Source organism: Pseudophaeobacter flagellatus (assembly GCF_021228235.1).
Lineage (GTDB): Bacteria > Pseudomonadota > Alphaproteobacteria > Rhodobacterales > Rhodobacteraceae > Pseudophaeobacter > Pseudophaeobacter flagellatus.
The window spans coordinates 112,458-168,839 of the sequence record NZ_JAJQRG010000010.1 but is presented as its reverse complement, the minus strand read 5'-3'; the positions used below and the strand labels follow the sequence as shown (position 1 = coordinate 168,839).

Genomic DNA, 56,382 nt, shown 5'->3' with positions numbered 1-56,382 from the left:
ATGCTGGATCAGGTCGAACTGGTCCGCGGCACCACCGCGCTTGGCCCGGTGCCGGTCTTGGCCCGCGGTCAGGTCTGGTGAAGGTCCGCGCCGCCCGCTTTCTTTCTCAACTTAGCCACATTCAATCAGGAGTTTCCATATGAGCAACCCGGCCCTTCGCCGCTTTGATACCGCCGACGCCCAGGCTGGCGGCCAGAAACGCCCTTTTGCCAAGGCTGTCCGCGCTGGCGATTTTGTCTATATCTCGGGACAGGTGCCCACCGTTGACGGCGAGGTCGTGACCGGCGGGATCGTTGCCCAGACAGAGCAGGTTATCGTCAATGTTAAAGCCGCCCTGGCGCTGGCCGAATGCGACCTGAGCGATGTCGTCAAGGTCAACTGCTGGCTGGATGATGCACGCGATTTTTCCTCGTTCAATGCGGTGTTCGAGAAGCACTTCATTGAACATCCGCCGACCCGGTCGACCGTACAGTCACCGCTGATGGTCGATGCCAAGGTGGAAATCGACGTGATCGCATGGAAACCTGTCGCGACAGACTAAAAGCCAGTCCAAAGCTCTGCTGCGGCTTCGTAAAGGAGGCCGCACTGGCAGCGGGGCTTTGGCGCTATCCGTGCCGGGAAAGTCTGGCGCAGCTTGCGGCAGGGGCCAAGCGTCAGACAGAATAGGCGGCGGATCGCTGCGAAGCCGCGGATGCAGGCAGCACACGGGCAATCGCAACTTGTCGGCTGCCATAAATTTATCGCAAAACGACATTCTTCTCTAGGACCGGGTCTCGCGCTATGCGAACGTTCTTGGGGTTTGCTCCCCCCTTCAGGTAGTGATTGGGGCTTGGTGGGGCTATCCTACGCTTAGGGCCTGGGTCGGGCCTGCCCTATTCTTGTCCCGCCATTTTTCTGCAGCTTGGCTAATTTCGCAAGTTTCCATGCTGTTACCCGTGAATATTAATAGGTTAGCAATACATTTTCATCTTATTGGGGTAACAAATTCCGTCTCGGTGTGAGACCAATAATGGCTTTTGTGAAACTTCAACCCGAATATCATGATCATTTATGACCTGCCTGACCAACCTTGACGTAAACTTGGCCTCTGGCTCTGCAGCCGTCCTGTGGGTGGTCTGTTTCTTTGTCATGGTGGCCGTGGCGCGAAATAATCCCTTTGGGGGGCAGCCTGCCTTTGTCTTGACACTGGCTGCGATGCTGTGGTGGCTGTTCACTGTTGGCCTTGATCTGGCATCGCCCAGCGAAGCCTGCAAGATTGGCTGGTCGCTGGCGGCATGGCCTGGGATCATCTTGCTGCCCATCGCCTGGACCTTCTTTATTTTCGACTACACCCTGAACACCACGCAAGAGCGCCACCCGATCCGACTGTTGGCCTATATCGGGCTGCCAGGATTGGTGAGTGTCATTGCCCTGACGAATAGCCGGACTCAATTGCTCTATGGGCCGGATACCCATCTGGTAGTCGAAGAGGGCAGCCACTTTGTCGTCTTTGACCATGGGCCGCTATTTTACCTGATTGCCTTCTGCCTGTACCTCTTCATCATGGCCACCCTCGGGTTGCTTTGCCTTGCCTTATTGAAATCAAAAAGGGTTATCCGTCCTTTCCTGAGCGCGTTGTTCATCGTCACTGCCGCCCCGGTGGCCGCCAATCTGGCCTATATCGGCTGGGGGGTAACCCTGTTTGGCTTTGATCCGACGCCCTATACTTTTGCGGTTTCTCTGATCGCATTGAGCTGGCTGTTGCTGAACAATTCGATGATGGACACGGCGGCCCAGGGGCAGGCGCTGATTTTTTCTGCCACGCATGATCCGGTCTTGCTGGTGGATGGGCGCGGGCGGCTTGCAGATGTAAACCCTGCGGCGCGGGCTCTTTTTGGCCTGCACTTGCCCGGTCTTGGGGACAGGATTGACCGCTTGCCCGGCATTGGGCCATTGATAGAAGAACTGATCCATACCAAGGTGCCCTACGCGGCTGAGCCAATACGGATTGGTCATCGCATCTTTGATCCGCGTGCCTTGCCTATTGAAAGCCCGATCCAGACGACAACGTCGCTGCTGGGTTGGTCGGTTTCTCTTGTTGATATCACCGAAAGAGAGCGCACTGCCGAAGCCCTGCGTGCCGCCCTGGCCCAGGCCGAAGCCGCCAACCGGGCAAAGACGCATTTCCTGGCAAATGTCAGCCATGAGATCCGAACGCCACTGAACGGGGTGCTTGGCATGGCAACGGTGCTGAGCGAAACAAAGCTCGACGAGGAGCAGAAAGACTATCTGCAGGCGATTGAAGACTCCGGGCGCGTCTTGCTGTCGACAATCGGCGATGTGCTTGACCTGTCTAAGATCGAAGCTGGAAAAATGGAGCTGGAGAACAAGCCTTTCCTGCTACGCGACGCGGTGAACGGCGCCTGCAATCTTTTCGCGGGGGTTGCCAAGGAAAAGAGCTTGCGGCTTAGCGTAATGGTCGATCCGGATTTGCCACAAACAATTGTTGCAGACGAATATCGCCTTCGCCAGGTCCTGCATAATCTGGTGTCAAACGCCGTCAAATTCACGCGGGAGGGCGGCGTCACGATCATAGCAGAACCAACCGAGGGCGGCACGCTGCTGTTACTTCGGGTCTGCGATACCGGGCCGGGTGTTCCGACGGCGGCGCGCGATGCGATCTTTGAACCCTTCCAGCAGGCGGATGGCAGCGATGCCCGCAAATTTGGCGGTACGGGTCTGGGACTTTCGATTTCAAGACAGCTTTGTCAGGCGATGGGCGGCAGTTTGCAACTGGCTGCAGAAACGGAGCAGGGGGAAACCTTTGAAATCAGATTGCCGCTCCAGTCGGGTGCAGATCTGGTGACAGGGGCAAGCCTTGACGCCGTGGCATTGCCTCTTGGCTCTGATCTTCCTGCGCTGGCCGTTCTTGTGGTCGATGACAACAAGACAAACAGGTTGATTCTGCAGAAATTCCTGGCCTCGACCGCCTGCCGCGTTGCAACCGCGGCCAGTGGGGGGGAGGCGTTGGATCTTGTCAGCAGATCTGTATTTGATGTGATCTTGATGGATATCCAGATGCCGGAGATGGATGGTGTCGAGGCCACCCAGAAGATCCGCTCTGTTGAACAGGCCAAGGAACGCGATCCCAGTTTTATTGTCGCGGTGACGGCCAATGCGATGCCCAAACAGATGGCCTATTACCGTGACATGCATATGGATGACGTCCTTGCCAAGCCGGTATCAAAACCACAGCTCCTGGCGCTGATGCAGGGGGTCAGGCGTCGGGCCGTCCAGGCCTGACTGCGCGGCCCCTTGCATTGCCCGAGGCGAACTCGCCTGAAAGCGCTGGCAAGGTGGTCGGCAACACCATCAGAAACACCCCGGAGCAATTTCCCCTAAGGGTTGGCCTTCGCCCGGAAGGCCAACCTTGCTGGGTCTGCTTAATGCTTCTGGCGCGCTGGCCTTAGGATCCTGTGAACATCGACTGATAGCTGTCGCGCAGGATGTTCTTTTGTACTTTGCCCATCGTATTGCGGGGCAGCTCTTGCAGAACAACCAGCTTTTGCGGGTGTTTAAACCGGGCAAGCGACTGTTTCACTGCCGTCATGATGGCCTCAAGATCGGGGCTCTGGTTTGCTTCGGGGATGACAATGCCGACAACGGTTTCGCCAAAATCGGGATGCGGCACGCCGATAACGGCGCTTTCCAGCACGCCGGGCTGGTCATCCAGCACCAGTTCGATCTCTTTGGGGTAGATGTTATAGCCGCCAGAGATGATCAGATCCTTGTTGCGGCCAACAATCTGTACGTAGCCATCGGCATCAATGCTGCCCAGATCGCCAGTGATGAAGAACCCGTCGTCACGCAGTTCTTCTGCGGTTTTTTCCGGCATCTGCCAGTAGCCCTTGAACACATTGGCACCACGCACCTCGATCTGGCCGACCTCGCCATCGGGTAGTGTGTTGCCGGTTGCCGGATCGGTGATCTTCAGCTCGACCCCAGGCAAGGGGAAGCCAACAGTGCCGGCGCGTCGCTCGCCCTCATAGGGGTTAGAGGTGTTCATGTTGGTTTCGGTCATGCCGTAGCGTTCAAGGATCCGATGCCCGGTGCGATCCTCGAAGTGGGCATGGGTTTCGCTCAAGAGCGGCGCTGAGCCTGAGATGAACAATCGCATATGCGCGGTCAGCGCGCCGGTGAAACGGCTGTCGCCCAACAGCCGGGTGTAGAAGGTCGGAACCCCCATCATCGAGGTGGCCTTGGGCAGCATCTCGATGATCTGGTCCAGATTGAAGCGGGGCAGAAAGATCATGCTGCCACCCGCCGCAAGGGTGATATTTGTCGCCACAAACAGCCCGTGCGTGTGGAAAATCGGCAGGGCGTGCAGCAGCACATCCTCGGCTGTGAAACGCCAGTGTTCCACCAGGGTCTGGGCATTGGACAGCAGGTTTTCCTGCGTCAGCATCGCCCCTTTGGAACGCCCGGTTGTGCCAGAGGTATAGAGAAAGGCTGCCAGATCATCCCCGCCGCGCGCCACCGTTGCAAACTGCGCGGGGCTGCTGTCTGCCAGGGCCATCAGGGATCCCGTGCCATCGTCATTCAAGGTTTCCAGTGCCGCGCCCAGAGTGGCGGCAATCGGCGCCAGGGCGGCTGCGCTGGCGCCACCACAGACAATCAGCGCCGCGCCGCTGTTTTCAATGAAATAGGTCAGCTCATCAACCGTGTAGGCGGTATTAAGCGGCAGGAAGACCAGCCCGGACTGCACACAGGCCGCATAGAGCGCCAGCGCCTCGGCGGATTTTTCCACCTGAACAGCAACCCGGTCACCGGGCTTCAGCCCACTTTGCACCATGGCATTAGCGATCTGCGCTGCCCGCGTGAGAAAGTCTTGATAGGTGACAATATCGCCATTTGCCAGGTGTAAAAACGGTGTGGACTTGCCGGCGTGGACCCCAAAAAGACTGTCATACAAAAGGTTTGCCATTGGATTGCCTTTCTTAGGCTTGCGATTGCGCGGCGGATTTTGCCAGCGCCTGAACTGCGGTCGAGGCCACGATCTTTTTACCGGTGGCAAAGGCTTCGTGGTTTTGGGCGATATTTTTCAGATCGTATAGGTAATTTACCATTACGCCGCCAGATTGGGCCTGCCCTTTTTGCGAGGTATCCGCATCGGCGTGCACCGCATGCACGATGGCACCATTGCCGAGGTGAAACCGCGCCACCGGGTCAAAGGGCTCGTTGCCGCGTCCCTTGGCCGTCAGCAGGTAGTGCGCGGCGCGGGCCTGCATGTCCTCTGGCGTGGCGGGCTGCCAATCGGGGTCTTCCTGCGCGAGCCAGCGCATCAATCCCGGAATGGGCGAGAGGGTGACAAAGGTGCCTAACCCCGCCAGTTCTGCCGCCAGATCCGATGCCACCTGTTTGATCAGAGAATTACCAAAGGAGATGCTGGCGAGCCCGGCCTGACAATTTGAGATCGAATAAAACACCGCCGTGTCGGCATCTTCGGCGGGCAGGGGGGTGCGGTCCTCGGCCAGCAACATCTGGATAGAGCCGGGAATGCCACGGGTCAGGGCCACCTCGACAAAGATCAGTGGCTCATCCGGCATTGCCGGGTGAAAAAAGGCAAAACAGCGCCGGTCGGCGGGCTGCAACCTGCGGCGCAGATCGTCCCAGCTGTGGATGGCATGCACCGCCTCGTAGGCGATGATCTTTTCCAGAATATGGGCCGGGCTTTGCCAGTTGATCGGGCGCAGCACAAGAAAGCCACGGTTGAACCAGGACGCAAAGAGATGGCGGAAATCCTGATCCAGCGCCTCCAGCTCTGGCATGCCCTTGCCCAGCCGCAACAGGTCAGCCCGCATCCGTACCAGCGCCTCGGTGGTGCCGGGCATTCGGTTGATCCGGCGGATCAGCTCCTGTCGACGGGGTTCTGCGGCGGCCATAAAGGCGCGGTAACTGGCCTTGGACGGATCCTGTTCATAGGCCGCCAGGGTGGTGCGCACGGCATCTGGGTCGATGTTCAGCGCGGTGGCGATGTGGCGAAAAAACGCCAGCTTCTCGTCATCGCTCATTGCGGCGAAGCGCGACAGCAAATCCCCTGCCAGCGCCAGACCAGAGGTTTCGCCGGCCGAACCAACCAGGGCCTCGGCCAGGTCTTCGGCGGGGCGATCATCGCGCACCCGTTGCGCAGGCTGGCGATAGCGTCGTTCAAAAACGGTGGAAAGGAGATCTGCCAACAGGGTCATAGTGCTGTTCCCATTACATAGTTTGGTAGCCAGGTGGCAATTCCGGGGAAAAGGCATAGCAGCACAATCGCCAGAACCATACAGGCCACAAAGGGCAGTGATCCTGTCAGGATGGTCTTGAGCGAGATATCAGGCGCAATACCGTTGATCACATAGAGGTTCAGCCCGACAGGGGGGGAGATCAGGCCGATTTCCATATTTATGGTCAGCACCACGGCAAACCAGATCGGGTCAAATCCGGCGGTGTCGATGATCGGCAGCAGGATCGGCGCTGCCATCAGGATCACCGCGACGGGCGGCAGGAAGAAGCCGGCGATCAGCAGAAAGACATTCACCACCCCCATCAGGACCCAGCGGTTTACATCCAGGGTGCCGATCCATTCGGCAATCGACTGGGTGATGAACAGTGAACTGAGCATATAGGAAAACACGCCGGCCGCCGCGATGATGAACAGGATCATCACGGATTCCTTGGTGCTGTCGCGCAGCACCACCCACAGATCGGCCGGATGCCACAGCTTGTAGATCACCATGGCGATCACCAGGCAGAGCAAGGCCCCGACCGCTGCTGTTTCTGATGGCGTGGCGATGCCGCCATACATGGCGTAAAGCACCCCAAGGATAATGGCGAGAAAGGGCAGGACGCGGGGCAGGATTTCAAATTTCTGTGCCCAGCTGTAGCTGCCCGCGCCCAGACGCGCGGCATCACCTGATTTCCAGGTAGAGTAAAGTGACCAGGCCATGAACAGCCCCACCAGCATCAGCCCCGGCAGCACACCGGCAAGGAACAATCGCCCGATAGAGGTTTCGGTCGCGATGCCATAGACGATCATGGTGACTGAGGGCGGGATCAGGATGCCCAGGGTGCCGCCCGCCGCGATTGACCCGGCGGCGACGCCATCGGGGTAGCCGCGTTTGCGCATCTCCGGGATACCCATCTTGCCAATCGCCGCACAGGTTGCAGGTGACGACCCGGACATGGCCGCGAACAATGCGCAGGCCCCGAGGTTAGAGACGACCAGCCCACCCGGCACCCGCGTTAGCCAGCGCTCCAGCGCCTCGTAAAGATCGGCGCCCGCGCGGGTTGAGGCAATCGAGGCCCCCATGATGATGAACATCGGAATAGACAGCAGGGCAAAATTGTCCAGCTTGCCAAACAGCAGTTCGGGCATCAGCTCTAGCGAGCGTGCGCCATCAAATACCAATAAGAATCCGGCTGAAACGATCAGCAGCCCGATAGCCACCGATACGCCAGAGAATAGAACGAGGATCGTGACAATCGCCACAAGCCCACCAAGCAAGAGAGGATCCAAGGGGGTTACTCCAGACCAAAGGGTTTTTCGATGCCGAGCAGCACAGCAACGAGGTCGGCGATAAGTTGCAGCAAGAACAGGCCAAAGCCGACGGGCAGGGCCAGATAGGGGATCCAAAGGCGTACCCCCCAAACGGTGTCTGATCGCCAGCCGCGTTCCCAGGCGAAATGCCAATACTCGGCACCGTAAAACAGCATCAGCGCGACAAGGGCGATGGACAGGCAAGAGGTCATGATGGCCATGACCAGGCGCGGGCGTGGTGGCAATGACAGCGGGATCAGATCCACATTCACATGACCGCGCAGCCGCTGCACATAGGGCAGGCCAATCAGGGTGGCAGCGATGATGAGATAGATCACCGCTTCGGTCTGCCAGACGGTAGACCCGTTCAGCACGTAGCGGACAAAGATCATCTGACATGTGATCGCCACGGCCATGACGATCATGCCGGCGGCGCACCAGCCAGCGATGTTGGACAGCATCGCAACAAGGCGCAGAAACAAGTTGTTGCCGGATTGGGCAACGGGTACCGAGCTACCATGACCTGACATGATTGCCTCCCCTTATATATGTGTGTTTTGCATCGTTCGGGGGCAGCATTTGAAGGCCGCCCCCGACGAGATGAAAGTTCTGAGCGCCCCGAAACAGGGCGCTCAGCGCGGCTTATTCTACCGCCAACGCCAGATCGAGCAGGGCCTGCCCATCCGGAACTTCCTCGACGAATTTGGCATAGGAGGTTTCCTGTGCCAGTGCACGCCAGGCGGCAAAATCTTCGGCTGACATTTCAGCGATTTCAACACCCGCATCGCGGAACACCTTGGCTGAGGTTGCGTCTTGCATCTTGGCCTCTTCCAGATAGAAGGCTTCGGCCTTTTCGGCTGCTGCTCGCAGGGCGTTTTGCTGATCTTCGGTCAGGCCGTCAAAGGTGCTCTTGTTCATCAGGACCGGCTGATACATGAACCAAAGCGCCACATCGCCTGCCGGGGTGTAGCATTTGACCTGCTCATAGACCCGATAGGACACAAAGGACGAAGACGAGGTATTCGCCGCGTTCAACACCCCGGTCTGCATGGCATTGTAGATCTCGGAAGAGGCCATGGAGGCAATCGACGCCCCGGCACCTGCCAGCATCTGTTCAAAGGCCTTGCCCGCCGCGCGGGTTTGCAGCCCCTTCACATCATCGGGATGGGTGATGCATTTCTCGGTGCCGGCAAAGCCACCTGCCAGGTAGCCATGCACCAGCACCATGACATCATCCTCGGCCATCTTGGCCTCCAGGGCCTTCATGAAGGGGGACGCGCTGAGACGGGCGGCGTGGTCGTGGTTTTTCACCAGCCCTGGCATCAGCGTCAGGTTATAGGCCGGCTGTTGCCCGCCCGCATAGCTGAGCGGCAGCACGGTCATGTCGAGCTGGCCCCGGCTGAGCGGCTTGTATTGCTCGCGCGGTTTGAACAGCGATTTGGAGCCAAAGATCTTGATGCTCAGATCGACATCGGCAGCGGCCACATCATCTGCGATCATCTGCGCAACTTGATGCCGAATATCCTTGTTCGACCACTGGTGCGACAGGCGCAATTCGGTTGCATTGGCCATGCTGGAAAGCGCCATCATCGCAACTGCGGCGCCGGTCATTAGCAAATTCTTTTTCATGTCATCCTCCCTAGGTGCCCATATTTTGAACTATGGGCTGACCATCGCAAGCATCGGTGAATGGCATTCAAAGTCAATCTTTTTGTATACAAGAAATATTATATTGCGCACAATTGCGCGACTTGCTACCTGTTTCATATGGGGATGAAGCGCGCAGACATTATTGCACAAGAGCTGGAAGAGGCGGTTTTCGCTGGTGAATTCCAGGATGGGGACCGGCTGGATGAGATCAAGCTGGCGGCTCAGTTCAATGTGTCACGCACCCCCATTCGTGAGGCGCTGCAAAAGCTGGTGAATTCAAACCTGGCGGAACAAATCCCACGGCGTGGGGTCTTTGTGCGCCAGCCCGGCCCGGTAGAGCTGATGGAAATGTTTGAAACCATGGCCGAGACAGAGGCGGTCTGCGGGCGCCTTGCCGCGATGCGTATTTCCGACAGCGCCCTGGCAGAGTTGGAGGCCGCCAACCGTCGCTGCCAAGAGGCGATAGAGGCGGGTGATGCCGATGACTATTACCTTCATAATGAACGCTTTCACCACATCATCTACCATCAGGCGGGCAATGCCTATCTTGAATGTGAGGTGCTGAAACTGCATCGCCGTCTCAAACCCTATCGCCGGATGCAGCTGCGGGTGCGGGGCCGGATGGAGCAATCCATGACGGAACACCAGGCGGTGGTTGCCGCTCTGCGTGCCGGAGAGGCAACCGAAACTGCCAATATCCTGCGCGACCACATTGCTATTCAGGGCGAGAAATTTCACCATCTGATGGCTGGTCTCAAGATCGGTGCCTGACGGCATGTCAAACGGCTTGCCTGAAGGACTGCCAAATGGTCTGTGTTGTCGGTTGCTAATGACGCCTGTCTGGGCTGTCGGACGGGGCATCCAGCGGTCTGACTGGCCCTGCGCCTGTACTGTTTGGCGGCAGTCTGGCATTGACCGCCGCCATATGGGGGTGGGGCTCGGGTGTTGGGCACCGTTGCCGGGCCACAGGGAGGGCAGCTAATTAGCGCCGTGTCGTCGGCCCCATGTTTTCAAATCGCTTGAAAGCCAGGCCAATCAGCGCCGCGATCACCATATAGACTAGGGCCAGCAGCAAGAGTGGCTCGTAGACGATAAAGGTATCAGCGCGCACCCGCGAAGAGACGGCATAGATTTCAACCACGGTGATGGTGGCCACCAGCGGTGTCGCCTTCAGCTGCAGGATGGTCTCGCCGCCCAGGGTGGGCAAAACGTTGCGGATGGCCTGCGGCAGCCAGATGCGGCGGAACATGGTGAACCGTGGCATGCCAAAGGATCTCGCCGATTCCAGTTGTCCCTTGGCGACCCCGGAAAAGGCACCGCGCATCACTTCACCCTCATAGCCGGCATAAGACAGGGTCAGCGCCAGCACCGCATAGGGCCAGGCTTGACGCAGATATGGCCAGAGCTCGCTTGAGCGGATCCAGGGAAACTGCGGAAACAGCGATCCCAGCCCATAGTACAGCAGCCAGATCTGCAACAGCAGGGGCGTGCCACGAATGACTGTGCAAAAGATCCGTGCGGGCGCCGAAAGGTACCAGGGCCCAATGGCCTGGGCCAGCCCCAGCGGCACCGCCAGCAAAAAGCCTAGCACGGTGGTGACAACTAGGATCCAGAGTGTCGTCCAGAGTCCTTGGAGTGCAAGTGGTGCATATTTTGGCAACCAGTCCCAACGCATCGACAGGGCGCACCACAGGACAAAAGCGCCAAACAGGGCCATCAGCACAAGGCGATGCGGCTGCATCAGAGACTTCAAACCAGTCATAGGCCCCCCTGTCTCAACGAAGGCTGGCCGCGGCGGGCCCATTTCTCGATACGGGCAAAGACCACGCCAGAGCAGAGTGTCACCATCAGGTATAGGCCGCCGGCGGCAAGGAAGAAGGTAAAGTAGGAGCGGGTGCTGCTCGCGGCCTGCTTGGTTTCAAGCGTCAGTTCATTAAAACCGACAACCGCCAAAAGCGCCGTGTCCTTGGTTGCAATCAGCCACAGATTGGCCAGACCCGGCGTGGCAAAGGCCATCAGCGCCGGGACAGTCACCCGGCGCAGGGTAAGCAGGGCGGGCATGCCATAGGCGCGCGCTGCCTCGATCTGGCCGGGCGGGACTGCCTGAATGGCACCGCGCAGGATTTCGGTGGCATAGGCGCCCTGAACGATGCCCAGAACCCAGATGCCAGCCACCACGCCGCTGATCTCGACCCGGCCATAGCCCATGAACTGGGCCAGCTTGTTGATCAGGTCTGTACCAACATAATAGAGGATCAGGATCAGCACCAATTCCGGCACTGCCCGAATAACGGTGGTATATATGGCGAGCAGATCCCGTAGGATTGGCCCGCCATATAGTTTTCCATAGGCCCCAAAAAGCCCGATCACCAGCCCCATACCAAAGGCGCCAAGGGCGATCTGGAGTGAATTTGCCAGACCGCGCAACAGATTTGCGCCCCAGCCAGGGGGAGAGAGCGACAGCAAGGCCGCAGTCTCCGTGAGACCAAGCGTTTCGAGGATCAGTTCCAAGGGAAGCCTTATTCGCTGTAGATGCTGGCGTTGAAGAAGCGCGCGGTGATGGCCTCGTGGGTGCCATCTGCCAGAATGGCGGCAATCCCGCTGTTCAGCGCAGCCTGCAGGTCGGCATCGCCTTTGCGGATGGCTGCCCCAACGCCAAGACCCAGGATGGCGGTGTCATTGGCAACGGCGCCCTTGATCTCGCAGCAGGCGCCCGCGTCCGAGCCGACAAAGTCGGCCATGGCGATGCTGTCCGCCTGGGTTGCATCGATCCGCCCGGCAAAGAGATCCTGGTTGGCTTCATCCTGGGTCTGATAGACGCGGATTTCAGCATCCTTGAAGTATTCCTGGGCATAGGTCTGGTGGATGGTCGAGGCCTGAATGCCAACGATCTTACCTGCCAGGCCTTCGGGTGTGGGCGCGATATCCATGGATTTATCTGCTACGATCACCGCCGGGGTGTTGTAGTATGGGTTTGAAAAGTCGATGGTTTTCAGGCGCTCTTCGGTGATCGACATGGATGCCATGATGGCGTCGATCTGCTGACCGGTAAGCGACGGAATGATGCCATCCCAGGCCACTGGTGTCAGCACGCAGTCCAGTTCTGCGGCGGCACAGACCGCATCAATCACTTCAATTTCCCAACCAACCCAGGTGCCGGAAGAATCCAGCGAGGCAAAGGGCGGATAGGGTTCGGCGGCGATGCCAATCTTGACCTGATCAGCCTGGGCGGCACCAGCGGTGAGGGCAGCAAGCGACAGGCCTGCGGCCATAAGTGTTTTCATAGACATTGAGTATCTCCCTGTTTTGGATTTGTTTTTTATTGTTTGTCGTTACGAGACAGACTGGAGGAACTGGCGCAGCCGATCGGATTTTGGATTGCCAAAAACCTCGGCCGGGGGGCCCTGTTCTTCGATCTGTCCTTGATACAGATAAACCACGTGATCGGCCACTTCGCGGGCAAAGCGCATTTCGTGGGTGACCAGCAACATGGTGCGCCCCTCGGCGGCGAGGTCGCGGATCACCGTCAAGACTTCGCCAACCAGTTCAGGGTCAAGCGCGCTCGTCGGTTCGTCAAACAGCATTACCGAAGGATCCACCGCGAGGGCGCGGGCAATCGCAGCGCGCTGCTGCTGTCCACCGGACAAGAAGGCCGGAAATGAATCTTCCTTGTTGGCCAGCCCGACGCGCTGCAACAGGGTGCGGGCCTGGGCGATGGCCTCAGCTCGTGGTACTTTCAGCACATGGATTGGAACTTCGATGACGTTTTCCAGCAATGTGCGGTGGGTCCAGAGATTGAAGGACTGAAACACCATTGCAAGGCGGGTTCGGATTCGCTCGATCTGGCGGCGGTTGGCGGGGCTGCCATCTGCGCGCATTTTGATTTCTTCGCCATCAATCACGATCTTGCCGGCCGAGGGCGTTTCGAGGAAATTGATGCAGCGCAACATGGTCGATTTCCCCGAACCGCTGCCGCCGATGATGGCCACCACATCGCCCTGCTTGGCCGTGAGTGAGACCCCCTTGAGGACCTCTAGTGTGCCAAAGGATTTATGCAGCCCCTCGATCCGCACGGCGTCCTGTCCGGACTGACCTTGCGCGGCAGAGACGGTGCGGGTGCTGGGGGTCGCGGTGGCTGCGGGGTCGGGGTCTGCGCTGGCAGCTGTTGGCATTGTCGGGCGTCCTTGGTTATTGGGGGTAGTAAGGCGTAGTTGGCTTAATTATGCAAGTGTATAATTAGTATGACGCCACGGAGGGGGCAGGAATGCAGGAAGAGCGCCGAAAATTTACCCGCGAAAGCGCGGATGAACGCAAGCGGGCCTTGATCAACGCGACCCTGGAGCTGGTGGCGGACAAGGGGGTGCGTGGTGCAACCGTGCGTGGCATTGCCGAACGGGCCGAGGTCACGCAGGGGCTGATAAGACACTATTTTTCCTCAAAAGAGGAACTGATCACTGCCGCTTTTGAACACCATATGACGCAGATGACGGACCAGACCTTTGCACCGGCGGCCTCGGTCACGGCCTCGGCGCGGGCACGGCTACGGGTTTTTGTGAAATCCTCGCTTGAACCGCCGGTGGTGGACCCCCGTTCCATTGCGCTCTGGGCTGGGTTTCTGAACAAGGTGCAGCATGATGCGCAGATGAAGGCGACCCACGCGCGCACCTATGTCTATTTCCGCGACCAGCTAGAGGCCTTGATTCGTGCCGCCCTGGAAGAGGCCGGAATCGCCGCCGCGCCAGAGCGGTTGTACCAGCTGGCCACAGCCTGCAACGCCTTGATCGATGGACTGTGGATGGAAGGCGGCGCACTGCCCGAGGCCTTTGCCCCCGGCGAGCTGTCGCAGATCGGGCTGACCTCGGTGGGGGCGATCATCGGTCTGCCATTGGAACCGTAGCCCGCGCGCCACGGCTCTGCCGGAACGGTTTGATCAGCTTGTTGCGGTATTCCTGCGCCAGATAGGGAGCTGCGGCTAGATGCCGAAAGTACCGGGGCGGCAAAAACCGGGGAAAGCAGTGTTGACTCTGTCTCCGTTGCGCCTATAAGCGCCACTTCATTGGTGTTGGTGGACCCCGCAAGGGGAAACCTGTCATAGGTGCGGATCTTCGGACCCAACCCTAAGAGGACAACGCCCTTCGAATGTTGCGGTGAACCCGGAGCCGGTTAGCATTTTAGGTTGCATGTGCGAAAGCAACTGCAACTGAACAGTGCCAACAGGTTTTGGCAGAGACTGTAACACCATTTATGAAGGAGAACAGCCGTGACTAAACGTACGTCTGCCAAGTATAAAATTGACCGCCGCATGGGCGAAAACATCTGGGGCCGCCCAAAGTCCCCAGTCAATCGTCGTGAATATGGCCCCGGCCAGCACGGCCAGCGCCGCAAGGGCAAACTGTCCGATTTCGGCATTCAGCTGCGCGCCAAGCAGAAGCTGAAAGGCTACTACGGCGATATCACCGAGAAGCAATTCCGTCGCGTTTACGCCGAAGCTGAGCGTGTAAAAGGCGACACTGGTGAAAACCTGATCGGTCTGCTGGAACGCCGCCTGGACGCGGTTGTTTACCGTGCCAAATTCGTGCCAACCATTTTTGCCGCACGTCAGTTCGTTAACCACGGTCACGTCACCGTGAACGGCCAGCGTGTGAACATCGCCTCTTACCGGGTGAAAGAAGGTGATGTGATCGCCGTGCGCGACAAGTCCAAGCAACTGGCTGTTCTGCTGGAAGCTGTGACTCTGGCCGAGCGTGACGTTCCTGATTACATCGAAGCCGACCACTCCAAAATGACCGCCACATTCGTGCGCGCCCCCGGTCTGGCCGATGTGCCTTACCCCGTTGTTATGGAACCAAATCTGGTCGTGGAATTCTACGCCAAAAACTAATCCTGACGCCCCTTTGGGCACTGGATTGGACTGTTTCGCAAAGGGCTGCCTTCGGGTGGCCCTTCTTGCGTTTTGCCTTTTGCTGATGCCCGGGGGGCCGCAAGACTGCGCCAGATCATCGCCTGTGCCTCGCGGGATGTGCTAGGCTTGCGACAAGCCCAAAGCGGAAAAGCAGTTGTCTTTTGCTGGGACACGTCGCTACCGTATGGAAAATCGGCCGGGCCAGTTTGGTGTCGGGTAAAACGGGAGTGTAGAATGAAACGCCTTTTGACCAGTGCAATTGCCGCTATTGTTGTGACCTGTGCGACGGCACTCAGTGCGGCGCCGTTGAAGTTGCAGCCTGCCAATCCACAGCCCTCTGGCCTGAAGCCTGGGCTTTCGGTGCGCTATGCCTATCCACATGATGTGAAAACGCTGGTGGATGCGTCATCTGCCTTGAAGATCAACTCTGAGCGGGGGCGCCCGTTAAGCGGGCTGGACTACCGCGATACCAATGAGGGCGACCCGACCCTGACCTCGAAGCGGGCCGAACATGTGGTGGCCGCAATCACGGGTTATGTGCATTTTGACAAGCCCGGCATTCACAATATCGACTTTCTGACCAACGACGGGCTGCGCGCCAGAATTGGCGGCCAGGTGGTGGGCCATTTTGATGGGCGTCAGACCTGCGATACCACAATCATGAGCGAAGTCGAGGTGCCATCTGCTGGCTGGTATGATCTGGATATCCTGTATTTCCAGCGCTATGGCACCGCTTGCCTGCACATGCGCATGGGGCCTGCGGGCAAGCGGGTATCCTGGATGGCAAACAAGGCCTTTGGCTACTAGGCGTTGACGATCCACTTGTCAGGCCGCGCGCTGCGGCCTGACAAGGCGCTGCTATAGTGGCAGGGGGCGCGCCTCGGCAATGGTTTCCATCGCAAAATAAGAGGTGACGCTGTCCAGCTCGACGCCGCTGATCAGCCGCTGATAAACCCGATCATAGCTGGCCATATCCTGTGTCACCACCTTGAGCTGATAGTCGTAATCGCCGCCGATGCGGTGGAAATCGACCACCTCGGGGATGGTCAGCACATGGCGGCGAAAGGTGTCGAGCCATTCAGCCGAATGGTGCCGGGTGCGCAGCATCACAAAGACCACCAGATCGAGACCCAGTTTGGCCCGATCCACCCGCATGCTGGCCCCCTTCAGCACGTTCTTGTCATTCAGCGCTTTCAAGCGGCGCCAGCAGGCGTTTTGCGACAGGCCGACGACCTCGGCCAGTTCGCGTTGGGACAGGCTGGCATCGCGTTGCAGAGCACGCAGGATGGATAGGTCTATGTGATCTATATTTTGGCTCATATTTCGATCATATGACACATATTTTGCGTGATTCAATCATATATTTGGGGAGTTTTTGCGCGTTTGACGTGGGAGATTGTCTGCATAGATGTTTTGGAGACCTCGCGCATGACCCTGGAAATATTCAAAGAAGAGCTGCAGCAGGCGGTGGAGGACGGCAGTCTGGCGCAGGGGGTGATCGGTGAGGGGGTGATGATCCCCGGTGCCAAGGGCGATGTGCCATTGGTCTATGCCGATTACGTGGCCTCGGGGCGGGCGTTGCGCCAGGTCGAGGAATATATCGCCAAGCAGGTTTTGCCCTATTATGCCAATTCCCATACCGAAGCATCTTTCTGCGGTGCCTATATGACCCAACTGCGCCGTGCGGCCCGGGCTGAAATCGCCCGGCTGACCCAGGCAACAGGGCGGGACGCGGTGATTTTTGCAGGCGCCGGGGCGACAGCGGGTCTCAATCGGCTGGTCAGCCTGTTTGGCGTCAATGAGGCCCGCAACCCGGTGGTGTTTATTGGCCCGTATGAACATCATTCGAATATTCTGCCCTGGCGCGAAAGCCGGGCCAAGGTGGTTGAAATCCCCGAAGCGCCAGAGGGTGGCCTTGATCTGCAGGCGCTGCAGCAGGCCCTGTTGGATCACGCCAGCAGTGATTTGATCATTGGCAGCTTTTCCGCCGCCTCCAACGTCACCGGCATCCTGACCAATCCAGATGCGATAAGCTGCATGATACATGCAGTTGGTGGGCTGGTGGTCTGGGATTATGCCGGGGCCGGCCCCTATGTGCCGATTTCGATGGCGGGCGGTCAGGACGCAGCGGACAACCAGCCGAGCCTGGGCACCCATAAGGATGCGGTGGTGATTTCGCCGCATAAATTCGCCGGTGGGCCGGGGGCGTCCGGGGTGCTGATCGTCAATCGTGATGCGGTGCGGCGGCGCAGCCCATCCTGGCCCGGCGGCGGAACGGTCAGTTTTGTGTCGCCCTGGGGGCATGACTACAGCACGGATCTGGCTGCCCGCGAAGAGGCTGGCACCCCCAATGTGATCGGCGATATTCGCGCTGCCCTGGCCTTTCTGGTGAAAGAGGCGGTCGGCGCGGATGAGATCGCGGCCAAAGAGGCCCGCTTTGCTGCCATGGCGCGCGCCGGTTGGGGGGGAAATCCGCAGCTTACCCTGCTGGGCCACCCTTCGGCGCACCGGCTGCCGATTTTTTCTTTCACGGTGCGCGGGCTATCTGGCGCGCCTGTGCATCAGCAACTGTTCACCCGTATGTTAAGCGATCACTATGGTATCCAGGCCCGTGGCGGCTGTGCCTGTGCAGGCCCCTACGCCCATCGCCTGCTGGATATCGACGAGGCGGAATCCACTGCGCTGTTTGATGCGCTAAAGGCGGGAAAAGAATTGCAGAAACCCGGCTGGATACGGCTTAACTTTTCCTATCTGATGACAGAGAAAACCGCGCAATACATCATCGACAGCGTCAATGATCTGGCCCGGCGTGCCGAAGAACTGGCGGCCAGCTATGAAGCCGATCCCAAGACTGCCCGCTTCCAGCCCTTTGCCGCCTGAGGGGGAATGCGGCAGTCAAATCACCCCTGACAGGGTTCTGAACCTGTGGCAGACTTTACCTCTGTTACCTTTGTTTATTAGTTCGGAGCCTTGTTATGGCATTAAAGTTATCAGCCCCGGTTGGGGATAGCACCCGTATTACCAAACCTGATGCCAAGGCTGGGGAAGGAAAATTCAAACCGGTCAAAAATGCTGCTGCGGACGTAGAACTGGTGCGTTTGATGCTCAAGGCAAATGGCTTTAGCAGCATCAAGATCTCTACGAAATGCGACGCCGGGCTGATTAAGGATATCCGCAGCTTTCAGAAAAAATCGCTTGGTTTCAAGAAGCCGGACGGCATCGTCGATCCTGGCATGCGCACCTGGAAGGCGGGGTCGGCAAAACTGCAGGCCATGATCGCCCAGGATCAGAAGGTCGCGGTCTACGAGGTCAAGGAAGAAGGCAAGATCAAGCAGGTCGAGGTGGCAGAGTTCGAAGCCGCAGAAAAGGCGCTGCGACATCAGATCCTGTCAAAGGCCAATATGATGCGGGGCCAGGCCGACACCTGGGTAGATTTCTGCAATGATGTGGAAAAGACCCGTCAGGCCGAAGAGGGCCTGATGATGGCAATTGCTGAATTCACCATGTCGACGCTGAATGACTGTACCGATCCACCCTGGACACCGATCTTGAATGCGCGCTCCGAAGCCTCATTTCTCAAGACGCTGGCTGGCCAGTCCAAACCGGATTGGAAGAAGATCCAGAAACAGGATGCCAAGGCAACCAAGGCCTATAACACCGGGCAAAAGGCCTTTGATAAATTCATTAAGGCCCGTATCGGTACCGCGAGCAAAGCGGTCTTCACGCTGGAAATCGTGCGCGAGACCTCTTTTACGGTGATCGAGGTCTATGCCACTGCACGTCTTATGGCGACCAAGGGGATGGATCCGGTACGCGCCCATGCCATTGCGGCAGCCGGGACCGAAGCGATGAAATCCAGTGCCGGGCAATATGGCGAATACCTGGCGGGCAACAAGGTTACCTTTGACGGCGCTGCCAAGAAGGTCGTGCTGGACACCCTGTTTGCCGGAGCGGCAGGCGCAGCGGGGGGCAAGCTGGGCGGTGCGTTTCTGAAAGGCATCGCAGGAAAAGTGGCGGCGCAATTGCCGGCAAAGATGTTCCAGACCTTTTCGCAAAAGGCGCTGACCAAGTTCATGGAAAAGATGCTGACCACTGGCGTTGGCCAGGAAATGGTCAAAAGTGCCGCGAAAGAGGCGATCATGCTGTTCAAGCCGTTGGTTGAAAAGGGCCGCGCCCCCAACCAGAAAGAGGTGACGGATGCTGTGGTCAAGATCCTGTCTGGCGGCATCATGGCCTCGGGGCCGATGAAAAGCGTATCCAGCTTTGGCGCAAGCTACATCTCCAAATCCCAGGGCTTTCTGGCGCAGAAACTGGTGCCCAGTGCCATGGATGGGATGGTAAAGAAGGATCTTGTCGCCAAATATGGTGCAGATGTGGTCGCGGAATTCTCCAAGAAACATGGGCCAGAGATCTATGCGGATGTGGCTGGCGCAGTGCAGGACAAGGTCTTTGTTGCCTATGGCAACAAGGTGCTTGAAAGCTCGGATGGCGCGCAGTCTGCCAAGGTCTTGCAAAAGATGATGGAGGACTCGCTGCGCAAGGACACCCAGCTGCGCAAAGACCTGGCGAAGATGGTGAAAAAACAGGCCGAGGCCAAGCTGGATAAAATGGCGCGGGTCAAAGCCAGGTGACGTCGGCGCAGTGGCTATGGGGCAGGGGAATTCCCATGCCTTGTCCCGCGCAGGGGCCGGTCTTGTCCCCGTCTTGCGTCGGCTGTTTGGGCGGTGCTGCTCTCTAGTTGATCTTGCCGCTTTCCCATTGGCTTGCGCCTCGTTATTACGAGGAGAACCAAGGAGCCAGACCAATGACCCAGATCACGCCGCAGCCAGGTATTATGGATATCGCTCTCTATCAGGGCGGCGCGGCCCATGTGGCGGGGGTGAGCAACGCAATCAAGCTCTCCTCCAATGAAAACCCACTGGGGCCCAGCCCGCTTGCGATTACAGCCATGCAAGAGGCCGCGGCGGATATGCATCGTTACCCCAGCTCTGATCACAGGGCGCTGCGTCAGGCGATTGGCGCGGTCGAGGGGTTGAACCCAGAGCAGATTATCTGTGGTGCCGGCAGTGACGAAATTATCGCCTTTCTGTGCCAATGTTATGCCGGGCCGGGGGATGAGGTGCTCTATACCGAGCACGGTTTCGCCATGTATCGCATCAGTGCCCTGGCCGCAGGGGCCACCCCGGTTGAGGTCAAGGAACGCGAGCGCATCACTGATGTGGATGCGCTGCTTGCGGGCTGTAGCGACCGCACCAAGCTGGTCTTTATCGCCAATCCGAACAATCCGACCGGCACGATGATTTCGGCGACCGAAGTTGCGCGTCTGGCCGATGGCCTGCCCAGGGGGGTGCTCTTGGTGCTGGATGGGGCCTATGCGGAATATGTCGAAGGCTTTGATGCCGGGGCGGATTTGATCGCGGCGCGCGACAATATCTTCATGACCCGTACGTTTTCCAAGATCTACGGTCTTGGTGGGGCGCGCATTGGTTGGGGCTATGGCCCGGCGCATATTATTGATGTGCTGAATCGGGTGCGCGGGCCGTTCAACGTCTCTGCCACAGCGCTGGCCGGGGCCGAAGCGGCGGTGCGCGACCGGGAATACCTGGAGCGCTGCCGACAGGAAAACGCCCAATGGCGCAGCTGGCTGGCACGCGAGTTGGCAGAGCTGGGCGTGGCGTCGGATACCTCTTGTACCAATTTCATTCTGGCACGGTTCGCCGATCAGGCCGAGGCCGAGGCCTGCGATCTCTCTCTGCAACAACAGGGGCTGATTGTGCGCCGGGTGGCTGGATATAACTTGCCCAATGCCCTGCGTATAACGGTCGGAGACGAGGGGGCCTGCCGCCGCCTGGTTGCTGCGATCCGAGACTTCAAAGCAAAGCAAGGTGCCGCATGAGCAATGTCGTTTACAACCGTGTCGCCCTGATCGGCCTGGGGCTGATTGCATCTTCGATGTTCTGGGCCATGAAACGTGCCGGTTTGGCAGGCGAGGTGACGGGCTTTGCCCGCAGTGCGCAAACCCGCGAAACCGCCCGTCGCATTGGCCTGTGCGATCGCATCTGCGATAGCGCCATCGAGGCGGTCGAGGGCGCCGATCTGGTGGTGCTTTGTGTGCCGGTGGGGGCCATGGGGCCAGTCATGGCTGAAATCGGTCCTCATCTGAAACCCGGCGCGACGGTTTCGGATGTGGGGTCGGTCAAAGGGCATGTGATAGAAGTGGTGACACCGCATATTCCAGAAGGGGTGCATTTTGTGCCAGCCCATCCGCTGGCAGGCACCGAACATTCTGGCCCGGAATCCGGCTTTGCTGAACTGTTCGACAACCGCTGGAGCCTGCTTGTACCGGTTGATGGCAGCGACCCAGCAGCGGTGGAACGGCTGCGCGCACTCTGGGAAGGCATGGGCGCCAATGTCGATGAAATGGAGGCGGACCATCATGATCTGGTGCTGGCTGTAACCAGCCACGCGCCGCATTTGATTGCCTATACCATGGTAGGGGTCGCGGATGATCTACGCCGGGTGACCGATAGCGAAGTGATCAAGTATTCGGCAGCCGGCTTTCGGGATTTCACCCGCATTGCCGCTTCGGATCCAACCATGTGGCGCGATGTCTTTTTGACCAACAAAGAGGCAACGCTGGAAATCCTCGGGCGCTTTACCGAAGAACTGTTTGCACTGCAACGCGCCATCCGTACCGGTGACGGGGACCACCTGCACGACTATTTCACCCGCACGCGGGCGATCCGGCGTGGTATCATCGAGGCGGGCCAGGATACAGCCGCGCCTGACTTTGGCCGGGCCAACAAGCCATGATCGGGGCGGGGCGCATCCGGGGCTGGGCGGTGGCGCTGGCCACTGTGACCTGCCTTTTGCCCGTCAGCGGCCTGGCCGGTCAGGCTGGCGCGCCTGAAACATCACTGCGTCCAACCCTGCGCCCCAGTCTGTCACCGACCGTGGCGCCGAATGTGGCACTGACCGTGGCGTCAGATGAGGCGATTGCGCCCGCCGATGTGGTGGCAGCAGTCGCCACCGGTGCGGGATCCAGCCGCGTGGCCAGCCCCTCATCCGGCCTGCCCCCCCAGATGCGCCCCCAGATGCGCCCGATGTCAGCGCAGCTCATCGCGGTGGCGGCGCGGCCTGCGGATCTGAATGCATCGCTGCTGGAGCAGTCCTTGGTGCCGCTTGTCCGCCCGGATGGCATTGCGCAACAGGCCCTGTTCAAACGCCGCCGTCTGCGTCGGGGCTCTGTCTGCGGTGATATTGATATTCAGGGCAAAGAGATCGGTGCGGTGGTCGGCACCATGCCTGGCTGTGGGGCCGCGGATGCGGTGCGGGTGACCTCTGTCGCCGGGGTCACGCTGAGCCAGAGTTCCGTGATGACCTGCGAAACCGCTGCGGCGCTGAAAAGATGGATTTCAAAGGATGTGGAAAAGGCCTTTGGTCGCCGCAATCGGGTGGTTAGCCTGCGGGTGGCGGCGCACTACGCCTGCCGCACCCGCAACAACCGCCCCGGCGCCAGAGTCTCGGAACACGGTCGCGGCAAGGCGATTGATATTTCCGGCTTCAAGCTGGAAGACGGTACCCTGGTAAGCGTGCTGTCGGGGTGGAACAGCCGCGCCACCCGCAAACCGATGCGCAAGATGTGGAAGGCGGCCTGTGGTCCCTTTGGCACGGTGTTGGGCCCCGAAGCTGATCGCCATCACCGGGATCATTTCCACCTTGATGTGGCCAGCTATCGCAGTGGGTCCTACTGCCGCTAGGGCTGGGGAATGCAGGGCAGAGCGCGGTGGTATTAGCGCAGCCGGATTGGCGGTGCGGTGCCGATCGGCAGTGGCCCGATCCACATCTGCCCCTGTTGAAAGCGCAGGGTGGTGTTGATTTTCTCACCTTCGCCAGCGGGGCTGGAAAACAGCGCCAGGACCCGTTCCATGGCGGCACGGGTCTGCGGCGGCAGCAGGCTGCTGCGTTCTGCCATATCAAGGATTGCCCGCCAATTCCTGACCTGTAGCGCCAGGTCGCCCGTTGCGCGGCCCTGATCATCCATCTGCAGCTGGCCGCTGGCCCTGAAATGCATCTCCCCCCATTTGGCCTCGGCCAGGGTGAGAGTGATCTGACGCGGCTGCGGGCGGCGCTGTTCAAGCGCCCGGCGATCCCAGGGGGTATCAAAGTCGACCGTACCCTGCAGCTGTAGCGCGTCAAATTGTTTCGGTAGATCATGTGCCAGCTGACTGATCCGGCGAAAGGCACCACCGGGGGCAAAGCCGGTGATGGCCATACGCAAGTCATACTGGCGGGGCGGCGCGCTCTGCTGTTGCAGGGTCAACTCAAGGTCCTGCGCCTGCCACTGGGGCGTGGTCGCCTTCTGTTGCAGGATCTTCCAGCCCTGCGCCCGCAGCACCAGCCGCTCTAGCGTCAAGGCAGCCCCCGGGGCCAGCTGCATTTCGGCGGTCATGTCCTGCGCGGTGAGGGTGCTGCTTTGATCAAAGACGGAAAACCGCTGCTCGGTCTCTGGAAAGGAGAGCGTCAGCGCCCCCGGCCAGAGCGCGGGGGTGTCTAGATCCAGCCAGTCCGCGCTCCAGGCGGCACCGGTGCCGGGATCGGCCAGAAGCGGCTGATCAATGCGGGTGCGATGGCGCAGTGGAAAGCCAGCAGTCGAGAGCTGCCCATGTGACACCTGCCAGCCCTGGCGCGCCTGCGCGTCGAACCAGCCTTCCAACCCGCTGCGCAGCCCCCAAGCGGCCAGCCCCCAGTAAAGCACCCAGACCGCTGCCCCAAGGCACAGGTATTTCAGCAGTCGCATTCTGCAAAGACCCTCTTTTTCTAACCGTCAATTTGCTGTTTATAGGCGAGGATAAGAAAGGGCCATAGATCATGACAATGTGGGTATTCGGATATGGATCGCTGCTGTGGAATCCGGGGTTCCCGGTGGCTGGCAGCGAGATCGCAACGCTGCCGGGCTATGCTCGCTCTTTTTGCATGTCGTCGATCCACCATCGTGGCAGCGAAGAGGTGCCGGGGCTAGTGCTGGCACTGGATGAGGTCCAGGGCGCGCAGTGTCAGGGATTGGCATTGGCGGTTGCGAGTGGCGCGGAAGATCAGACGCTGGACTATCTGCGCGAGCGCGAATTGATCTCTTCGGCCTATCTGGAGCGCAACCTCGCGGTACAGCTCGCTTCTGGCCAAGAGGTCATGGCCGTGACCTATGTGATTGATCCGCATCACGAGCAGTATTGCGGTGGCATGGCACTGGAAAAACAGGCGCAGATTATCGCCACTGCGGTGGGCGGGCGTGGGCCCAATACCGAGTATCTGTATAATACCGCTGAACATCTCAGCGAAATTGGCCTCGGCGATGCAGAACTTGAATGGTTGATGGGACGTGTGCGGCAAATAACAGCATAAAGCCTTGGGCTTTGCGATCTTTGTCTTTAAGCTCTTTTGAGAATTGAGCAAAAATCCGTCAGGACCTTCTTGAATATGGCCCAACCAGCCCGCAAAACAAGGCCGCAGTTTACCCAACCGGTCAGACAGATTATCCTGATGTTGATTGCCCTTGGCCTTGCTGGCTTTGGAATATTTGTGGCCCTGCCCAAGGTGCTGCCGGTGTTTCAGGCAAATCCTTGGCTCAATGGTTTTATCGTCATTGTCTTTGTCATCGGGGTGCTCGCCTGTTTCTGGCAGGTGGCGCAGCTGGTCGGATCGGTGCGCTGGATTGAAAGCTTTGCCTCTGGGGGCACGCACGGCGACAAACGGGCACCGTCGCTGCTGGCACCTCTGGCGGCTTTGCTGCGCTCGCGGGCTGCGCGGATGCAGTTGGGCTCATCGTCGACCCGGTCTATTCTGGATTCGGTGGCACAGCGGGTGGACGAAGAGCGTGAGATCACGCGATATATTGTCAACCTGCTGATTTTTCTGGGCCTTTTGGGTACTTTCTACGGTCTTGCCACCACTGTGCCCGCCGTTGTCGATACCATTCGCAGCCTGGCCCCGCAGGAGGGCGAGGAAAGCATTGCGGTCTTTAACCGGCTGATGACCGGTCTAGAAGCGCAGTTGGGCGGCATGGGCGTGGCCTTTGCCTCTTCGCTTTTGGGGCTGGCAGGGTCGCTGATCGTTGGCCTGCTAGAGCTGTTTGCCGGCCATGGCCAGAACCGTTTTTACCGCGAGCTGGAAGAATGGCTCTCCTCTTTCACGCGGGTCAGCTTTTCCTCTGGCGAGGAGGGCAGCGGCGGCGAGACTGGCGTTGTATCCGAGGTGCTGGACACCATGGCAGAGCAGATGGACGCCTTGCAGGCGATGTTTGCCCAAAACGCCGAGAGCCGGGCCGAGATCGACAGCAAGCTGTCTAATCTGGTGGATGTGATAAGCGATATGAACGCGCGTCAGGATCAGTCCACCAGCGTTGCCAATGCGCTAGAGCGGGTTGCCGTGGGGCAGGAAACCCTGACCGAGATCATGCGCGCCCATGGCGATGTGGGCATGGATGCCGAAAGCCGGATGCGGCTGCGCTCGATTGATGTGCAGATGCTGCGCATTCTGGAGGAAATCTCGGCTGGTCGGCAAGAAAGCCTGGCCGAGTTGCGCAAGGATATCGACCTTATGGTCAAGGCCTTTGCAGTGCCGCGCGGCCGGGGTCGTCGGACTGCCGAGGTAGCGCCAGCCGCGCCGGACGGTGGGCAGTTTCTGCAGGGCGAGGATTAGAGCATGGCCTTGTCGCGGCGCAGTGGGCAGCGATTCCAAAGCTCGATCTGGCCGGGTTTCGTCGATGCGATGACCGGGCTGTTGCTGGTGCTGATGTTCCTGCTTACCATCTTTATGGTGGTGCAATTTGTTCTGCGCGAAACCATTTCAGGCCAGGAAAGCGAGCTGGATGAACTGTCCATTGAAGTGCAGGCGCTGGCCAATGCGCTGGGGCTGGAAGAGCGCGACAACAGCCGCCTTTCGGCGCGGCTTGGCGCGCTGAATGCGACGCTTACCACCACCCAGAGCGATCTGGCGCAGGCGCAGGATGCCATTGATCAACAGCGCGCGGTGATTGCTGGGCTAACGGCCGAACGCGAACAGCAGTTGGCAGATCTGGCCCGCGCCGAAAGCGATATCACCGCCTTTGAGGCTCAGGTGGCGGCCCTGCTTGCCGGACGTGCCGAGGCCCAAGCACAGATCGCACAGCTGAGCGAAGACCGCGCGCAGTTGGATGCGCAGCGCGCCGGGCTGGTAGATGAACGGGAGGCCTTGAATCTGGCGCTGGCACAGGCGCGGCAGGAAATCGACGCTGGCGTAGAGACCGCTCGCCTGGCCGCGGCCAGACGCGAGGCGCTGGAGGCAATGATTGCCGATCTGCAGCAGCAAGGCGATGCCCGCGCAGCAGAGTTGGTCGAGCTTTCAACCCGGCTGAGCGCCGAAGAAGAGGCCCGCCTGGTGGAGAGTGCCGCTGCCGAGGCCCTGCGCGCCCGGCTGCAAGACGCCGATGCCGAGTTGACCGCCATGACCCTGTCGCTGGAACGTAAGCGGCAAGAGGCCGAAGATACGCTCACGCTTTTGGCGGGAGCCAAATTGGCGCAAGAGCGCCTGGCGCAGGATCTTGAAGAGGCGCTGACCACGCTGGAGGCTGCCAAGGCGCAGAGCCAAGAGCGCGATGCCCTGGCCGAGCGCCTGACTCGCGTTCTGGCGCAGATGCAGGTGTCGCAATCCTCTGCCGAAGGCCGGGTCACCGCCCTGGAAGCAGAGCTGGACCGGCTGCGCCTGGACAGTGAGACAACCCAGGCCCGGCTGAACCAGGAATTGGACAGCGCCCGCCAGCAGGCCGCGCAAAGCAAGGCCGCGCTGGAGGCAGAGCTGGCCCGGCAGCGGGCGGCAAACGTTGAGACTGAAACCCAGTATCAAAGCGAACTGGCAGATCTGCAAAAGCAACATGCCGCCGCGCTAGCGCAGCTGGAACAGCAACTGACCCGCCAGCGCAGCACGGCAGAGACAGAGACCCGCCGCCTGCAAACAGAACTGGCCACCCTGCAGGCCGATACCGCCGCAGTGATGTCCGGTCTGGAGGCCGAGTTGGCCCAGGCCCAGGATGACCTGGCCGCAGCCCGCAAAGCAGCCTCTTCGACGGCGCAGGATCGGGCCGCGGTAGAGCTGCGGCTTCTGGCGGCGCTGGATGCGCTGGAAAATGCCCAGGCTGCCGCCAGTGATCAGTCGGTCTTGCAACAACGGCTCTTGGCGGCGCTGAACGCGCAGGACGAGGCCAGGGGCAGCGCGGCAGAGGCGCGCAGCCTCGCCGAGGAACGCGCCGGGCTGTTGGCGCAGGCCAAGGCGGCGCTGTCAGAGCAGGCTGAAGTTTCGGCCAAGGCGCAGCGCGAGACCGCCTTGCTGAACCAGCAGGTGGCGGCGTTGCGGGAACAATTGGGCGGATTACAGGCGATTCTGGATGACTATCAGGCACGCGATGCCGCCCAGCAGGTGCAGTTGCAAAACCTTGGTCAGGATCTGAACGCCGCACTGGCACGGGCCGCCTCGGAAGAGCGCCGCCGCCGTCTGACAGAAGAAAAAGAGCGTAAGCGACTGGAGCTGGAAGCTGCGGATCTGGCCAGCAAGGCGGATAGTCTGGAAACCAAGGCCGCAGAGCTGGAGCGCTACCGCTCGGAGTTCTTTGGCCGGTTGCGCAATGTGCTGGGCAATCAAGAGGGCGTGCGCATCGAAGGCGACCGCTTTGTCTTTGCGTCAGAGGTGCTGTTTGCGCCGGGCAGTGCCACACTGTCGCCGCCGGGCGAAATTGAGATCGCCAAGGTGGCGCGGATTTTGCAGACCGTGGCGGCAGATATCCCACCCGAGATCAACTGGATCATCAGGGTGGATGGCCATACCGACAATACCGCCATGCTGGGCCATCCCAAATTTTCCGATAACTGGGAGCTAAGCCAGGGCCGGGCGCTGTCGGTAGTGCGCTACATGATCGAGAGCCTCGGTGTCGCGCCGGATCGGCTGGCGGCAAATGGATTTGGTGAGTTCCAGCCAGTGAACACCGCTGATACACCTGAGGCCCGCGCCCAGAACCGCCGGATTGAATTGAAGTTCACCGAGCGCTAACCAGCCCTGTCTGCGGCTGGCAACTGATGCAGTGCCCCAGGGACCCCGGTGCCCTATCTTAAAGAGACGGCTTGCTCGATCCGGTCGATTTCCACGTCATCGCGCAACAAAACCGCCAGACCGGTATAGCGGCCATAGTCCCAGATCTGGTCGTTTAACCGTTTGCCCGAGGCGCGGAAAAACTGGGCCTGATTGCGATCCAGAGTGATTTCATGCACCGAAAAGACCCCGGTTGGGCCAGAAATGGTCAGCCGCACCCGGTCGCCTTGTTGGCCGCCAAAAGCATAGGCCCAGAAAACCAGGGCCGGTGATTGCCGCGTCATGCGGATCTGGCTGGCCTCACCGGATTTGATCTCCTGGAAGCGGGGCACCTGGGCGCTGAAGCCCGCACCCAGAAATCCCCCCGGTTCATAGACCGGCGGATCGGTCCAGAGAGAGGCTGCATCGGTGGTTGCATCGGCAGAGCTGACCGGATCAATGCCCGCCGCGCAGTCCTGCGCACCCTTGGGGGCAAAGGGATCGATCACCTTCCCATCGCGGCGCAGGGACAGATGAAGATGCGGGAACTGCGTCTTACCAGAGAGGCCGACCTCACCCAGCTGGGTGCCGGCTTGAACCTGCTGGCCCTTTTGCACCTGCACAGAGCCTTGGCGCATGTGGCAGTATTGGGTCTCCCAGCCATCCGCATGGCGCAGGACCACGCCGTTGCCGCATTCGCGCCCCTCCAGGGCAGCAGCGTTTTCTTCGGTGGAATAGATGTCGGGCATCCGATTACGCAGGCCCTGAACCACGCCTGGCGCGACAGCTCGCACGGCAACACCGCGATGCATATCGCTCAGATAGGGCAGGGCGATATCGGTTCCCTTGTGGCCCGAGTAGGTCAACCCTTGGCAGGTATAGTCACGGCTGCCGGGGCCGGGATCGTGGTCGACATATTGCTGAATGTGACAGGTATCGCCCAGACTGCAATCAAGTGGCCATTGCAAGGAAATGTCGCTCGCCACGGCAGGGGCCGTGACGAGCGTGAGCAGCAAAGCCGCAAGGGAGAGGCGCATGATCAGTCTGCAGTCAGCAATGGCGGCTTGTCACCAGAGATGCGCGGCTTGATCGGGCCCTCGATGCGCAGATCCAGTTTGCCATCCTTGATGCCAACCTTGACCAGCCCACCCTTTGCCAGCTTGCCAAAGAGCAATTCTTCGGCTAGCGGCTTTTTGATGTGTTCCTGGATGACCCGCCCCAAAGGCCGCGCCCCCATGCGATCATCATAGCCCCGGTCCGCCAGCCATTCAGCCGCCTTGGGGGTCAGTTCGATCGAGACATTGCGGTCCATCAGCTGGGCTTCCAGTTGCAGCACGAATTTCTCGACTACCTGCAGGATGACCTCTTTGGGCAGCGGAGCAAAGGCGATCACTGCGTCCAGACGGTTGCGGAATTCCGGCGTGAAGGTGCGTTCAATCGCAGCGGTGTCTTCACCCTCGCGGCGATCACGGCCAAAGCCGATGGCAGCCTTTGCCATATCCGATGCACCCGCATTGGAGGTCATGATCAACACAACATTGCGGAAGTTTACCGCGCGGCCGTTGTGATCTGTCAACTGGCCGTTATCCATCACCTGCAACAGGATGTTGAACACGTCCGGGTGCGCCTTCTCGATTTCGTCCAGCAGCAGCACACAGTGGGGATGCTGGTCAACGCCATCGGTTAGCAGGCCGCCCTGGTCAAAGCCGACATAGCCCGGAGGCGCGCCGATCAGACGGGAAACCGCGTGTTTCTCCATGTATTCCGACATGTCAAAGCGCAGCAGCTCTACCCCGAGTGCATCGGCCAGTTGCTTGGCTACCTCGGTTTTGCCGACACCAGTGGGGCCCGCAAAGAGATAGTTGCCGATGGGCTTTTCCGGTTCGCGCAGCCCTGCACGAGCCAGTTTAATGGCACTGGAGAGCGCGTCAATCGCATCGTTCTGACCAAAGACCACGCGCTTAAGGCTCTTCTCCAGGTCCTTCAGCACTTCTGCATCGTCTTTGGTGACGCTCTTGGGCGGGATGCGGGCGATCTTGGCCACCACGGCTTCGATTTCCTTGACGCCAATGGTCTTGCGACGTTTGCTTTCCGGCACCAGATGCTGTGCTGCGCCGGCTTCGTCAATCACGTCGATCGCCTTGTCGGGCAGCTTGCGGTCGTTGATGTAGCGCGCGGCCAACTCGACTGCGGATTTGATGGCATCCGCAGTGAACTTGATGCTGTGGTGCTCTTCAAAATAGGGTTTCAGCCCTTTCAGAATTTCAATCGTATCCTGTACAGAGGGTTCGTTCACATCGATCTTCTGGAAGCGCCGCGCCAAGGCGCGATCTTTTTCAAAATGCTGACGGAACTCTTTGTAGGTGGTGGATCCCATGGTGCGCAGTTTGCCGCCCTGCAGGGCAGGTTTCAGCAGGTTGGAGGCATCCATTGCCCCGCCAGAGGTGGCGCCAGCACCAATCACGGTGTGGATCTCATCAATGAACAACACACCATCCGGGTGGTCTTCCAGCTCGGTCACCACGGCCTTCAGACGTTCTTCAAAATCGCCACGATAGCGGGTGCCAGCCAAGAGCGCCCCCATATCCAGCGAGAAGATGGTGGTCTTGGACAACACTTCGGGGACTTCGCCCTGCACGATCTTGCGGGCCAGGCCTTCCGCGATGGCGGTCTTGCCGACGCCGGGGTCGCCCACCAGCAGCGGGTTGTTCTTGCGGCGGCGGCACAGCACCTGGATGCAGCGCTCTACCTCGTGGCTGCGCCCGATCAGCGGATCAATGTCGCCTTCGCGGGATTTGCTGTTGAGATCGACGCAGTATTTGTCGAGCGCGCTTTCTTTCTTTTCGCTCTCGGGGCCGCCGCCGCCCATAGAGGCATCTTCGCCCTCGGGGGCGCCGGTGATGGGACGGGATTCGCCAAAGGCAGGATCCTTGGCCACGCCATGGGCAATGAAATTCACGGCATCATAGCGGGTCATATCCTGATCCTGCAGGAAGTAGGCGGCGTCGCTTTCGCGTTCTGCAAAAATCGCGACGAGGACATTGGCCCCAGTGACTTCGGTGCGCCCCGAACTTTGCACATGGATCGCGGCACGCTGAATAACCCGCTGGAAGGCAGCGGTGGGGACCGCTTCGGACCCATCGACATCAGTCACCAGATTGGCGAGATCTTCATCGACAAATTCAATCAGTGAAGTGCGAAGATGTCCGAGATCGACGCTACAGGCGCGCATCACACGGGCGGCTTCCGGTTCTTCGATTAATGCCAATAGCAGGTGTTCCAGCGTGGCAAACTCGTGGCGCCGCTCATTCGCCAACGCGAGCGCGGCGTGAATGGCTTGTTCTAGTGTGCTCGAGAATGAAGGCACGGGCGTGCTCCTCTGTTCTTGGGGTGACCGGGGCTTGGACGTTCTGCCGCTTCCCCTGTATCAACCATGTCCTGATAGTATTAGAGTTTGGTTGATAGAGGCGGAGCTTCAAGGGCTTTCTTGCAAAATTAGGTCACATTCTTTGTGAGAGAGGTTAATTTATGACCCCTTTGAGACGACCACGATAGCATCAGACCGGCGAAAATGGGGCTAAAAGCGGTCTTTCAGGTCCCGAATTTTTGCAAAAACTTCCGTACTTTCAGCGTCTTGCATGCCGATTGCGGTTTTCACCTCATCCAGATGGGCGCGCAAAAAGGGATTTGTCTCCAGCTCTTGCTGCAATAGTGACGGAATCGTGGCCTCTCCTTTGGCGCGCGCATTGGCGATTTGCGCAGCGCGCAGTTGCAGTGCGGTGTTGTCCGGTTCAATTGTCAGGGCAAAGCGGGCGTTGGATTGGGTATATTCATGGCCGGAATACACCCAGGTCTGCGGCGGCAGGGCCATCAGCCGGTTGAGACTCTGCCACATCATATCGGGGGTGCCTTCGAACAGGCGGCCACAGCCAAGCGCCATCAGGCTGTCGGCGGTAAAGACTGCTTGGCTTTCAGGCAGGTAAAAAGCGATATGGCCGATTGTATGGCCTGACACATCCAGTACCTGGACCGGTTCCCCGAAGAGTTCAAAGTTGTCACCGTCTTCCAGCGCATGGGTCAGTGGCGGCAAGCGGGCGGCATCTGCCTTGGCGCCATAGACCGCAGGATTATACTGCGCGCAGAGCTCGGCGACGCCATCGATGTGATCATAGTGATGGTGCGTCAAGAGAATCACCTCCAGGCTCCAGCCCCGGGCCGCGAGGGCGGTTTTGATGGCTTCGGCCTCGGGCGCATCGACCAAAGCGGTCTTACCACTCTTGGAATCATGCAGTAGATAGGCATAGTTGTCCGAGAGACAGGGCAGGGTAACGATTTCTAGGGGCATGGTCTTTCGCCTCCGCATGAGTAAACTGCCCCCAGATTGGCCCAAGCAGCAGGCACCCGCAATGCACCTTGATGTTCAGGACCTTAGGAATTTCTACTATCGCAGCACCCTAGGGCGGGCGTCGCAGGCATCGGTGCGCAATCGGCTGCTGGAGTTCTGGCCGGAAGCGGCGGGGCAGACCGTGGCAGGTTTCGGCTTTGCCGCGCCCTTGATGCGCCCCTATCTGGCCGAAGCCCGCCGGGTGATTGCCCTGATGCCGGGGCCGCAGGGGGTGATGCAATGGCCGGCGGGGATGCCGAATGTATCTGTGCTGTGCGAAGAGACCTTTTGGCCGATTGAAACCGGGCGGGTGGATCGGTTGGTAGTGATGCATGGGCTGGAAACCTCGGAACGACCCACCCAGGTGCTGGAGGAATGCCGCCGGGTGCTGGGGCCTGGTGGGCGAGCGATCTTTGTGGTGCCAAACCGGGCCGGGTTCTGGGCGCGGTCGGACAATACGCCCTTTGGCTATGGGCGGCCCTATACGTTGACCCAGTTGGAAAATCAGCTGCGCCTGCATGAATTCACCATCCAACGTCATACAGCGGCGCTGTACCGGATGCCCAGCCAGAAACGGTTTTGGCTGAAATCCGGGGCGCTGCTCGAACGGGCCGGGCGCCGCTTGCCTGCCATGTTGGTGGGGGGCGTCTTTATGGTAGAGGTCAGCAAACAGACGCATCCCCAGCATGGGCATATGACGCGCGTCAAACGATCTAGTCCGATCCGGGTTCTGGAAGGGCTTTCCAACCCGGTCGCGGAACCGGCCTAAGCAGGCAGCGAGTAGGCATCGGGCAAAAGAGTTGCCCTGTGCTTGATCCGCGGTGGCGCAGACAGATGATTCTGTTTTTCAAAATTGTCGATCCGCGGTGAGGCCGGAAAAGACCTGTGAGCGCTGATTTGCGCCTTTCCTGCGGATTTTGACCTGTTCGGAAAGGTAAATACCACGCCCGAGGTGCATAAAAATAGTCGAGTTTCGGGGGGCAAAGGGCCGCACTTTGGCTAAGGTGTTGAAAACATTAAGATCGAACATTTTGCCCCTGCCACTATAGACAGTTGATAGGTTGCTACCGCTCTGTTACATCCACGCTGATTTTAACGCCCTGCCGTCTTGGTGGGGTATGCTCACGCCCCCGGCGCCGTCTGTCTTGTGACAGGCAGTCGGGGCCAAATGTCGGAAGGGTGGACGTGTCCGAACCAGCTTCGATTTCAGCAGGCATTGCTGCGCGCTATGCCACTGCGATCTTTGAGATCGCCGAAGAGAGCAAGGCGCTTGATAGCCTTGAAACCAGCATCAATGATCTGGCAGCTGCCCTGGCTGACAGTGACGACCTGCAAAACCTGCTCAGCTCTCCGCTGATTTCGCGGGATGAGCAGGAAGCCGCAATTGCGGCGATCGCCAAGAAAATGGGTCTGGCACCTGTTTTGGGCAACAGCCTGGCGCTGATGGCGCAAAAACGCCGCCTGTTCGTGGTTCCTGCGCTGATCACTGCCCTGCGGGATCGTCTGGCAGAGGCACGCGGTGAAGTGACTGCCGAGGTGATTTCTGCCAAGGCACTGACGAAAACCCAAAGCGACAAGCTGGCCAAGACGCTGGCCGCGCGCGTGGGCAAACAGATTACCATCAATGCAACCGTCGATGAAAGCATCATTGGCGGTCTCGTCGTTAAAGTGGGCTCGAAGATGATCGATAGCTCGATCCGCTCCAAGCTCAACTCCCTACAGAATGCAATGAAAGAGGTCGGATAAATGGGTATCCAAGCAGCAGAGATTTCTGCGATCCTAAAAGACCAGATCAAGAACTTTGGTCAGGAAGCCGAGGTGGCTGAAATTGGTCGCGTGCTGAGCGTTGGCGATGGTATCGCCCGCGTCTACGGCCTTGACAATGTTCAGGCTGGCGAAATGGTCGAATTCCCTGGTGGAATTATGGGCATGGCGCTGAACCTCGAAGCCGATAACGTAGGTATCGTTATCTTTGGCTCCGACCGCGACATCAAAGAAGGTGACACTGTCAAGCGCACCAACTCGATCGTGGACGTTCCAGTCGGCCCCGAGCTGCTGGGCCGCGTTGTTGACGGTCTGGGCAACCCGCTGGACGGCAAGGGCCCAATCAATGCTGCCAAGCGCGGCGTTGCAGACGTCAAGGCACCTGGTATTATCCCGCGTAAATCGGTTCACGAACCGATGGCGACAGGCCTCAAATCCGTTGATGCGATGATCCCCGTTGGCCGTGGCCAGCGTGAGCTGATTATTGGTGACCGTCAGACTGGTAAAACAGCCATCGCGCTGGACACCATGCTGAACCAGAAATCCTACAACGATGCAGCAGGCGACGACGAGTCGAAGAAACTGTACTGCGTTTACGTAGCGATTGGTCAAAAGCGTTCGACTGTTGCTCAGCTGGTGAAAAAGCTGGAAGAAGCCGGCGCGATGGAATATTCGATCGTGGTTGCTGCAACCGCGTCCGATCCTGCGCCTCTGCAGTTCCTGGCCCCCTATGCGGCCACCGCGATGGCGGAATATTTCCGCGACAGCGGCAAGCACGGTCTGATCATCTATGATGACCTTTCCAAGCAGGCTGTTGCCTATCGCCAGATGTCGCTGCTGCTGCGTCGTCCGCCCGGCCGTGAAGCCTATCCTGGTGACGTTTTCTATCTGCACTCCCGTCTGCTGGAACGTTCGGCCAAACTGAACGAAGACTTCGGCGCTGGTTCCTTGACGGCTCTGCCTGTTATTGAAACCCAGGGTGGTGACGTTTCCGCCTTTATTCCAACCAACGTGATTTCGATCACCGATGGCCAGATCTTCCTGGAAACCGAACTGTTTTACCAGGGCATCCGTCCTGCTGTGAACACCGGTCTGTCGGTTTCGCGTGTTGGGTCTTCTGCCCAGACAAACGCGATGAAATCTGTTGCGGGTCCGGTGAAACTGGAACTGGCTCAGTATCGCGAAATGGCGGCCTTTGCGCAGTTTGGTTCCGACCTTGACGCCGCCACCCAGCAGCTGCTGAACCGTGGTGCCCGTCTGACCGAGCTGATGAAGCAGGCTCAGTACTCGCCGCTGACCAACGCAGAAATCGTCTGCGTGATCTTCGCTGGTACCCAAGGCTACCTCGACAAGATCGACGTAAAATCTGTTGGCCGCTACGAGGAAGGCATGCTGGCGCATCTGCGCAGCAAGCACGCTGATCTGCTCGAGTGGATTTCCACCGAAGATCCGAAGATCAAGGGCGATGCTGCCGACAAGATCAAAGCAGCGCTGGACGAATTCGCCGCAGATTTCGCGTAAGGGGATAAGGCAATGCCAAATCTCAAGGACCTGAAAAACAGGATCGCGAGTGTCAAAAGCACGCGTAAGATCACAAAAGCCATGCAAATGGTGGCCGCGGCGAAACTTCGCCGCGCCCAGGAAGCTGCTGAAGATTCGCGTCCCTATACCAAACGGTTCAATGCCGTGATGGCAGGGCTTGCGGCTTCGGTTGGCGGCAGCGATAGCGCACCAAAACTGCTGCGCGGCACCGGCAGCGATCAGGTACAACTTCTTGTTGTCCTGACCGCCGAGCGGGGCCTTTGCGGTGGCTTTAACGCCAATATCGCCAAGCTGGCGCGCCAAAAGGCGCAGGAGCTGAAAGCGGCTGGCAAGACGGTCAAGATTCTGACCGTTGGCAAAAAAGGCCGCGACGCGCTGCGTCGTGACCTGGGTGATGATTTCATCGGCCATGTGGATCTGAGCGAAGTCAAGCGGGTCGGCTATGCCGATGCGCAGGGCATCGCCAAGGACATCCTGACCCGCTTTGACGCTGGTGAATTCGACGTGGCAACGATCTTTTACTCGGGCTTTGTCAACGTCGTGACACAGGTGCCAACAGCGCAGCAGATCATTCCGGCCTCTTACGAGGGCGGTGTCGCCGAAGAAGCATCGGCCGTTTACGACTACGAACCCAGCGAAGAGGCGATCCTCGCCGACCTGCTGCCACGTGGCGTATCGACCCAGATCTTTTCGGCGCTGCTGGAAAATGGTGCATCCGAGCAGGGTGCCCGGATGAGCGCGATGGATAACGCCACGCGTAACGCTGGCGAGATGATCGACAAGCTGACAATCGAGTTCAACCGCTCGCGTCAGGCCGTCATCACCAACGAGCTGATTGAAATCATTTCGGGCGCAGAGGCGCTCTAAGAGACAACCGGAGACAAACACATGGCAAACGCAAAAGGCAAAATCACGCAGGTGATTGGCGCCGTTGTGGACGTGCAGTTCGAGGATGCCCTGCCGGAAATCCTGAACGCCGTTACCACGGACAACAATGGTAAGACACTGGTTCTCGAGGTTGCTCAGCACCTGGGTGAGAGCACAGTTCGGACCATCGCTATGGACGCAACCGAAGGTCTGGTTCGCGGCCAGGACGTGACCGACACCGGCGCGCCTATCTCGGTTCCAGTTGGCACCGCCACACTGGGCCGTATCCTCAACGTCATCGGCGAGCCGGTTGACGAAAAGGGCCCCGTAGAGGCCACCGAGACACGTGGTATCCACGGCGATGCGCCTTCCTTCGCTGATCAGTCCACCGCAACCGAGATCCTGACCACAGGCATCAAGGTTATCGACCTGCTGGCCCCCTATACCAAGGGTGGTAAAATTGGTCTGTTCGGCGGTGCCGGCGTTGGTAAGACCGTTCTGATCATGGAACTGATCAACAACATCGCGAAGGTGCACTCTGGTGTGTCCGTCTTCGCCGGTGTTGGTGAGCGGACCCGTGAAGGTAACGACCTTTACCACGAGATGATCGAATCCGGCGTTATCGTTCCTGACAACCTGGTCGAGTCCAAAATTGCGCTGGTCTACGGCCAGATGAACGAACCTCCCGGTGCGCGTATGCGGGTTGCTCTGTCGGGTCTGACCCTGGCGGAACAGTTCCGCGACGACAGTGGCTCGGACGTTTTGTTCTTTGTGGACAACATCTTCCGCTTCACGCAGGCTGGTTCCGAAGTTTCGGCCCTGCTGGGTCGTATTCCTTCTGCTGTTGGCTACCAGCCAACGCTGGCCACCGACATGGGTGCGATGCAGGAACGGATTTCTTCGACCAAGAACGGTTCGATTACTTCCGTTCAGGCCGTCTATGTTCCTGCGGATGACCTTACCGACCCTGCGCCTGCGACCTCGTTTGCGCACCTCGATGCGACAACCGTTCTGGATCGTGCGATCTCGGAAAAAGGCATCTACCCTGCGGTTGACCCACTGGGTTCGACATCGCGTCTGCTGGATCCACTGATCATTGGTGACGAGCACTACAAAGTTGCCACCGACGTTCAGCAGATCCTTCAGCGTTACAAATCGCTGCAGGACATCATCGCCATTCTCGGCATGGACGAGCTTTCGGAAGACGACAAACTGGCCGTGGCCCGTGCGCGTAAGATCGAACGCTTCCTGTCCCAGCCGTTTGACGTTGCTAAAATCTTCACCGGTGCCGACGGTAAGCAGGTTCCGCTGGAAGACACTATTGCGTCGTTCAAGGCCGTTGTGGCTGGCGAATACGACCACCTCCCCGAAGGCGCCTTCTACATGGTTGGCGGCATTGATGAAGTGATCGCAAAAGCCGAGAAAATGGCTGCTGACGCGGCCTAAGGAGGGCCCTGATGGCTGATACCATGCAATTTGACCTCGTAAGCCCGGAGCGTAGCCTCGCCTCGCTCCAGGTGAACGCGGTGCAGATCCCCGGCGCGGAGGGTGACATGACGGCGATGCCGATGCATGCCCCCACCATCACCACCCTGCGTCCGGGTGTCCTGCGGGTGGAAAGCTCGCAAGGCACTTCGGAGTTCGTGGTCACTGGCGGTTTTGCCGAAATCAGCGCCGAGGCCCTTTCGGTCCTTGCTGAGCGTGCAATTCCAATGGATGAGATGACCCGCGCCCATCTGGATGAGCTGATCGAAGAGGCTCGCCAGACCTACAAGACCGCAAAAGAAGACGATCAACCCCACGGTTTGGTCGAAGAAGCAGCCAAGCTGCTTGCGGATATGGAGGCCCTGGGCACCCATATGAGCCTGTAAGGGCGCATGTGATCACCTGCCTGGTGTGTCTCTCGACACATTTTAAACCGGCCCTCCGTTGTGATGGGCCGGTTTTTCCGTATTGTTACCTTTGATGTATCGATGCAAAGACCGCGCCTGCACGCCGACTGGGCCTGGTGCATATGCGAGCGGAGCCGAGGGCGATGAAAAGACTACGTAATCCACATATCGGAATAGACCAGGGCGATCTGGCGCTGTTCTCTGAGTTTGAAGAGGGGGGCAGCATGTGGACCGGCGAGGGCGCACGCGAGCGGCGCATGCAGGTCCCCTTCAAAGAGACCTATCGGCGGGTGCCAGTGGTGCATGTGTCGATGTCACTCTGGGATATGGACACCAGTGCCGCTATTCGCGCTGAACTGGTGGCCGAGAACATTACGACCTTTGGCTTTGACATGGTCTTTCGCACATGGGGCGACAGCCGTGTGGCCCGTGTGCGTGCGGCCTGGATGGCTATTGGCGATCTGCCGCACGATGATGACTGGGAGGTCGACTAGACCGTGTTGCGCAAACCCGGAAGGCGACAAGCGCGCAGGCTCTGGCGTGCATTTTACTGAGCCCAGACCATAAAAAAAGGCCCCGCGCAGAACACTGTGCTGGGCCTTTTTCTCGTCTCATTCCTTGGTGTCAGACGCCGTTGGAGTAGAGAGATTCGTAAATTGGGATCAGTGTCTTGTCATCAAACAGCGAGGACACAGAGGTGCCATGCCAGATGTTCAGGATCGCCTGGGTAAACAGCGGCGCGGTGGGCAGGACGCGGATGTTGGGCGCATTGCTTACGGCCTCGGTGGGTTGAATGGAATCGGTCAGCACCAGAGATTTCATCACCGAGTTGGTGACACGCTCAACCGCTGGGCCGCTCATCACGCCGTGGGTGATATAGGCGTGGACCTCCTTGGCGCCATTGTCCAGCAGCACCTGCGCGGCCTTGCAGAGGGTGCCGGCCGTGTCGCACATGTCGTCGATTATCAGGCAGATCTTGTCCTGTACATCGCCGATGACGGTCATCTCGGCCACTTCACCTGCTTTTTCGCGGCGTTTGTCGACGATGGACAGCGGCGCATTGATGCGTTTGGCCAGTTCCCGCGCGCGGGCAACACCGCCCACATCGGGAGAGACCACCATCAGCTCCTCCATCCGGTCTTTGAACAGGTTTTTCACATCCAGTGCAAAGATTGGCGAGGCATAGAGGTTATCGACCGGGATATCGAAGAAGCCTTGAATCTGGGCCGCGTGCAGGTCCATGGTCAAAACCCGCTCGATGCCAGCGCCAGTTAGCATATTGGCGACCAGCTTGGAGGAAATCGGTGTGCGGGCCTTGGTGCGGCGGTCCTGACGGGCATAGCCGAAGTAGGGGATCACGGCGGTGATGCGTTGCGCAGAAGAGCGGCGCAGCGCGTCAGAGATGATCAGCAGTTCCATCAGGTTATCATTCGCCGGATTAGAGGTTGGCTGAATGATGAACATGTCCTCGCCGCGCACGTTCTCGTAGACCTCAACAAAGATCTCGCCATCGTTAAAGCGTTCAACGCGGGCATCAACCAGACCTTGGTCGACACCACGGTGCATGCTCATTCGGCGGGCAATGGAAGTGGCAAGAGGGAGGTTGGCGTTCCCAGCGATAAGCTTGGGTTCGTGTAAAGTCGGCATTGGCTGATATCCCCGGCAGCAATGGCTATGTGACAGATTCGTGATCTTGCTCACCGCTTAACATGTGCGTAGCTTTCAGCCTAGTTCTAAGCGGGAGAAAACAACCATGGCTGTCATTGATTTCTACTTCTCGACCCTGTCACCCTACGCTTATCTGGCCGGAACCCGACTTGAAGAGGCGGCAGAGCGACAGAATGCGACGATTAATTACAAACCTTTGGACATTGTTGCCTTGTTTGGCCGCACCGGTGGCACCGCTCCGAAGGACCGCCATATCTCGCGCCAGGAATACCGGGCGATGGAGATGCAGCGACAGGCAAAAAAGAATGGGCTGGTGCTGAACCTGAAACCAGCCCACTGGCCAACCAACCCGGCGCCGTCATCATATGCGATCATTGCCGCACAGGCCGCGGGCGGCGGTGATATGGGGGCGCTTGTACATGGGATCCTGCGGGCCGTCTGGGCGGAAGATCGCGATATTGCCCAGGACGATGTGATCAAGTCCTGCCTGCAAAGCGCCGGCTTTGACCCTGCGTTGGCGAATAGCGGTCTCTTGGCCGGCGCCGAGACCTATGCGCAAAACCTAGAGGATGCAGTCAAGGCCGGCGTCTTTGGCGCGCCGTTTTATATCACCGAAGATGGTGCCCGGTTCTGGGGGCAGGACCGGATCGCCGATCTGGAAGAACATCTTGCGGGCTGATACGACGGGTGGGGAACTGATGAAGGATATCATTTTGAGCGAAGTTTTTTCCCGTCGTTTTGGGGTCGGGCCCCGTCAGGTTCTGGCAGTGCATTGTTCGCTTGCCCATTCGGGCGCCTGGCGCGGGCTGGCCACAGAAATGGAGGGAGAGATCACGCTCACCGCCTTTGATATGTTTTCCCATGGCCGAAGCCCGGATTGGGATGAACAGGCGGCTGATTATCAATCTGCCAATGTGGCGGCTGGCCTGGCGCAACTGCGGGCCGCCGGGGCGCCGATGGATTTGATTGGCCATTCCTTTGGGGCCACCGTGGCACTGCGCATGGCGCAGGCGCGCCCCGATCTGGTCAATAGCCTGACCCTGATTGAACCGGTGCTCTTTGCGGTGACGCGCCAAGACGCCCCCGATGCGCAGGCGGCGCTAGAGGCCATAGAAGCCCCCTTTGTAGAGCTCTATGCCGCCGGAGACATCGAGGGTGCCACCCGTTTTTTCAACCGTATGTGGGGCACGGGCAAGCCGAAATGGCCAGATCTGACAGAGCAGGCGCGCGCGGCAATGATCCGCGCCATGGCGGTGGTCCCCAAGAGCTATGAGACGCTTTATCTGGACAACAAGGGGGTGCTAAAACCCAGCGCGTTGGCGGCTGTATCCATGCCGGTTCTGTTGCTCAGCGGCGCTGACAGCCAGCCGGTGATGCCGCTGATCAATGCAGGGCTGGCCCGGCGCCTGCCGCAGGCGCAGAGCGTGGTTGTGCCTGAGACCGGGCATATGTTGCCGATCACCCATCCGGTTGCGACCGCAGATCTACTGCGCCGTTTCTGGGGGCAGGCGGCAGGTTAAATCAGGGCCAGAAACTGATCCATCTGCACTGTGCTGATGGCCCAGTCACAGACAAAACGAGCGGTGATCTGTTCTGTCAGGTCACCCTCTAGCGGGCCATCCCACAGATGATAGGCGGCACCCGCCTCAAACAGGCGCTGATGGGTGGCGCGGGGGAGGGCCGCAAAGATCATATTTGCCTGCGGTTCATGCTGAAAACTGGCCCCGGCCTGGCGCAGACCTGCCGCCAGATACGCACAGTTTGCATTGGCTTTGCGGGCGTTGTCGCGCCACAAGTCATCGCGCAGATAGGCCAACATCTGCGCCGAAAGGTAGCGGTGCTTGGAAAACAGATGGCCGCCGCGCTTGCGCCGCAGCTCAAACTCTCGGGCGTGCTTGGGATCAAAGAAGATCACCGCTTCGACCCCCATCAACCCATTTTTGGTGCCGCCAAATGACAGGGCGTCGACGCCAGCTTTCCATGTCATTTCGGCCGGGGTGCAATCCAGCGCCACCATGGCATTGGTAAATCGGGCTCCATCCAGATGCAGCGGCAGGCCAAATTCGCGGGTCACAGCTGAAAGCGCCTGCAGCTCGTCCAGACTGTAGATCGTGCCGCGTTCGGTGACCTGCGTCAGCGAGACAGGCCCGCGCTGTGGCCCATGTACGCCACGGGTTTCTTCTGCTGCGATTGTGGCGTACAGCGCCTGCCGTGTCATCTTGTCGTCACATCCGGGCGCGCCGGGTACCAAGGTCAGCTTGGCACCGCCGGTGTAAAATTCCGGTGCATTGCATTCATCTTCGTGGATATGCGCGGTGGGCGTGCAAAAGATGGTTTCAAACGGCTGGCTCAGGGTGGCCAGTGCGATAGAGTTTGCCGCAGTGCCGGTGGCCACCAGATGCACCGTCGCCTCGGGGGCCTCGAAAATATCCCGCAGGCGTTTGGTCACTTCGGCCATTTCCGCATCGGCACCATAGCCCATGGCATAGCCTTCATTGGCTTTTGCCAGAGCGTGCAGAACCTGGGCTGGAACCGGGCCGGAATTGTCAGAGGCAAAGTACATCAGATCGGCTCCTCGATGATATGGTCTTCCCAGTCTTCTTCCGGGGTATCGAATTCTGAAACGGTCCAGCCGCGCACGGTAACGCCTGCGGCATGGGGGCTATCGGGGTCGCCAGTCAGCAGTGGGTGCCACTGGGGCAGGGGCTTGCCCTGCCAGAGCAGCCGATAGGCGCAGGTCTGCGGCATCCAATAGGCATGGGTATCCAGGTTATCGGGCCTGAGCACGATGCATTCCGGAATGAACTGGTGGCGATTTTCATAGTGGGCGCAGTGGCAGCTGTTGTCATCCAGCAGGCGACAGGCCACGCGGGTCAGGGCGATCTCGCCGCTGTCTTCGTCTTCAAGCTTGTTAAGGCAGCATTTGCCGCAGCCATCACAGAGCGCTTCCCATTCCTGCTGGTTGAGCTTGTCCAGCGGCTTTTTCTCCCAAAAGCGCGGTGCCAGCCCCTTGCGATTAATTCCGTCGCTCATGTGGTTACCTGCGGTTCGGCGGCAAGGATGGTACGGGCGCGGGCGCAATCGGCGTTCATCTGATCAATCAGTGCGTCTAGCCCGTCGAATTTCATTTCCGGGCGCAGATATTCCACCAGCGCCACCGAAAGCGTCGCACCATAGAGATTGCCGGTGAAGTCAAACAGGAAGGTTTCGATATTGGGGTGGGCACCGTCAAACATGGGTCGCACCCCAATAGAGGCCGCTCCTTGATAACTGCCCTTATGCGGCCCATCCAGCACATCCACCAGCACCGCATAGACGCCAAAGGCCGGGGGATGCAGCCCGTCAATCGACATATTGGCAGTGGGAAAGCCCAGGTCGCGGCCCCGTTGTTCGCCGCCGATTACCTTGCCTTCAATCCGGTGCCAATGGCTGAGCATAGCCGCCGCATCCCGCGGCCGTCCCTCGCTCAGCGCGGTGCGGATCGCGGTAGAGGAAACGGTATGTTCGGAATGGGTCATCAAGGGCGCGATGGTGACGCCGAACCCCATTTCAGCGCCAAAACGCTGCAGGTCGGCGGCACTGCCGCTGCGCCCCTTGCCAAAGCAGAAATCCGCCCCCACCACCACATGGCGCAGGCCAAGCCCATCGGCGATGACACGGCGGGCAAAATCTTCCGGCGGCAGGCCAGACAGAGCAGCGTTGAAATTCAGCTGATAGAGCCGCTCTACCCCCAGTTTTTCCAGCCGCGAGGCACGGGCCTCGGGTGACATCAGGCGGAAAGGCGGGGCGTTGGGGGCAAAAAAGGCGCGCGGGTGGGGTTCAAAGGTCATCACCCCAAGCGGGGCATCGGGGGCCGCGGCGCGGGCCTGCTCGATGACCGATTGATGGCCCCGGTGAACGCCGTCAAAATTGCCGATCGCAACGCTGGCGCCACGATCTTGCTGTTCTACGAATTGATAGTCTCGGATGATGCGCATGGCGTCTGCCTAGCGCCCTGCACTGGGGCTTGCAAGCACCGGATGACTGTGCAGGGCGTGAAAGATGACCAGACTGCGGATCCGCCTTGGACGACGGCCCCGCGCCGCAGGCGACGCGTCAGTCGAACTTGCGCGAGGGGGCCATGACCATGGCTTCGCCGACCAGCACCTTTTTGCCATCCACCATGCAGCGGCAATCCAGTTTGACCCGGCGTTTATCAATGACGATATCGGTGACCTCTACCTCGGCCAAGACCAGGTCGCCGGGGCGCACAGGGGCGAGAAATTTCAGCGACTGGCTCATGTAGATGGTGCCATGTCCGGGCAGCTGTTCGCCGATGACGGCAGAAATCAGCCCGGCTGTCAGCATGCCATGGGCGATACGTCCCTGAAAGATGGTGTCCTGGGCGTAGTCGTCATCCAGATGCACCGGGTTGCGATCTGTCGAGACCTGCGAGAACATCTCGATATCTTTGTCGGTGATCACTTTGCGGACAAAGCGCGTCATGCCCATCTCTATGTCTTCGATGCAGATGGTTCCGCGCGGCAGGTTATCCAACATTTGACCCTCCATGAGATCACCCCGGTTGAGGCGGTCTTGCAATTTTAGAGCGCCAGGATGCGCCATTTGGTAACTTTATTACTTTGCAGGTGCAGAAAATCAAGTGGTTTTTGTGGTTGTGCCGGTGGTTCTACAGTCTGGTGCAGCGGGGAGATGGCGCGAAAACTTGACACCAGACAGGCTGGTGTCGAGCGAAGGGGAATGTGCCATAACTCTGAAAGTTAGGTGTTTTTTGTTACCGTAGAAAGCCGATGCTGAAGGTTGGCGCCGCGTTTTCCTGCTGTAGATAGGCGGTGAGCGCTGCAGCATCTGGCTGGGTTGTTGTTTTTGTTTCACGGGCCGCCAGCCCGCCGGTGATAAACAGGGAATCAATTCCTTCGCCCATTGCGCCGGCCACATCGGTATGGGGCCCGTCGCCAATGGCTAGAATATCACCATCTGCAATATCGCAGCCCAGCTCTGCCAGGCGGAGGCGGGCGAGATCGTAGATGGGCGGATGGGGTTTGCCAAAATACAGGCTTTCGCCCCCCATTTCAGTATAAAGCTTTGCCAGCGCGCCGGCGCACCATTCGCGGGTTTCGCCGCGATCCACGATAATATCGGGATTGGCGCAGAGCAGTTTCATGCCCATTTGTTTGGCCAGCATGAAATCGGCGCGGTTCACCTCTGGGTCGGCCAGGGTATCAAAGGGGCCACAGCAGACGATGCCCTCGGCCTCGGCCAGGGGAACGCGGGTGATTTCAATGGGGGCATCAATGACATGCAGCGGTTCAAAAAAGCCCGCATCGCGCTGCCAATCGCCCATAAAGTAAACCTTGGAGCCGACAGCCCCGGTAAACATGGCCGACCGCGCAGAATCGCCCGAGGTGGCGATGGTGTCATAGGCATCCTCTGGCACGCCAAATTCGGCCAGCTGCCCGGCCACCCCGGCGCGCGGTTTCGGCGAATTGGTCAGCAGCACCACCTTGCCGCCCCGACTCCGGTAGGCCTGCAATGCCGCCACGGCTTCGGGGAAGGCGGTGATGCCATTATGGACACAGCCCCAGAGATCAACGAACAGGGCCTGATAGCGGTCAGAGACCTCTGTGAGGGCGGTGATGATCTGGGTCATGGGCTCTGGCCTTTGTGGTGACGGATGCGATGCCACAGCTATGCCAAACTGCAAAGGGTTTGGCCAGTCTTGCCGACCAATCTTGCGGGCTGGCTTGCCGGGGTGCTCTTTGGTTCCGCGCCTGGGGAAAGCCGGCCCTGGGATCTGCCCGGTTAGTGGCCTACCCATGCAAAAAAGGCACCCCCGGAAGGGTGCCTTTGCAAATCTGCAATATCTGGGTACTGACAGGCGATCAGACCTTCAGGTTGGGAATGATCTGCTTTTTGCGGCTCATGACGCCGGGCAGGACAACGGTATCGCCCGCAACAGAGACATCAAAGCTCTTTTCGGCAACGGCTTTGACCAGATCGGTTGGCACCAAGAGGGTTGCCTCTTCGTTAAGGATATCAACGACAAACAGCAGCACCTGATCGACGCCATCTTCACTGGCAACGCTTGTCATGGTCTCCATCAGGCTAGCCTTGCGGTCCAGCACCACGGCCGGAGAGGTGGTTTCCAGCACCGAAACGCGGAACTTGGTGCCTTCTACGGCGTATTCCTTGCTGTCCATGCGCAGCAGTTCAGCATCCGAGAAGGACGACACATCGGATTTGGCGGCAAACATATCGGCGGCATAGGCGGCGATGTCGATGCCCAGATCCGCGGCCAGCTTTTCAGCAACGGCACGGTCGTGATCGGTGGTGGTGGGAGAGCGGAATTCCAGCGTGTCCGACAGGATGCAGGTCAGCGCCGCGCCTTTGACGGCCTCGGGCATCTTGGCCATATCGTCGCCGATCAGGTCATGCATGATGGTGGCGGTGCATGCCAGCGGACGAATGGTGATGTCGATGGGCCCTTTGGTTTCCAGGCCGCCGACCAGTTTGTGGTGGTCGATGATGGCCTGGATATCGGCGCCATTGATATTGGCGGGCAGTTCAGCAGGGTTATTGGTGTCAACAATGACAACAGCCTGATCGTCGGCCACATCGGCGATGATCGCGGGCTTGTCCAGGCCCCAACGCTGCAACATGAAGGCGGCTTCGGTATTGGGTTCACCCAGCAGCTTGGCTTCTGCGGCGATGCCTTTGATCTCGTTCAGGTACCAGGCCCAGACGATGGGGGACCCTGTGGAATCGGTATCGGGGGATTTATGGCCAAAAACTTGGACGGTCATGATGCTATCCTGTGAACAAAGGGGAGTTTGGCCGCCTTATAGCAGGGTGAAACCACTTGTCACCCCACCAAGGCTGCAATGCGGCGCTTAGCCCTGTGCATGGCTTGCGCGCCGGACTGTACCTGCAAAACCGCCCGGCACGCAGGCGCAGGGGCTGCGCTGCTATGTTGTTTTGCCAAACCTGCGGTTATGGTCGCGCGCATGGAGCGTGAAGATCAACTATATCCGCCTGTTAAGGCGCTGCTGCAATCCCAGGGCTATGAGGTCAAAGGGGAGGTCGGGGCGGCGGATGTGATGGCACGGCGCGGGCAAGAGGATCCGGTGATTGTCGAACTGAAGCTGCGGTTTTCACTGTCGCTGTTTCATCAGGCGGTGACCCGCCAGTTGGTGACGGATCTGGTCTATATCGCGGTGCCGCGTCCCAAGGGGCGACAGGCGCGGCGTATGCTGAAGGATAATCTGGCCTTGTGTCGCCGCCTGGCGCTCGGACTTATCACCGTGCTGCCAGATGGCCGCTGCGAGGTTCACTGCGACCCCGGCCCCTATGTGGCGCGCAAATCGAAAAAACGCCAGCAACGGCTGCTGCGAGAATTTGAGCGCCTGCGCGGCGATCCCAATGCAGGCGGAGCCACCCGGCACGGCATTGTCACCGCCTATCGCCAGGACGCCCTGCGCTGTGCTGCCTATCTGGCCGAAGCAGGGGCCACCAAAGGATCCGAGGTGGCAAAGGCCACGGAGGTTGCCCGGGCCACGGCGGTGATGGCGGCCAATCACTATGGCTGGTTTGAGCGGGTGGCGACGGGCATTTATCAACTGACCGAGGCCGGCAGCACCGGGCTGAAGCACTGGGCCTATAGCTGGGAAGGCACCAGTGGTGACTAATGCCCAAGCGGGCGCATCAGGCGCAGGCTCTGGACCAAGAGGCGGGGGGGGATGGAAGAATGCAGTCCTTATGATTTCACCGGAAACTGATATTTTATAATATATTACAATATATTAGGTTTTATATTTTTGGCGCTGGGCTTGGGTGAATTCGTCGGTGGGACTTGGCGCTGGGCCTGGCGGTGTATGGCGCGACTGGCTGCGCGGTGTATGGCGCGACTGGCTGCGTTGCTTCCTCTTTGCGCGGCGGATGCAAGAAAAATGAATCCAGTGGTTGACTCACTCTGTTTTGGCTCCTAGCTATTCGATCGTTAGCACTCACCAGTCTTGAGTGATAATGCCTCCTGCAACGAGCAGGAGGGAATAGAGATAACAACCTTTGAGCCTATAAAGGAGCTGCAAAGATGGCCTTGAAACCACTCCACGACCGCGTGTTGGTTCGTCGCACCGAAAGCGAAGAAAAAACCTCTGGTGGGTTGATCATCCCTGAATCCGCCAAAGAAAAGCCCAGCGAAGGCCAAGTCGTCGCAACTGGCGAAGGCGCACGCAAGGACAGCGGTGAACTGATCGCAATGGCCGTTTCGGTTGGCGACAAGATCCTGTTTGGCAAATGGTCCGGCACCGAAGTCACCATCGACGGCGAAGAGCTGCTGATGATGAAGGAAAGCGACATCATGGGTATCATCGAGTAAGCGACGCAGCTTCTCTGATCTCATATCACGCTTATTTACAAAGATTTTTCTCGAGGAGAATGAACTATGGCTGCTAAGGACGTCAAATTTGACACCGATGCCCGTAACCGTATGTTGGCCGGCGTCAACATCCTGGCCGATGCTGTCAAGGTAACCCTGGGCCCCAAAGGCCGTAACGTGGTTCTGGACAAGAGCTTTGGCGCACCACGCATCACCAAAGACGGTGTGTCGGTTGCCAAGGAAATCGAACTGGAAGACAAGTTCGAAAACATGGGCGCCCAGATGGTGAAGGAAGTTGCTTCCCGCACCAACGACGAAGCGGGCGACGGCACCACCACCGCCACCGTTCTGGCCCAGGCCATCGTCAAGGAAGGCCTGAAGCAAGTTGCAGCCGGCCTGAACCCAATGGACCTGAAGCGCGGCATCGACCTGGCAACAGCCAAGGTTGTTGCAGGCATCAAAGACATGGCCCGCGAAGTCAAGGACTCCGCAGAAGTTGCACAGGTTGGCACCATCTCCGCCAACGGCGAATCTGAAATCGGCCAGCAGATTGCTGACGCGATGCAGAAAGTCGGCAACGAAGGCGTGATCACTGTTGAAGAAAACAAGGGTCTGGAAACCGAGACCACTGTTGTCGAAGGCATGCAGTTCGATCGCGGCTACCTGTCGCCTTATTTTGTGACCAACGCTGATAAGATGGTTGCAGAACTCGAAGACTGCATGATCCTGCTGCACGAGAAGAAGCTGTCCTCGCTGCAGGCGATGGTGCCTCTGCTTGAGCAGGTGATCCAGTCGCAGAAGCCTCTGCTGATCATTGCAGAAGACGTCGAAGGCGAAGCGCTGGCAACTCTGGTTGTCAACAAACTGCGCGGCGGCCTGAAGATTGCGGCTGTGAAAGCACCTGGTTTCGGCGATCGCCGTAAAGCCATGATGCAGGATCTGGCCATTCTGACCGGCGGTCAGGTGATCTCCGAAGATCTGGGTATGAAGCTCGAGTCCGTTACCATGGACATGCTGGGCACCGCCAAGAAAGTCGAAATCACCAAAGACGAAACAACCATCGTTGACGGTGCAGGCTCCAAGGCCGAGATCCAAGCCCGCGTTAGCCAGATCCGGGCTCAGATTGAAGAAACCACGTCTGATTACGATCGTGAAAAGCTGCAGGAACGCGTTGCCAAACTGGCAGGCGGTGTTGCTGTGATCCGCGTTGGTGGCATGACTGAAACCGAAGTGAAAGAGCGCAAAGACCGCGTTGACGATGCCCTGAACGCAACCCGCGCTGCTGTGCAGGAAGGCGTCATCGTTGGTGGTGGTGTTGCTCTGGTTCAGGCCGGTAAAGCACTCTACGGCATGGAAGGCGGAAACGCTGACCAGACTGCGGGTATCGTTATCGTGCGTAAAGCGATCGAAGCACCTCTGCGTCAGATCGCCGAAAACGCCGGTGTTGATGGTGCCGTGGTTGCTGGCAAAGTACGCGAAAGCGACGACAAGAACTTTGGCTTCAACGCTCAGACCGAAGAATATGGCGATATGTTCGCCTTTGGTGTGATCGATCCTGCCAAAGTGGCCCGGACCGCGCTGGAAGATGCAGCCTCGATTGCTGGTCTGCTGATCACCACCGAAGCCATGATTGCGGACAAGCCATCCAAAGACGGCGGCGCAGCCGGCGGCGGCATGCCCGACATGGGCGGCATGGGCGGCATGGGCGGCATGATGTAAATCACGCCATCCTACCGGATGAATTGGGGGTCGCCTTTGGGCGGCCCCCTTTTTGTTGCGCGCGCAGTCCTGCCGAGATGCCCTTCCTTACCGCTTCACAGGGCTGCGAGGATGGTTGCCCTGCCGTGCCCCCTGGGATAGCGATCTACTGATATGACATATCTGTGCCGGAATGCCCGGCCCGCGCGAGGTCCGGTGATGCAGCTGATCTTTCTTGTTCTTCTTGTCTTGATTGCCTTTGCGGCCAATTCGGTGCTTGGCCGGATGGCGATCAGCTGGGGCTATATGGATGCGCTAGGCTTTGGGCTTTTGCGGCTGGCCGCAGGCGCTGTGATGTTGTCGGGGCTGTGCCTGTTGCGCGGTCACGGGCTGCGACAGCCGCTTTGGGCCAGTCTTCGAGGCGGTGCGGCACTGACGCTATATATGATTGGGTTTTGTCTGGCCTATCAGGGGCTTGATGCAGGGCTTGGGGCCTTGGTTCTGTTTGGTGTGGTACAGATCGCTATGTTTGGCTGGGGGGCGCTGCGTGGCAACCGGGTTGGGGCGGGGCAATTGGCGGGTGCAGGGCTGGCCTTTATAGCCCTTGCCTATGTGGTCTGGCCGGACCAGAAGCTGCAGGTGCCACTATGGGAGGCGGGCCTCATGGCACTTAGCGGGCTTGGCTGGGCCGCCTATAGCCTGCTGGGGCGCGGCGTGCGCGATCCGATTGCGGCCAGTGCGGTCAATTTTCTTTGGGCCACCGGGCTGATGCTGCCCTTTGTCTGGCTGTTCCAGGTTGAGGCGGTGATTTCTGCACCGGGGATTGCGCTGGCGGTTCTTTCCGGCGCGGTGACCTCGGGGCTGGGCTATGCGCTATGGTATCGGGTCCTACCGCAGCTGCAGCCCGCCGTGGCTGCCACAATTCAGCTGAGCGTCCCGGTGATTGCCATCCTTGGCGGCGTGATCTGGTTGAGTGAGCCCCTGGGGCTGCGACTGGTTCTGGGCACGCTTGGGGTGCTGGCCGGCATTGCCTTGGTGATCTGGGCGCCAAGGCTGGCCAGTTTCAAAAGGGCCTGATTTGGGGTTTTCTCATCCCGTGCAAGCGCCTATCTGAAGGGTGTGCAACGTTTGACCAAAACCCTTGTACCGGCGGCTCTGCTGTTGGTGACCCAGCTGACCCCGGATCCGGCAGCGGCGGATTGTGTCGTGCTGCTGCATGGGCTGGCCCGCACCGAGAGCTCTTTTATGGTGCTGGAGCAGGTGCTGGAAAAACGTGGCTACCAAGTGGAAGTCCCAGGCTACCCTTCTACAGAATACACCATCGCAGAGCTGGCGGAGCAGACCCTGCCCGCCACTATCGCGGCCTGTGGCAGCGATCAGCCAATCCATTTTGTTACCCATTCCATGGGTGGTATTTTGCTGCGCTATCACCTGCAGGATCCGGCGCACCGGCCTGCAAACCTGGGGCGTAGCGTGATGCTGGGGCCGCCGAACCAAGGCAGCGAAGTGGTGGATGAGCTGGGTGACTGGGCTGTCTTTGGCATGATCAACGGGCCGGCGGGCGGCAGCCTTGGCACTGGCCGTGACAGCCTGCCAAAACACCTGCCGCCAGTAGATTTCCCCCTGGGCGTCATCGCTGGAACCAGATCTATCAGCCCGGTGTTTTCGGCGATGATTCCTGGTGATGATGACGGCAAGGTCTCTGTCGAGAGTACGAAGGTTGCCGGCATGCTCGATCATCTGACACTGCCTGTTACCCATACCTTTATGATGAATGATCCCCTGGTCATGACCCAGGTGCTACAGTTTATCGAGCAGGGCGCATTTGACCCGGAAATCACCTGGATAGAGGGCCTGTCCGAGGTGATGGAGGGAACCTGCCTTGGCGCGGACTGTGGCTATGCGCTGCCGAAAATCAGATAGAAGGGCATAGACCGATGACATTGCAAGAGCTGCGCCTGCAGGGCGGTGATGTGCTGACCCCGGCGGGGCTGGAGCGCAACGGCGAAATTGGTCTGGCACAGGGGCGGATCAGCGCGGGCGGCTCTGGTCGTGCGGTCGATCTGTCGGGTTATCTGCTGCTGCCGGGCATCATTGACGCCCATGGCGACGGGTTTGAACGCCACCTGGCGCCCCGACGCGGCGCAATGAAGCAGATGGCCGAAGGGGTTGTCGCCACCGAGGCAGAGCTGGCCGCCAATGGCATCACCACGGCGGTTCTGGCCCAGTTTCACAGCTGGGAAGGGGGGCTGCGCAGTCCTGACTACGCAGCCCAGGTCTTTACCGCCCTGGCAGAGGTTCGCGCCGATCTGGTGACCGATTTGATTCCGCAGCTGCGTTTTGAAACCCATATGCTGGACGACTACGCAGCGCTGCCGCAGAAAATTGCGGACTGGGCCGTGTCATATATTGTTTTCAACGATCACCTGCCGCATGATCGTCTGGCCCAGGGCAAAAAGCCGCCCCGACTGACCGGACAAGCGCTGAAGGCAGGACGCAATCCTGATAAGCATTTTGAGATGCTGCTAGAGATGCACCGCCGCAGCGGCGAAGTCCCCGCCGCCCTCGAGGCGCTTTGTACGCAGTTGCACGAACAGGAACTGCGCATCGGCAGCCATGATGACCAGACCGCGCAGGACCGCGCCATATGGCGCGCCCGCGGCGCCTTGATTTCCGAGTTTCCCGAAACGCAAGAGGCCGCCGAGGCGGCGCGGGCAGGCGGCGATCATATCATTCTGGGCGCGCCCAATGTGGTTCGCGGTGGCTCGCACAAGGGCAATGCCTCGGCGCTGGATCTGATTGCCATGGGGCTCTGTGATGCGCTGGCCTCGGATTACCATTATCCCAGCCCACGTCGCGCGGCCCTGATGCTGGCGCGGGCCGGGCTGCTGGATTTGGGCGCGGCCTGGGGCCTGGTCTCTTCCGGGCCTGCGCAGCTGCTGGGGCTTTCGGATCGGGGGGATTTCTCCCTGGGAAAACGCGCCGATATGGTGATCCTGGACAGGGCAAGCGAGCGGGTTGCGGCCACGCTATCGGGCGGGCAGTTCAGCTATATGTCTGGCGAGATCGCAACACGGTTCATCGGGTAGGTTGGCGCAGATCAGGTTTGTCTGTCTGCGCCGGAAGACCAAGCGCCCGCCTTCAGCCGAGAGCGGGCGCTTGGCACATGCCATGACAGGGATGTTACTTTTGCGCGCGGATGATCCGGTTCACATGGGCCATCTTGCGGCCCTGCTTGGCCTCGGCCTTGCCGTATAGGTGCAGGGCGCAGTCGCGCTCTTTCGCCAGTTCGGGCAGGCGGTCCATATCGTCGCCGATAAGGTTTTCCATCACCACATCCGCATGTCGTTGCCCGTCGCCGAGCGGCCAGCCAGCGACCGCGCGGATATGTTGTTCAAACTGATCAACCGCGCAGCCATTCTGCGTCCAGTGACCGGAGTTATGCACCCGTGGCGCGATTTCATTCACCACAAGTCCCTGTTGGGTGACAAAGAGTTCAACCCCTAGTACGCCGATATAGTCCAGCGCGTTCAGGACCTTGGCGGCAAGCAGCACTGCATCCATCCGCTGCCCCGCGCTGAGGCGTGCAGGCACGGTGGTGGTGTGCAGGATACCATCGCGGTGCACATTCTCGCCGGGGTCATAGCAGGCGACGTCACCCGTGATGCCGCGCGCTGCGATGACAGAGACTTCGTGACTGAAGTCCACAAAGCCTTCCAGCACAGATGGCGCGCCCGCCATGGCCTCCAGCGCTTCGCCCGCCTGGTCGGGCGACATGATACGGGCCTGGCCCTTGCCATCATAGCCAAAGCGCCGGGTCTTGAGGATCGCAGGTGTGCCGATTTCGGCCAGCGCGGCGTCTAGGCTGGCGGTATCGGTGATATCGGCAAAGGCGGCGATTTTCAGATCCAGCCCCTGCAGAAAGGTCTTTTCGGTCAGGCGGTCCTGTGAAATCCGCAGCGCCTCGCGACCGGGCCGAATGGGGCGAAGCGCCTCCAGGGTATCCAGCGCGGCGGTGGGGATGTTTTCAAATTCATAGGTGACCACATCCACCGCATTGGCAAAGCGCAGGAGCGCTTCGGTGTCTTCATAGCCGGCGGTGGTCACCTGATCGGCAACCTGGCCTGCGGGGGGATTGGCACCGGGCTCAAAGATATGGGTCTTGAAGCCAAGCCGCGCCGCCGCAACCGAGAGCATGCGCCCCAGTTGGCCGCCGCCAAGGATGCCAATGGTGGCCCCGGGTTTCAATGCATCAGTCATCGACGGGTTCCTCTGGGATAGAGGCCGACAGCGCCGCGCGCCAGGCATCCAGCCGTTCGGCCAGGGCCGGGTCCTGCAGTGCCAGAATGCCCGCAGCCATCAGCCCTGCATTGGCGGCGCCGGCGGCACCGATGGCCATGGTCGCTACGGGAAAGCCCTTGGGCATCTGTACGATGGAGTAGAGCGAATCCACCCCTGATAGGGCGCGGGTCTGAACTGGCACGCCAACAACCGGCACCCGCGTTTTTGAGGCCACCATGCCTGGCAGATGTGCTGCCCCTCCGGCACCCGCAATGATCACCTGCAGGCCGCGATCAGCTGCCGATTTACCATAGGACCAGAGCCGATCCGGGGTGCGGTGTGCCGATACGATCTTGGCCTCGTAGGGGATGCCGAGTTCATCGAGAAGCGTGGCGGCCTCTTTCAGGGTGGGCCAGTCGGACTGGCTGCCCATGATGATGCCCACTTTGATATCGCTGGGGGTGCTTGGCATGTGTTTTGTCCTGTCATGCCGCAGATTCCGCGCGGGGAAGACTGCTGGGGTGGAAGGAGTGCGCACTATAGTCAAACTTGCCCATGGTGCAATGCGACAATGCGGGGAAGTGCTATAGAGGGCGGCCTGCCTTTGAAAAGGCCGGGCCGTGCAGAGGCCAGCTTGGGCTGAACCCCATAGAGGTAACCCTATCCAAACCCGGCACCCAGGCGAGCGAGGGGCGGCCATCGGGGGCAAGTCGTCATGGCGCGGCTGGTCCGGCCGTGACGTCAGGCGATGATATCGGGTGTCAGCCGATCTTCGATCTGCGAGATCTTGTCTTTAAGGCCAAGCTTTTGCTTTTTCAGCCGTCGGATTGTCAGTTGATCGCTGGTGCCACGTTCCTGCAGGGCGGTGATGGCCTCATCCAGATCGCGGTGCTGTCTGCGAAAGACTTCCAGCTCGACTGTGAGAACCTCGTCGTTCTTCATTGACATATCAGCAGAAGCGTTCATGGGCGACTCAAACCATAAGGGAACCGGGAGGGCTAAGGTACTTCCTTAACGCCTTTTCCGCTAGACCTAGCGGTCAGAGACTTGAGAATTCTATATAAGTCACCATATTCTAATCACGCAGTTGCCGCTCAGGGACTGTGGATCAACGTCGCTTTGAAGCAAAAGGACGATATACGTGTCGAAACTCACCTTGGGTTCATACCCGCATATGCTGGGGTTTGAACAGTTGGAACGCCTGCTGGAACGCTCTGCGAAATCCGGAAATGAGGGTTATCCACCTTATAATATTGAACAAACTTCCGACTTTTCCTATCGTATCACCCTTGCGGTGGCAGGCTTTGCCGAGTCTGATCTTGCGATCACCGTCGAAGATCGCCAGCTGGTGATCCGTGGCCGTCAGGGCGATGACGGTGACGGGCGGGTCTTTTTGCACCGGGGAATCGCGGCGCGCCAGTTTCAGCGCATGTTTGTGCTGGCGGATGGCGTCGATGTGGGCGAGGCGGTGATGGAGAACGGGCTGTTGCACGTTGATCTCACACGCTCCCGTCCGGAAACTGTGGTTCAGACGATCAATATCAAAAAGGGGTAAGAGCAATGCAAACGCCATTTGACACCAATACCACCGGCCCGCGCACCGTCTACGTCAAAGCGGTCGCGGTTTGTGATCTGCCTGAGGACGTGCAGGCCAATGCCGAAGGGCGCGATCTGCTCTATGCCGTGCATGATTCCGAGGGCGAG

General features: G+C 59.4%; 56 protein-coding genes (2 of these 56 running past the window's edge). 32 read left to right on the top strand and 24 right to left on the bottom strand.

Annotation, left to right across the window (positions count from 1 at the left end; translation table 11 throughout):
- From LRK71_RS17420 to LRK71_RS17410, 3 genes are all read left to right on the top strand, one after another.
- Positions 1-81, top strand: the 3' portion of a protein-coding gene (locus LRK71_RS17420) for an alanine racemase (protein ID WP_232405241.1). The gene continues 972 nt to the left of window position 1, outside the view; 81 of the gene's 1,053 nt are visible here — the last part of the coding sequence; the start codon falls outside the window, past its left edge; the stop codon is at positions 79-81.
- A gap of 58 nt (positions 82-139) precedes the next feature.
- A complete protein-coding gene (locus LRK71_RS17415) occupies positions 140-541 on the top strand; it encodes a RidA family protein (protein ID WP_232405240.1) in 402 nt (133 codons plus the stop codon).
- 509 nt (positions 542-1,050) lie between these two features.
- Positions 1,051-3,282: a hybrid sensor histidine kinase/response regulator gene (locus LRK71_RS17410; protein WP_232405239.1), complete on the top strand. Its 2,232-nt coding sequence runs from the start codon at positions 1,051-1,053 to the stop codon at positions 3,280-3,282.
- 163 nt (positions 3,283-3,445) lie between these two features.
- Here LRK71_RS17410 and LRK71_RS17405 read toward each other — a convergent pair whose 3' ends face one another.
- From LRK71_RS17405 to dctP, 5 genes are all read right to left on the bottom strand, one after another.
- Complete coding sequence (locus LRK71_RS17405; RefSeq protein ID WP_232405238.1) at positions 3,446-4,963, bottom strand: malonate--CoA ligase; 1,518 nt, start codon at positions 4,961-4,963, stop codon at positions 3,446-3,448.
- Between the two features lie 13 nt (positions 4,964-4,976).
- Complete coding sequence (locus tag LRK71_RS17400) at positions 4,977-6,224, bottom strand: malonyl-CoA decarboxylase (protein WP_232405237.1); 1,248 nt, start codon at positions 6,222-6,224, stop codon at positions 4,977-4,979.
- Complete coding sequence (locus LRK71_RS17395) at positions 6,221-7,537, bottom strand: TRAP transporter large permease (protein ID WP_232405236.1); 1,317 nt, start codon at positions 7,535-7,537, stop codon at positions 6,221-6,223. Before LRK71_RS17395 ends, LRK71_RS17400 begins: the two co-directional genes overlap by 4 nt.
- Positions 7,538-7,542: 5 nt before the next feature.
- Positions 7,543-8,088 (bottom strand): TRAP transporter small permease, encoded by a 546-nt coding sequence (locus LRK71_RS17390; protein WP_232405235.1) that lies wholly within the window; start codon positions 8,086-8,088, stop codon positions 7,543-7,545.
- Positions 8,089-8,200: 112 nt separating this feature from the next.
- Positions 8,201-9,187, bottom strand: coding sequence for a TRAP transporter substrate-binding protein DctP (gene dctP / locus LRK71_RS17385; RefSeq protein ID WP_232405234.1), 987 nt, complete (start codon positions 9,185-9,187; stop codon positions 8,201-8,203).
- Positions 9,188-9,325: 138 nt separating this feature from the next.
- On the opposite strand from dctP, the gene LRK71_RS17380 reads away from it, so the two are divergent.
- Positions 9,326-9,979, top strand: a complete 654-nt coding sequence (locus LRK71_RS17380) for a GntR family transcriptional regulator (protein WP_232405252.1) — start codon at positions 9,326-9,328, stop codon at positions 9,977-9,979.
- A 211-nt stretch (positions 9,980-10,190) separates the two neighbouring features.
- Here the strand turns inward: LRK71_RS17380 and LRK71_RS17375 are convergent, their stop codons facing one another.
- The 4 genes from LRK71_RS17375 to LRK71_RS17360 are packed head-to-tail and all read right to left on the bottom strand — an operon-like array spanning position 10,191 to position 13,380.
- The gene (locus LRK71_RS17375) at positions 10,191-10,970 is read right to left on the bottom strand and encodes an ABC transporter permease (protein ID WP_232405233.1); all 780 of its coding nucleotides are present in this window, start codon (positions 10,968-10,970) and stop codon (positions 10,191-10,193) included.
- Entirely contained in the window at positions 10,967-11,719 is a 753-nt protein-coding gene (locus tag LRK71_RS17370) for an ABC transporter permease (RefSeq protein WP_232405232.1), read from the bottom strand. Before LRK71_RS17370 ends, LRK71_RS17375 begins: the two co-directional genes overlap by 4 nt.
- Positions 11,720-11,727: 8 nt before the next feature.
- Positions 11,728-12,498 (bottom strand): transporter substrate-binding domain-containing protein, encoded by a 771-nt coding sequence (locus LRK71_RS17365; RefSeq protein ID WP_232405231.1) that lies wholly within the window; start codon positions 12,496-12,498, stop codon positions 11,728-11,730.
- 42 nt (positions 12,499-12,540) lie between these two features.
- Positions 12,541-13,380 (bottom strand): ABC transporter ATP-binding protein, encoded by an 840-nt coding sequence (locus LRK71_RS17360; protein WP_232405230.1) that lies wholly within the window; start codon positions 13,378-13,380, stop codon positions 12,541-12,543.
- A gap of 92 nt (positions 13,381-13,472) precedes the next feature.
- Here LRK71_RS17360 and LRK71_RS17355 point away from each other — a divergent pair, with 92 nt between their 5' ends.
- The 3 genes from LRK71_RS17355 (at position 13,473) to LRK71_RS17345 (ending at position 15,917) form a co-directional block, all read left to right on the top strand.
- A complete protein-coding gene (locus tag LRK71_RS17355; protein ID WP_232405229.1) occupies positions 13,473-14,105 on the top strand; it encodes a TetR/AcrR family transcriptional regulator in 633 nt (210 codons plus the stop codon).
- Positions 14,106-14,468: 363 nt separating this feature from the next.
- Positions 14,469-15,089: a 30S ribosomal protein S4 gene (gene rpsD / locus LRK71_RS17350; RefSeq protein WP_232405228.1), complete on the top strand. Its 621-nt coding sequence runs from the start codon at positions 14,469-14,471 to the stop codon at positions 15,087-15,089.
- 255 nt (positions 15,090-15,344) lie between these two features.
- Entirely contained in the window at positions 15,345-15,917 is a 573-nt protein-coding gene (locus LRK71_RS17345) for a PA14 domain-containing protein (protein ID WP_232405227.1), read from the top strand.
- A 51-nt stretch (positions 15,918-15,968) separates the two neighbouring features.
- Here the strand turns inward: LRK71_RS17345 and LRK71_RS17340 are convergent, their stop codons facing one another.
- Positions 15,969-16,430, bottom strand: a complete 462-nt coding sequence (locus tag LRK71_RS17340; RefSeq protein WP_232405226.1) for an Lrp/AsnC family transcriptional regulator — start codon at positions 16,428-16,430, stop codon at positions 15,969-15,971.
- 108 nt (positions 16,431-16,538) lie between these two features.
- Between LRK71_RS17340 and LRK71_RS17335 the strand changes: the two genes are divergently transcribed.
- From LRK71_RS17335 to LRK71_RS17315, 5 genes are all read left to right on the top strand, one after another.
- Complete coding sequence (locus LRK71_RS17335; RefSeq protein ID WP_232405225.1) at positions 16,539-17,990, top strand: aminotransferase class V-fold PLP-dependent enzyme; 1,452 nt, start codon at positions 16,539-16,541, stop codon at positions 17,988-17,990.
- A 95-nt stretch (positions 17,991-18,085) separates the two neighbouring features.
- The gene (locus LRK71_RS17330; protein ID WP_232405224.1) at positions 18,086-19,741 is read left to right on the top strand and encodes a peptidoglycan-binding protein; all 1,656 of its coding nucleotides are present in this window, start codon (positions 18,086-18,088) and stop codon (positions 19,739-19,741) included.
- Positions 19,742-19,914: 173 nt separating this feature from the next.
- Positions 19,915-21,006: a histidinol-phosphate transaminase gene (hisC, locus tag LRK71_RS17325; protein WP_232405223.1), complete on the top strand. Its 1,092-nt coding sequence runs from the start codon at positions 19,915-19,917 to the stop codon at positions 21,004-21,006.
- Positions 21,003-21,923 (top strand): prephenate/arogenate dehydrogenase family protein, encoded by a 921-nt coding sequence (locus LRK71_RS17320; protein ID WP_232405222.1) that lies wholly within the window; start codon positions 21,003-21,005, stop codon positions 21,921-21,923. The genes hisC and LRK71_RS17320 overlap by 4 nt, the downstream gene beginning before the upstream one ends.
- A complete protein-coding gene (locus tag LRK71_RS17315) occupies positions 21,920-22,870 on the top strand; it encodes an extensin-like domain-containing protein (protein ID WP_232405221.1) in 951 nt (316 codons plus the stop codon). The genes LRK71_RS17320 and LRK71_RS17315 overlap by 4 nt, the downstream gene beginning before the upstream one ends.
- A 32-nt stretch (positions 22,871-22,902) precedes the next feature.
- On the opposite strand, the gene LRK71_RS17310 is transcribed toward LRK71_RS17315, so the two are convergent.
- Positions 22,903-23,910 (bottom strand): DUF2125 domain-containing protein, encoded by a 1,008-nt coding sequence (locus tag LRK71_RS17310; RefSeq protein ID WP_232405220.1) that lies wholly within the window; start codon positions 23,908-23,910, stop codon positions 22,903-22,905.
- A gap of 71 nt (positions 23,911-23,981) precedes the next feature.
- Here LRK71_RS17310 and LRK71_RS17305 point away from each other — a divergent pair, with 71 nt between their 5' ends.
- From LRK71_RS17305 to LRK71_RS17295, 3 genes are all read left to right on the top strand, one after another.
- On the top strand, positions 23,982-24,512 hold the full coding sequence (locus LRK71_RS17305; RefSeq protein WP_232405219.1) for a gamma-glutamylcyclotransferase: 531 nt from the start codon (positions 23,982-23,984) through the stop codon (positions 24,510-24,512).
- 75 nt (positions 24,513-24,587) lie between these two features.
- Positions 24,588-25,808 carry a biopolymer transporter ExbB gene (locus tag LRK71_RS17300; protein ID WP_232405218.1) on the top strand — a complete coding sequence of 407 codons (1,221 nt, stop codon included), beginning with the start codon at positions 24,588-24,590 and terminating at the stop codon, positions 25,806-25,808.
- A 3-nt stretch (positions 25,809-25,811) separates the two neighbouring features.
- Positions 25,812-28,187 carry a peptidoglycan -binding protein gene (locus tag LRK71_RS17295; RefSeq protein ID WP_232405217.1) on the top strand — a complete coding sequence of 792 codons (2,376 nt, stop codon included), beginning with the start codon at positions 25,812-25,814 and terminating at the stop codon, positions 28,185-28,187.
- Between the two features lie 53 nt (positions 28,188-28,240).
- Here the strand turns inward: LRK71_RS17295 and LRK71_RS17290 are convergent, their stop codons facing one another.
- The 3 genes from LRK71_RS17290 to gloB form a co-directional block, all read right to left on the bottom strand.
- Positions 28,241-29,242 carry a M23 family metallopeptidase gene (locus LRK71_RS17290; RefSeq protein ID WP_232405216.1) on the bottom strand — a complete coding sequence of 334 codons (1,002 nt, stop codon included), beginning with the start codon at positions 29,240-29,242 and terminating at the stop codon, positions 28,241-28,243.
- A 2-nt stretch (positions 29,243-29,244) separates the two neighbouring features.
- Positions 29,245-31,572 carry an ATP-dependent Clp protease ATP-binding subunit ClpA gene (clpA, locus tag LRK71_RS17285; RefSeq protein WP_232405215.1) on the bottom strand — a complete coding sequence of 776 codons (2,328 nt, stop codon included), beginning with the start codon at positions 31,570-31,572 and terminating at the stop codon, positions 29,245-29,247.
- Positions 31,573-31,782: 210 nt separating this feature from the next.
- The gene (gloB, locus tag LRK71_RS17280) at positions 31,783-32,550 is read right to left on the bottom strand and encodes a hydroxyacylglutathione hydrolase (protein ID WP_232405214.1); all 768 of its coding nucleotides are present in this window, start codon (positions 32,548-32,550) and stop codon (positions 31,783-31,785) included.
- Positions 32,551-32,611: 61 nt separating this feature from the next.
- On the opposite strand from gloB, the gene LRK71_RS17275 reads away from it, so the two are divergent.
- From LRK71_RS17275 to LRK71_RS17245, 7 genes are all read left to right on the top strand, one after another.
- Positions 32,612-33,358: a class I SAM-dependent methyltransferase gene (locus tag LRK71_RS17275; RefSeq protein ID WP_232405213.1), complete on the top strand. Its 747-nt coding sequence runs from the start codon at positions 32,612-32,614 to the stop codon at positions 33,356-33,358.
- 416 nt (positions 33,359-33,774) lie between these two features.
- Positions 33,775-34,335: a F0F1 ATP synthase subunit delta gene (locus tag LRK71_RS17270; RefSeq protein WP_232405212.1), complete on the top strand. Its 561-nt coding sequence runs from the start codon at positions 33,775-33,777 to the stop codon at positions 34,333-34,335.
- Entirely contained in the window at positions 34,336-35,874 is a 1,539-nt protein-coding gene (gene atpA / locus LRK71_RS17265) for a F0F1 ATP synthase subunit alpha (protein WP_232405211.1), read from the top strand.
- Between the two features lie 12 nt (positions 35,875-35,886).
- The gene (locus LRK71_RS17260; protein ID WP_232405210.1) at positions 35,887-36,762 is read left to right on the top strand and encodes a F0F1 ATP synthase subunit gamma; all 876 of its coding nucleotides are present in this window, start codon (positions 35,887-35,889) and stop codon (positions 36,760-36,762) included.
- Positions 36,763-36,783: 21 nt separating this feature from the next.
- Complete coding sequence (atpD, locus tag LRK71_RS17255) at positions 36,784-38,208, top strand: F0F1 ATP synthase subunit beta (protein ID WP_232405209.1); 1,425 nt, start codon at positions 36,784-36,786, stop codon at positions 38,206-38,208.
- Between the two features lie 11 nt (positions 38,209-38,219).
- Positions 38,220-38,633 carry a F0F1 ATP synthase subunit epsilon gene (locus LRK71_RS17250; protein WP_232405208.1) on the top strand — a complete coding sequence of 138 codons (414 nt, stop codon included), beginning with the start codon at positions 38,220-38,222 and terminating at the stop codon, positions 38,631-38,633.
- Positions 38,634-38,797: 164 nt separating this feature from the next.
- Positions 38,798-39,148 (top strand): H-type lectin domain-containing protein, encoded by a 351-nt coding sequence (locus LRK71_RS17245; RefSeq protein ID WP_232405207.1) that lies wholly within the window; start codon positions 38,798-38,800, stop codon positions 39,146-39,148.
- 130 nt (positions 39,149-39,278) lie between these two features.
- Here LRK71_RS17245 and LRK71_RS17240 read toward each other — a convergent pair whose 3' ends face one another.
- On the bottom strand, positions 39,279-40,301 hold the full coding sequence (locus LRK71_RS17240) for a ribose-phosphate pyrophosphokinase (RefSeq protein WP_232405206.1): 1,023 nt from the start codon (positions 40,299-40,301) through the stop codon (positions 39,279-39,281).
- 106 nt (positions 40,302-40,407) lie between these two features.
- On the opposite strand from LRK71_RS17240, the gene LRK71_RS17235 reads away from it, so the two are divergent.
- Positions 40,408-41,001, top strand: a complete 594-nt coding sequence (locus LRK71_RS17235; RefSeq protein WP_232405205.1) for a 2-hydroxychromene-2-carboxylate isomerase — start codon at positions 40,408-40,410, stop codon at positions 40,999-41,001.
- Between the two features lie 19 nt (positions 41,002-41,020).
- Complete coding sequence (locus tag LRK71_RS17230; protein WP_232405204.1) at positions 41,021-41,842, top strand: alpha/beta fold hydrolase; 822 nt, start codon at positions 41,021-41,023, stop codon at positions 41,840-41,842.
- On the opposite strand, the gene LRK71_RS17225 is transcribed toward LRK71_RS17230, so the two are convergent.
- The 6 genes from LRK71_RS17225 to LRK71_RS17200 form a co-directional block, all read right to left on the bottom strand.
- Complete coding sequence (locus LRK71_RS17225) at positions 41,839-42,885, bottom strand: threonine aldolase family protein (RefSeq protein WP_232405203.1); 1,047 nt, start codon at positions 42,883-42,885, stop codon at positions 41,839-41,841. The genes LRK71_RS17230 and LRK71_RS17225 overlap by 4 nt on opposite strands.
- Positions 42,885-43,355, bottom strand: a complete 471-nt coding sequence (locus LRK71_RS17220) for a YcgN family cysteine cluster protein (protein WP_232405202.1) — start codon at positions 43,353-43,355, stop codon at positions 42,885-42,887. The genes LRK71_RS17225 and LRK71_RS17220 overlap by 1 nt, the downstream gene beginning before the upstream one ends.
- The gene (locus LRK71_RS17215) at positions 43,352-44,299 is read right to left on the bottom strand and encodes a bifunctional riboflavin kinase/FAD synthetase (RefSeq protein ID WP_232405201.1); all 948 of its coding nucleotides are present in this window, start codon (positions 44,297-44,299) and stop codon (positions 43,352-43,354) included. Before LRK71_RS17215 ends, LRK71_RS17220 begins: the two co-directional genes overlap by 4 nt.
- Before the next feature lie 118 nt (positions 44,300-44,417).
- Positions 44,418-44,861, bottom strand: a complete 444-nt coding sequence (locus tag LRK71_RS17210; protein ID WP_232405200.1) for a MaoC family dehydratase — start codon at positions 44,859-44,861, stop codon at positions 44,418-44,420.
- Positions 44,862-45,096: 235 nt separating this feature from the next.
- Positions 45,097-45,972, bottom strand: a complete 876-nt coding sequence (locus LRK71_RS17205) for a TIGR01459 family HAD-type hydrolase (protein WP_232405199.1) — start codon at positions 45,970-45,972, stop codon at positions 45,097-45,099.
- A gap of 232 nt (positions 45,973-46,204) precedes the next feature.
- The gene (locus LRK71_RS17200) at positions 46,205-47,125 is read right to left on the bottom strand and encodes a manganese-dependent inorganic pyrophosphatase (protein WP_232405198.1); all 921 of its coding nucleotides are present in this window, start codon (positions 47,123-47,125) and stop codon (positions 46,205-46,207) included.
- Between the two features lie 201 nt (positions 47,126-47,326).
- Between LRK71_RS17200 and LRK71_RS17195 the strand changes: the two genes are divergently transcribed.
- The 6 genes from LRK71_RS17195 to LRK71_RS17170 all read left to right on the top strand — a co-directional run bounded on the left by LRK71_RS17195 (position 47,327) and on the right by LRK71_RS17170 (position 53,486).
- A complete protein-coding gene (locus tag LRK71_RS17195) occupies positions 47,327-48,007 on the top strand; it encodes a DUF2161 domain-containing phosphodiesterase (protein ID WP_232405197.1) in 681 nt (226 codons plus the stop codon).
- A gap of 404 nt (positions 48,008-48,411) precedes the next feature.
- The gene (locus LRK71_RS17190; protein ID WP_232405196.1) at positions 48,412-48,699 is read left to right on the top strand and encodes a co-chaperone GroES; all 288 of its coding nucleotides are present in this window, start codon (positions 48,412-48,414) and stop codon (positions 48,697-48,699) included.
- 66 nt (positions 48,700-48,765) lie between these two features.
- Positions 48,766-50,418 (top strand): chaperonin GroEL, encoded by a 1,653-nt coding sequence (groL, locus tag LRK71_RS17185; RefSeq protein WP_232405195.1) that lies wholly within the window; start codon positions 48,766-48,768, stop codon positions 50,416-50,418.
- A gap of 198 nt (positions 50,419-50,616) precedes the next feature.
- Positions 50,617-51,474, top strand: coding sequence for a DMT family transporter (locus tag LRK71_RS17180; protein WP_232405194.1), 858 nt, complete (start codon positions 50,617-50,619; stop codon positions 51,472-51,474).
- Between the two features lie 51 nt (positions 51,475-51,525).
- A complete protein-coding gene (locus LRK71_RS17175) occupies positions 51,526-52,320 on the top strand; it encodes an esterase/lipase family protein (protein WP_232405193.1) in 795 nt (264 codons plus the stop codon).
- Positions 52,321-52,334: 14 nt separating this feature from the next.
- Positions 52,335-53,486 (top strand): alpha-D-ribose 1-methylphosphonate 5-triphosphate diphosphatase, encoded by a 1,152-nt coding sequence (locus LRK71_RS17170; protein ID WP_232405192.1) that lies wholly within the window; start codon positions 52,335-52,337, stop codon positions 53,484-53,486.
- A gap of 94 nt (positions 53,487-53,580) precedes the next feature.
- Here LRK71_RS17170 and LRK71_RS17165 read toward each other — a convergent pair whose 3' ends face one another.
- The 3 genes from LRK71_RS17165 to LRK71_RS17155 all read right to left on the bottom strand — a co-directional run bounded on the left by LRK71_RS17165 (position 53,581) and on the right by LRK71_RS17155 (position 55,644).
- Positions 53,581-54,657 carry a 5-(carboxyamino)imidazole ribonucleotide synthase gene (locus tag LRK71_RS17165; protein ID WP_232405191.1) on the bottom strand — a complete coding sequence of 359 codons (1,077 nt, stop codon included), beginning with the start codon at positions 54,655-54,657 and terminating at the stop codon, positions 53,581-53,583.
- Positions 54,650-55,150: a 5-(carboxyamino)imidazole ribonucleotide mutase gene (purE, locus tag LRK71_RS17160; protein WP_232405190.1), complete on the bottom strand. Its 501-nt coding sequence runs from the start codon at positions 55,148-55,150 to the stop codon at positions 54,650-54,652. The genes LRK71_RS17165 and purE overlap by 8 nt, the downstream gene beginning before the upstream one ends.
- Positions 55,151-55,419: 269 nt before the next feature.
- Positions 55,420-55,644: a YdcH family protein gene (locus LRK71_RS17155; protein ID WP_232405187.1), complete on the bottom strand. Its 225-nt coding sequence runs from the start codon at positions 55,642-55,644 to the stop codon at positions 55,420-55,422.
- Between the two features lie 175 nt (positions 55,645-55,819).
- Here LRK71_RS17155 and LRK71_RS17150 point away from each other — a divergent pair, with 175 nt between their 5' ends.
- Both LRK71_RS17150 and LRK71_RS17145 read left to right on the top strand, forming a co-directional pair.
- Complete coding sequence (locus tag LRK71_RS17150; RefSeq protein WP_232405186.1) at positions 55,820-56,233, top strand: Hsp20 family protein; 414 nt, start codon at positions 55,820-55,822, stop codon at positions 56,231-56,233.
- A gap of 5 nt (positions 56,234-56,238) precedes the next feature.
- Positions 56,239-56,382, top strand: the 5' portion of a protein-coding gene (locus LRK71_RS17145) for a DUF1150 family protein (protein ID WP_232405185.1). Its footprint extends 81 nt past the window's final position; 144 of the gene's 225 nt are visible here — the first part of the coding sequence; the start codon lies at positions 56,239-56,241; its stop codon lies beyond the right edge, outside the window.

Coding starts and splice junctions, on each gene's coding strand:
- LRK71_RS17415 (WP_232405240.1), top strand. CDS start 140: ATGAGCAACCCGGCCCTTCGCCGCTTTGATACCGCCGACGCCCAGGCT.
- LRK71_RS17410 (WP_232405239.1), top strand. CDS start 1,051: ATGACCTGCCTGACCAACCTTGACGTAAACTTGGCCTCTGGCTCTGCA.
- LRK71_RS17405 (WP_232405238.1), bottom strand. CDS start 4,963: ATGGCAAACCTTTTGTATGACAGTCTTTTTGGGGTCCACGCCGGCAAG.
- LRK71_RS17400 (WP_232405237.1), bottom strand. CDS start 6,224: ATGACCCTGTTGGCAGATCTCCTTTCCACCGTTTTTGAACGACGCTAT.
- LRK71_RS17390 (WP_232405235.1), bottom strand. CDS start 8,088: ATGTCAGGTCATGGTAGCTCGGTACCCGTTGCCCAATCCGGCAACAAC.
- dctP (WP_232405234.1), bottom strand. CDS start 9,187: ATGAAAAAGAATTTGCTAATGACCGGCGCCGCAGTTGCGATGATGGCG.
- LRK71_RS17380 (WP_232405252.1), top strand. CDS start 9,326: ATGGGGATGAAGCGCGCAGACATTATTGCACAAGAGCTGGAAGAGGCG.
- LRK71_RS17375 (WP_232405233.1), bottom strand. CDS start 10,970: ATGACTGGTTTGAAGTCTCTGATGCAGCCGCATCGCCTTGTGCTGATG.
- LRK71_RS17365 (WP_232405231.1), bottom strand. CDS start 12,498: ATGTCTATGAAAACACTTATGGCCGCAGGCCTGTCGCTTGCTGCCCTC.
- LRK71_RS17360 (WP_232405230.1), bottom strand. CDS start 13,380: ATGCCAACAGCTGCCAGCGCAGACCCCGACCCCGCAGCCACCGCGACC.
- LRK71_RS17355 (WP_232405229.1), top strand. CDS start 13,473: ATGCAGGAAGAGCGCCGAAAATTTACCCGCGAAAGCGCGGATGAACGC.
- LRK71_RS17345 (WP_232405227.1), top strand. CDS start 15,345: ATGAAACGCCTTTTGACCAGTGCAATTGCCGCTATTGTTGTGACCTGT.
- LRK71_RS17340 (WP_232405226.1), bottom strand. CDS start 16,430: ATGAGCCAAAATATAGATCACATAGACCTATCCATCCTGCGTGCTCTG.
- LRK71_RS17335 (WP_232405225.1), top strand. CDS start 16,539: ATGACCCTGGAAATATTCAAAGAAGAGCTGCAGCAGGCGGTGGAGGAC.
- LRK71_RS17330 (WP_232405224.1), top strand. CDS start 18,086: ATGGCATTAAAGTTATCAGCCCCGGTTGGGGATAGCACCCGTATTACC.
- hisC (WP_232405223.1), top strand. CDS start 19,915: ATGACCCAGATCACGCCGCAGCCAGGTATTATGGATATCGCTCTCTAT.
- LRK71_RS17320 (WP_232405222.1), top strand. CDS start 21,003: ATGAGCAATGTCGTTTACAACCGTGTCGCCCTGATCGGCCTGGGGCTG.
- LRK71_RS17315 (WP_232405221.1), top strand. CDS start 21,920: ATGATCGGGGCGGGGCGCATCCGGGGCTGGGCGGTGGCGCTGGCCACT.
- LRK71_RS17310 (WP_232405220.1), bottom strand. CDS start 23,910: ATGCGACTGCTGAAATACCTGTGCCTTGGGGCAGCGGTCTGGGTGCTT.
- LRK71_RS17305 (WP_232405219.1), top strand. CDS start 23,982: ATGACAATGTGGGTATTCGGATATGGATCGCTGCTGTGGAATCCGGGG.
- LRK71_RS17300 (WP_232405218.1), top strand. CDS start 24,588: ATGGCCCAACCAGCCCGCAAAACAAGGCCGCAGTTTACCCAACCGGTC.
- LRK71_RS17295 (WP_232405217.1), top strand. CDS start 25,812: ATGGCCTTGTCGCGGCGCAGTGGGCAGCGATTCCAAAGCTCGATCTGG.
- LRK71_RS17290 (WP_232405216.1), bottom strand. CDS start 29,242: ATGCGCCTCTCCCTTGCGGCTTTGCTGCTCACGCTCGTCACGGCCCCT.
- gloB (WP_232405214.1), bottom strand. CDS start 32,550: ATGCCCCTAGAAATCGTTACCCTGCCCTGTCTCTCGGACAACTATGCC.
- LRK71_RS17275 (WP_232405213.1), top strand. CDS start 32,612: ATGCACCTTGATGTTCAGGACCTTAGGAATTTCTACTATCGCAGCACC.
- atpA (WP_232405211.1), top strand. CDS start 34,336: ATGGGTATCCAAGCAGCAGAGATTTCTGCGATCCTAAAAGACCAGATC.
- LRK71_RS17260 (WP_232405210.1), top strand. CDS start 35,887: ATGCCAAATCTCAAGGACCTGAAAAACAGGATCGCGAGTGTCAAAAGC.
- atpD (WP_232405209.1), top strand. CDS start 36,784: ATGGCAAACGCAAAAGGCAAAATCACGCAGGTGATTGGCGCCGTTGTG.
- LRK71_RS17250 (WP_232405208.1), top strand. CDS start 38,220: ATGGCTGATACCATGCAATTTGACCTCGTAAGCCCGGAGCGTAGCCTC.
- LRK71_RS17245 (WP_232405207.1), top strand. CDS start 38,798: ATGAAAAGACTACGTAATCCACATATCGGAATAGACCAGGGCGATCTG.
- LRK71_RS17240 (WP_232405206.1), bottom strand. CDS start 40,301: ATGCCGACTTTACACGAACCCAAGCTTATCGCTGGGAACGCCAACCTC.
- LRK71_RS17235 (WP_232405205.1), top strand. CDS start 40,408: ATGGCTGTCATTGATTTCTACTTCTCGACCCTGTCACCCTACGCTTAT.
- LRK71_RS17230 (WP_232405204.1), top strand. CDS start 41,021: ATGAAGGATATCATTTTGAGCGAAGTTTTTTCCCGTCGTTTTGGGGTC.
- LRK71_RS17225 (WP_232405203.1), bottom strand. CDS start 42,885: ATGTACTTTGCCTCTGACAATTCCGGCCCGGTTCCAGCCCAGGTTCTG.
- LRK71_RS17220 (WP_232405202.1), bottom strand. CDS start 43,355: ATGAGCGACGGAATTAATCGCAAGGGGCTGGCACCGCGCTTTTGGGAG.
- LRK71_RS17215 (WP_232405201.1), bottom strand. CDS start 44,299: ATGCGCATCATCCGAGACTATCAATTCGTAGAACAGCAAGATCGTGGC.
- LRK71_RS17210 (WP_232405200.1), bottom strand. CDS start 44,861: ATGTTGGATAACCTGCCGCGCGGAACCATCTGCATCGAAGACATAGAG.
- LRK71_RS17205 (WP_232405199.1), bottom strand. CDS start 45,972: ATGACCCAGATCATCACCGCCCTCACAGAGGTCTCTGACCGCTATCAG.
- LRK71_RS17200 (WP_232405198.1), bottom strand. CDS start 47,125: ATGACCGTCCAAGTTTTTGGCCATAAATCCCCCGATACCGATTCCACA.
- LRK71_RS17195 (WP_232405197.1), top strand. CDS start 47,327: ATGGAGCGTGAAGATCAACTATATCCGCCTGTTAAGGCGCTGCTGCAA.
- LRK71_RS17190 (WP_232405196.1), top strand. CDS start 48,412: ATGGCCTTGAAACCACTCCACGACCGCGTGTTGGTTCGTCGCACCGAA.
- groL (WP_232405195.1), top strand. CDS start 48,766: ATGGCTGCTAAGGACGTCAAATTTGACACCGATGCCCGTAACCGTATG.
- LRK71_RS17180 (WP_232405194.1), top strand. CDS start 50,617: ATGCAGCTGATCTTTCTTGTTCTTCTTGTCTTGATTGCCTTTGCGGCC.
- LRK71_RS17170 (WP_232405192.1), top strand. CDS start 52,335: ATGACATTGCAAGAGCTGCGCCTGCAGGGCGGTGATGTGCTGACCCCG.
- LRK71_RS17165 (WP_232405191.1), bottom strand. CDS start 54,657: ATGACTGATGCATTGAAACCCGGGGCCACCATTGGCATCCTTGGCGGC.
- purE (WP_232405190.1), bottom strand. CDS start 55,150: ATGCCAAGCACCCCCAGCGATATCAAAGTGGGCATCATCATGGGCAGC.
- LRK71_RS17155 (WP_232405187.1), bottom strand. CDS start 55,644: ATGAACGCTTCTGCTGATATGTCAATGAAGAACGACGAGGTTCTCACA.